The organism is Vibrio thalassae, from assembly GCF_900089835.1.
GTDB lineage: Bacteria > Pseudomonadota > Gammaproteobacteria > Enterobacterales > Vibrionaceae > Vibrio > Vibrio thalassae.
Map to the genome: position 1 here is coordinate 1 of NZ_OANU01000030.1, position 52,757 is coordinate 52,757.

A 52,757-nucleotide genomic window follows, 5' to 3' on the forward strand; every position below is an offset into this window, starting at 1 on the left:
AAGAAGGCATCTGTAACTTTGCAAAGTATGACCGACTAACCAGCTCTATAATCGAGGCTGGCAATGTATCAATAGGATTGTTGCGTAGAAGAGCTCGCGGGATAAGAGATACCGAATACTTCAAACTGAAGATTAAACAGCTTTCAGTACCTGAGGTAAGTTCAATATTATACCCTTCTGTCAAGCTCATCTAAGCGGAGAAGAGCCATTTTTACTTATCCATTTTCTAAATATTTATCTTGATTAACCTCACAATTTTTTATTGCTTGAATCTGTGTCTTTCTCTAATATCTGCGCCCTATCACCGACTCTGTCGAATGCTAAGAAAAATACACTAACTCCTGTAGATACGAGACAAAAACAAAATGGCATCCAAATACCCATTAGCAAAGCTGACCTTTTTGATCGCAATTTTGACCGCTGTTGGTCAACTGACTCAGACTATGTACGTACCGTCAATTGGTCAAATGGCTCAGGAATTTCGCGTTAACCCAGCAATGCTACAGGCGGTCATGGCGTGTTACTTAATTCCTTACGGCCTGTCTCAGTTTGTCTACGGTCCGTTATCAGATAGATTAGGACGTAAGCCAATTATTATTGTGGGTCTTGGGATCTATCTTATTGGTGCCCTGATCAGTTTGTTCGCTCACTCTTTTGAATTATTTCTACTAGGTAGCTTCGTTCAAGGTGCTGGCATTGGTAGTGGTGGTGCCATGTCTCGTACTCTGTCTAGAGACTGTTTCTCAGGCGAAGAACTTCACCGAGCAAATAGCATTATTAGCATGTGCGTGATCTTTTCACCACTGCTTGCTCCCGTACTTGGTGGCTTGTTGACTGAAACAATGGGCTGGCGATCTAGCTACCTATTTTTAACACTGTTTGCGGTTGCAGTGGTCATCGTTATGGCCTCTAAACTTGTTGAAACCCTGCCTGTAGAGCGACGCAGTCACCGTTCAGCAATGGATAACTACCGATTTGTGCTCTCTGACAAACGTTTCCAGGGCTATGTTATTTGCTTGGTCGCAACCTTTGCCGGAGTGGCGGTATTTGAAGCAGCAGCTGGCGTATTGTTTGGTGGGGTGTTAAAACTCTCAGCGTTAACGGTTAGTATTTTGTTTGTCCTGCCCATTCCTGGCTATTTGTTGGGCGCTGGGCTGTCATCAATCATTGCAAAGCGCTACGGAAACAAAGCGGCATTTAAGTTTGGTCTCGTCTCCATAATGTTGGGCGCTGCGATCGTTCTTATTCCCGGTTTACAAGGCTCTACCGATGCTTGGACACTGACTATTGGCTCAACAGTATACTTCCTTGGCGCCGGTGTTTTATTTCCAGCTGCGACAACTGGAGCGTTAACGCCGTTTCCAAACCATGCTGGGACTGGCGGAGCCGTGTTAGGTGGCATGCAAAACCTCGGTGCAGGCTTAGCAACGTTAGGTGCCTCGGTAATTCCAGCAACTAGTCAACTACCATTAGGCGTGATTATGATGGTGATGGCATTACTGGCTATGTGGGGACTTCATATCGCCAAGCGTGACAATGGACCTAATAATGCCGACGGCGCAGTTATGGTTTAATGACACTTTAGTCACAAAGGCTACCTTGTTGACGGTAGCCTTTGACGCTCTTTATCGCGCGCAGCATGTGCCCCTCTCCCAAAACTCGCCTTAAACATGCTCTTCCCCCTTACTGTGATATTCATTCCGTGAATAATACTCCTATCTCAGTTTTCGAAAATAAAACCTATTTTAATGTTAATTCAGCTACTTAGCCTTGTAATCTGCATCTTTATAATTAAACTGGCGTAATATCTCTGATTCATCCCAAGCAAGGAGTTATTAGAGTTGAACCCGAATCGCGTGCTCACTATAACAACCATGCTCTTTCGCATGGTTGTGCTGATCGTACTGATCGGAGTATCGCCCGCATCTTTCGCGCAAACGGCTCTTCAAAAGACATTTGTTGTCGCGGCACACGAACGAGATTTTATCGCTCGATTTATTTTTTCAACCATAGAGAAGCAATCCAACATTGCATTTCAATACGTAAATTATCCTGATTTTAGTGATCGACTCGAAGCTGTTGAAAGTGGTTATGTTGATTTTGCCGCTAATGTGACTTTTACAAAAAACCGCTCATCACGCTTCATCTTTTCTCAGCCTATTAATATTGAGCCAACTTACTTATTCAATATCGAAGGCAAACCCTTTGATGACATGCATGTGATTGGAACAACCATCGGAACGGCATTCAATGACATTATCCAGCGTTATTATCCCAACAAACGCGTTTTGAGTTTCAATGACTATGATGTTGCACACGAAAGCTTACTGGCAGGTGACATTGATGGTTACATAGGCACCTTTTTGCAACTAGAGAACTTTCTATCAGCTGGATTCAAAGCCGCTTCTATCAATGATCGGCTTTCTATCCCTCCGGTTTCCATTGTCACGAACAAACCACAAAACCAACCCCTACTCACCTTATTTAGTGACATTATTGCTCAAGATGAGGTCGAAAAAGAGATTCGTCAATTTATCGATGATTACATTACTGAAATAGCGATCAAACAATTACGGAAAAAGGTTAAATCGAGCGGTTTAGATTTGGATGCTACCGTTGAGATCTATCTCAATCCTCGCCCACCCTATGTTTTTTCTAGTTCCAGCGATCAACCTACTGGTATATCAGTCGAGTTTGCCAAGAAAATATGTACGCTGAACCAACTCAAATGCAACATGGTTTACGATCCGACTGAAACATGGTCGGCGTCTTTACAAAAGCTCACACTCGGTGAACGGGATGTCACCCCCCCCATCACCGACTTTGCACACCGCCAACATTTACTCTGGTTTAGTCGGCCATACGCCACCATCAACGGCGTCATCGCTAAACGTATTGGTTACAAAGAAGAAGTCTATCGGCATATATCAGAGCTGTTTGCAGAAAAAGTTGGCGTTGTGGAAAACGATGTCTTTTCTTCTGTCACTCGACGTTCATTACCAAATAAAACCTTAACCTACTATTGCAATACCGAGCGACTCATCAAAGGCCTTATTACAGGCGAAGTCGATTACGCCGTTACCAGTAAGGTAACCTTGGATACCTTACTGTATGAAAACACTATTACCAATGTCACTGAAGACCGTCATTTTCGTCCTTTCTATCAATCCGATTTAAGCTTCGGCTTCCCTAAAACTGAACGCGGACAAACGCTCGCTCAACTGTTTAATCGAACCTTAGATTTTATAGACGCCGATGCCATTAATCGTCACCACCAACCACCAGCAAAATGGCGTGAGCTAAACGAAAAAGAAAGTGATAAACGTCGCTTGAATATCATCAATGCCCTATTAGCATTGTTGGTATTAGTGACGTTCCTGTTTGGTTACATTACTAACCATCGTGCCAATCATGATGCGTTAACCAAACTTAAAAATCGCCACGCGTTAAACCGAATTAGTAAACAATTCCTTGATAAGGATAACGGGCTAATATATATCGATCTCAATCGCTTTAAACATATCAACGACACCTACGGCCGTACGGTTGGCGACCAAGTATTGCGCTGCTATGCGAAACGCTTGAGAGAAACTATTGATGGAGAAATTTATCGAATTGGTGGTGACGAGTTTGTCGCTATTACCGAGTGTTCGACCGATGAATTAGACAGCATACTTAAACAATTAGAAAGCTATCCATTTATCGTAAGAGGCAGCGGCGTAACGTTAACACTGCACGCGTCTCTCGGTGTTTTCCCACCTAACACTAGCGCGCTCCGTATAAAACAACTGCTGATCTATACCGATTTCGCCATGTATGAGGCCAAACGTAATGATAGCGTTCGAAGTATCATTATTGATGACAATAAACTTACCGACCTGATTGCTATTCATGAGCCATCTAAACGTTCGTATCAACCTACTCCAGAACTTTGATTCCCGTGATTTGAATATCACAATTGCTAACAGAAAACCTCGTCTTTAACACTATGATTTTGCGTTGATTGGAACACTTTTCACGCTAGGTCGAATATAATGGCTAGAGCAAAATCAACAGTAATAGGAGACTTTATGACAGCAAAACATAATGCTAGCCAGTTCGTGTCCATTCTCTCAACCATACTTGTCATTGGACTGGCCATCTACCTAGGTAGCTTGGTGAAATCTGTAGATACCATTGAAGAAAAACTCAGCCATCAAGCGCAGCAAATAGAAAGAACCTCTCTTAAATCGACAAATGGAAGCACAGACGATACCTATCACTCTTATGTCCCTGTTTATTCACATATCTACACCGATGGCGGTAAGGCGGTATTATTAGAAAGTACGCTGGTGGTGCGAAACACCGACCCTAGCGCCAATATCAATATTCACAGCATCAATTACTACGACACCAATGGACAATTGGTACGAGAATTTGTCTCTCAAGGTTACAAACTTGACGCCATGTCGAGTTCTGAATACTTAGTTGAAAAGCGCGAAGTCAGTGGCGGTGCGGGAGCCAACTTTCTAATTCAATGGTCAAATCCAAATCAGGCTTCCGCCCCTATCTTTGAGGCGGTAATGATTGGCTCTGGACACGGAAAAGACATCTCGTTTACCAGTCGAGCACCCCAATAACCAATCGCCCCGCACAAGGCGGGGCGCTTGGTTGCAACCGAGCATGTCACGTTAGTCAGCCTGGTCATTCAGATAAGCTTGAAGGGAGATATTTGTCCATTCACGCATTTTTACTAAATAGCTCGCTTGTGAATCGAGTATCTCTTTCGCCAACGCGTCGTTGGCCGCTTGCTGTTGAAGTGACTCTGCATTGGCTGTTTTCAGTGCATTGATCACTTCCGGTGGGAAAGAACGAATCTTAATATTTGGATACTCTGAACTCATCTTAGACCAACTATTTGCGTTTTCATGTAGGGCTTGTGTGTACATATCAAACGCCGCTACACGGAAGGAAGTCTCTAAGATGATTTGCAGATCAGCTGGCAAAGATTCCCACACTTTTTTATTCACTAGGAACTGAGTCTCCGAACCTGGCTCATGCCACGCCGTGTAATAGTAAGGCGCGATTTTTTGAAAGCCCATACGCAGATCAAAGGCCGGTCCGACCCACTCTAACGCGTCAATGGTGCCTCGCTCCAACGAAGTATAAAGCTCACCCGGTGCAATATTGGTCGGTTTAGCGCCCACTTTTGCCAACACCTCACCCGCGAACCCAGGGATACGCATCTTTAAGCCTTTTAGGTCATCAACGGTCTTAATCTCTTTTTTAAACCAGCCGCCCATTTGAATATCGGAATTACCACCAGGGAAGGACAACAAGTTATGTGGTGCATAGACTTGCTGCATGAGTTCCAAGCCACCGCCATGATAGAACCAAGAGTACTGTTCCATGGTCGTCATTCCAAACGGCATGGATGAAAAGTACAACGTATTCGGAACCTTACCTTTCCAGTAATACGAACTTGAATGTCCTAGGTCATATTGACCGGACTTCACCATATCGAACACCCCAAGAGGCGCTTTGTGCTTGTTGGCAGAGTCAACTCGGATAATCAAGCGACCATTTGACATTTCCTTGGCCAATTTGGCCATGTTCTTACTCGCATCACCTAAAATCGGCGTGTTTGTCCCCACGTTTCGGCCAATTTTAGACGGTATACTTTATAGTCAGCATGCACTTGAAAGGTCGCCACAGCAGAGAGAGACGCAATCACAATAGTACTCATTCGACGAATGGTTTTTTGAATTCCATTTCTTAGTTTCCTATATACGTTGTTAGATAGCTCAACAACAATGAATGTAAACATTATGTATGTCAAAGTGTTACCATTGAGGCTTACTCTATTTAACAGAACGATGCGTCTAATATTTGACCAATTAGCCCTATTTTATCATTTTAAGGACTTAACCACTCTATTTAACGCTAGCCTTTAACGAACGAAAAATATTCCATTCTGTTTAATAAATTGATAGTTCTGTCACGAAATCTCTGTTATTAATAGCCAAATTGTTAAATATTCTAAAACGTATCATTATGGATTGGGCAACACTGTCAATATTTATCCCTACTTTCTTCTTCGTTTCCATTACCCCCGGTATGTGCATGACGCTCGCATTGACCATGGGTATGAGTATTGGGTATCGACGCACCTTATGGATGATGATCGGCGAACTGCTTGGTGTTGCTGCGGTTTCTCTTGCCGCTATTCTTGGTATCGCCGCCGTTATGTTGAAATACCCAGAGATCTTCACCATGTTTAAAGCGGTCGGGGCAACCTACTTGTTTTATCTCGGTATTCAAATGTGGCGTTCAAGAGGCAAATTGGCTATTACATCAGATGTCGAACAACAAACCATACATAACGACTGGGATCTGGTCGTTCAAGGTTTTGTTACTGCCATCGCCAACCCAAAAGGTTGGGCTTTTATGATATCGCTGCTGCCACCATTTATCGATCAATCAAAACCGATGCTTGGGCAAGTATCTATCATGCTCGGTATTATTCTGTTCAGTGAGTTTGTTTGTATGACGATCTACGCGACCGGAGGAAAAGGGTTGAAACGAACATTAGGCAATGCAAACAACGTACGAACCATGAACCGTATTGCGGGTGCACTCATGTGTGGCGTTGGAGTTTGGTTATTTCTGGGATAAAAATTGGGCTCCGATATGGAGCCCATTGATTTTATTGTGTCACACCTGCAATCACCGCTGGCTCTCCTGTCACCTCGGGCATACTGCCGATATCGGCACTGCCTGTGACGGAAGTTGGGACCGCAACAGCAGGGTCTTGCAAGCTTAATTCGTTGCACTCAGACGTTGCCAAAGGTTTCATCAACTCTTCAATTTCACGAGCCTTTATAACGTATTGATTGCTCCCTCCCATAACGACACCATCGTCGATTGAAAAGGCAGCACGGTAGTGATCATCTTCGTCATTTTTTATATTTGGAATACCCCATAGATTACCATTTCCTCCATAGTTGAGCATAAAGGTTTGGTTTTCATAGTCACCAGCATCACCATTTCGGTCATTGGTGTTGGTATGAACATAACTGAACTGAATTGGGCGGTCGAAACTAACGATATCCCCAGATTCATTGCGCACTGTAGTCAATCGATTCCAATTATTGACCCCTGTTTCCCACACATAAAACTCTTGCACAACGTTAGGATCGTAGATCTCCCAAGAATTTGAAATAGATTGTGACGATAGAACCATTGGCCCTGTTCTCACCCCCCAATGGTGTGGCGTAGATTCAAGGTCTGATGAGGTGATAGACGAATCAAAATGAACCGCTTCGCCGCTGGTTACGCTAACGAGCGTAAGTGCATTAACACCATCAATCGAGAACGTAAACTGATAAGCAGTCCCCTGCTCAGTTTCAAATGGACTATTCTCTCCCCAATATTGGGCGATCTGTTGGTCATCAATAGTGCCTTTAGGGCAATTATCGTAACAAGTTAGTGTGATGGTACCGTTGTTAGGAAGTGCAGCACCACCTTGTTGTGACCCATCAATAAAGGTTTGGACATAATAAGTTATGCTATCCTCTCCATTGAGATACTTCACTTCTCCGCCGAGCTGCTCAGAATACATGTATAAAGTGTCGTAATCACCAAGCGATATTACGATGGGTGTTTCTAGCTGCGTCACACTCGGACCATTATCCGTCCAAGACAGCTTACCCACTTTAACGAACTGTTGATTGCTGTAGTTCACGACCCATTGATCGAAAGAACTGTCTTGATAGACATCATCATCCCAATAGTTAAAGTCGATCCCTGCTAATTCAGTGAGCGCTAACAAGTTCACTGTGTTCTTTATTAGACGACCCGGTGCTGTCACGACTGTCAGAGTTTCCTGCTGTCCGTCGCTATCTTTCACTACGGTATCACCATTACTGAACTGATGACCGCTTTCGGTCCAAAGTCCCCAGTAATCGACAAAACCGTAGCTATCGTTATTGCCATTACCCGCAGTATCATAGCGAATAGGAAAACCACTATTGAGTCCGACCGCAGCCCCTGTCGATGCATCAAATAAATCATATCGATGCACGTGTGATGAAAATTCTGTCCGACTCAAACATTGAGAGCCAGTTGCAAAGTCTCCTGACTTGTAGGGCAAATCATCAAAACCGCCATTGGTACTCTGAACTAATACACGATTCTCATTGAATGCTAGTGCAAATGTCTGTCCTCCACTACCGTATTGACCAGAGTATTCCATTCCCGTTAACGCAACGCCTGTGGTTCTATCTTCAGACATGACAACACTGGCAAATTGTTTGTAGGTTTCGTTAGCACTGTGACTACCTTGCTCATAAAGCGTGAAGCCAATTTGTCCGTCAAGACCGGAGATCGTTTTGACTTCTCCTCCTCCTGTTTGAGTGTTTTGGTCAAAATTATCAAAAAAGTCGAAATTAAAGGTGAAATCACCAAAGGGATTAGCGTCAGTAGCGCCATTGTGGATTTCCGCTTTGAACTTAATCGCTTGTTCTCGCTCGTCACTTTGTCCCATATCTGGAAGCCATACACTAACGAGTAGCGGATCTGAATCGGACTCACGAACCACCGAACTAACCGCTTTCATCAACTGGGTTTGATTACTCGCTCCTGACGATTGTCCGCTATCAGCAGATTCATCTTCATCAAAGCACACCGACTCATCAGCTAGCACCAAATAAGGTCCCTGGTTAGCAAACTCAACGCTGTTAAACTGAGCCGTAAAACACAGGATGCTGTTGACAAGTTCAATAGGTTCTAATGCTTTATTCCAGACATGTGATTGTTGCTCGGCGAGCGTATAATCTGTACCAGCGTCGTTGTATTCAGCCTGTATGGACAAAGAGGCCATAACCAATGTTAAGGGCATTAACTTAGTCGTTTTCATTGGTCACTACCTCCAATTGTTCAGGCAGCGAAAGCTGAGATGTCGGAATGGTCTGAGTTTGTGTCTGATTGCCTAAACTGGAGTCTCCCTCACTTCCATTGCAACCGAAGAGTAGTCCTAGGACAAAGGTAGCGATTACCGCTTGGATATTAACTTCTTTCATATCTCCTCCTTGTAATTTAACTTACGAACGTAATTCTCACCAGCTAACCTCGTAATTCGCGCCAGCGAACCTCATTATTAACAACGGTTATAAACACCCTAGTATAGGGTGAACATAAGCTAATAGAACAAGATCCTATATAGATATTTCATTTGCTTATATGCTACGCAATTTGCATGGTCTATGTACGTAAATTACAACATATGTAAAAACAGCATTATTGTATGACAAAAATACTTATACTGTTCTGCATTCGCTCGCGTGGTAAACCGATTGCTATGCTTAGATCCTATAAATCCCCCCTTCTACTATCAACTTGTTGATTAGTTAATCGCCCAGCCTACCCCTTTAGGGTAGTTCAAAAGTGTAATTGATTTACATCATGTTTTAATTTTCTTTCACATTTAACAATGCGCGGAGATTCGAAGAACTAACACTTAGGTATTAATATGAGCAAGATGAAGCTTGTCGTGATAGGAAACGGCATGGTCGGTCATCGTTATCTCGAGGATTTAGTCGAGAAAACCGATATGGCTAACTATGACGTCACCGTTTTCTGTGAAGAACCACGCGTCGCTTATGACCGTGTCCACCTATCCTCTTACTTTTCACACCACACAGCAGACGAACTTTCCCTAGTAAAAGAAGGTTTCTATGAGAAGCATGGCATCAATGTTCTGATTGGCGAGCGCGCGATCAACATTAACCGTGAAAACAAAATCGTTTATTCCAGCACGGGTCGTGAAATTAAATACGACAAGCTTATACTCGCTACAGGTTCCTACCCATTTGTTCCACCTATTAAAGGTAACGAGAGTAAAGACTGTTTTGTCTACCGCACTATTGAAGACCTTAAAGCTATTGAAGCAACGGCGAAGAAAAGTAAACGCGGCGTTGTGGTTGGTGGCGGCCTACTTGGCTTAGAAGCAGCAGGCGCTCTAAAAGCACTGGGGATCGAGACACACGTTGTCGAGTTCGCTCCAGTATTAATGGCGGAACAATTAGACCTTCATGGCGGTCTGCAACTTCGCAACAAAATTGAACGTATGGGCGTTCAAGTTCATACAAGCAAAAATACACTTGAAATCAAACCTGAAGGTAAAGAAGCGCGAAACACTATGGTGTTTGCCGACGGTACTGACCTTGAAGTGGATTTTATCGTATTTTCCGCGGGTATTCGTCCACAGGACAAACTTGCTCGTCAAATGGGCTTGGGTGTTGCACCTCGTGGCGGTATCGAAATCAACAACTTCGCTCAAACTACTGACCAAGATATTTATGCCATTGGTGAGTGCGCCTCATGGAACCGTACGTTCTATGGTCTCGTTGCTCCTGGTTATAAGATGGCGACAGTGGCGGTTGATCACTTAGTTGGTAACGACAGTCAGTTTGAAGGCGCGGATATGAGCGCTAAGTTAAAGCTACTTGGCGTCAAGGTGGGCTCAATTGGCGATGCCAATGGTCGTACTCCTGGATGTAAGAGCTACGTTTACCAAAACGACGAGCAAGAAGTGTATAAGCGTCTTATTGTGTCTGAAGACGGTAAGAAGTTACTTGGCGCGGTCATGGTTGGTGATACTTCTGATTACGGTGATCTGCTTCAGCTTAAACTCAACGAAATCGAACTTCCAGAACACCCTGATACTTTGATTCTGCCTGCGCATGCTGGTTCTGAAAAACCAACATTAGGTGCAGATTCTCTCCCTGAGTCAGCCGTTATTTGTTCTTGCTTTGATGTCACTAAGGGCAAGATTGCACAAGCTGTTGCTGATGGTCATCACACGATTGGCGATATCAAAGCGGTAACTGGCGCAGGTACTGGCTGTGGCGGTTGTATCCCTCTTGTTACCTCTGTCCTTAATGCTGAATTAGCAAAATCAGGCATCGAAGTTAAAAACGACGTGTGTGAACACTTTGCTTATTCTCGCCAAGAACTGTTCCACTTAGTACGTATCGAAGAGATCAAGACGTTCGAAAAGCTGCTTGAGAAACACGGTAAAGGATACGGCTGTGAAGTGTGTAAACCACTTGCAGGCTCTATTTTAGCGTCTTGCTGGGGTGACCACATCCTTAAGCCTGAGCTAGTGAAGTTGCACGATACCAACGATAACTTCCTAGGTAACATCCAGAAAGACGGTACTTACTCAGTTATCCCGCGCATGGCTGGTGGCGAAGTGACTCCTGAAGCACTGAAAGTGCTAGCTGAAGTGGCAGCAGAGTACAACCTTTACACTAAGGTGACTGGTGCACAACGTATCGGTCTGTTCGGCGCGCAAAAAGACGACCTTCCAGCTATCTGGAAGAAACTGATTGAAGCGGGTTACGAGACTGGTCAAGCGTATGCGAAAGCACTGCGTATGGCGAAAACGTGTGTGGGTTCAACTTGGTGTCGTTACGGCGTTCAAGACTCTGTTGGTCTGGGCTCTCGCATCGAGAACCGTTACAAAGGCATCCGTACTCCTCATAAGATGAAGTTTGGTGTATCTGGCTGTACTCGTGAGTGTGCTGAAGCTCAAGGTAAAGACCTAGGTATTATCGCAACCGACGCAGGCTGGAACATGTATGTGTGTGGTAACGGCGGTATGAAACCGCGTCACGCTGATCTATTGGCCTCTGACCTAGATGAAGCAACGCTTATTCAATACATCGACCGTTTCATGATGTTCTACATCCGTACAGCAGCACCACTCCAACGTACTTCAGTTTGGATGGAAAATATGGAAGGCGGGGTCGACTACCTGCGTGAAGTGATCGTTGAGAACAAACTTGGCATCAACGAACAGTTAGAAGCCGACCTTCAACGTCTAGTGGGTGATTATAGCTGTGAATGGAAGAACACGATTGAAGATGAGTCTCAACTTAAACGCTTCTCTCATTTCATCAATAGCCACCTTCGTGATGACAATGTAGTTTTCGTTCAAGAGCGCGAGCAACATCGTCCAGCAACATTTACAGAGAAACACCCAGAAGCTAAGGGTGACATCCTACACGTTGAGTTGGAGAAGTAATCATGGCATTTCAAAAAGTATGTGATATCCAAGACATCATCCCTGGAACTGGCGTGTGTGCATTGGTGGATGGCCAACAAGTTGCGATCTTCCGTCCAACGACTGCGGAAGAAGTCCTAGCAATCAGCAACATGGATCCGTTCTATCGCTCTAACGTGTTATCACGTGGATTAATCGTTGAGCATCAAGGTGAGCTTTGGGTAGCAAGTCCACTCAAGAAACAGCGCTTCAACTTGGCTACAGGTGCTTGCATGGAAGATGAGCACTTTAGCGTAAAAGCATACAAAACTCGCATCACCCAAGGTGCAGTAGAAGTATCAGCATAAGCCTAAAGACTGAATAGCCTATAGGGGTTAGTACCCTAGCCCCTATCACTATTCAATTTCAACTTTTATGTTTCACTTTTATTTAATAGGTACAATTCTATGTCTGCTGATTTTAAACCTGCGCAATTTGTGCAAACCATGATCGATGTTGGCGAAGCGAAAACAAAAACAAGCACTCGCGATCTGCTTCTTCGTGGCACAATGGCGGGTATCATTCTTTCTCTAGCCGTTGTGGTTGCCATTACTACTATGGTTCAGACAGGTATCGGCATCGTAGGTGCTCTCGTATTCCCTGTTGGTTTCGTTATTCTAAGTGTGATGGGCTATGACCTGGTAACGGGTGTCTTCGGTCTTGCGCCATTGGCTAAATTTGCTAACCGTCCAGGTATTACTTGGAACCGTATTTTCCGTTGTTGGGGACTCGTCGGTTTAGGCAACCTAATTGGTTCTCTAATCGTTGCTTATCTTGTAGCAGTGTCGCTAACGGGTAACTTCTCTCTTGAACTTAATGCGGTTGCTAAGAAGTTTATCGCGGTATCAACAGCTCGCAGCCTTGGCTTTGAAAACATGGGCATGGACGGATGGATCACCTGCTTCGTGCGCGCTATCTTCTGTAACCTTATGGTATGCCTTGGCGTTATCGGCAACATGACAGCACGTTCTGTGTCGGGCCGTGTCGCGATGATGTGGTTCCCTATTTTCATCTTCTTCGCACTAGTATTCGAGCATACTGTGGTCAACATGTTCCTATTCCCACTAGGTATGATTCTTGGTGCTGATTTTGGTATCGCGACTTGGTTAAACTTCAACCTAATCCCTACCATTCTTGGTAACATTGTTGGCGGTCTTATCATGACGTGTATCCCGCTTTACCTAACGCACGCTAAAACTGCACCATCTCTAGATGCACAAGCAGACGCGGAAGTGTCACTAAACGCTGAACCAGCGCTAAGCAAATAAGTTTTATTGGCCTCGCAGCATCTGCGAGGCCTTATTAATCGCTGATTTGGCTATAAACAGTATTAACTTTGCCATTATCTGAGTTTTACTTTTTATATCCAAAATTTGACATCGATAGGCATAACTATGACCACTCATCAAACATCTTTAAACGCTAGCTTCGTTTCTCTAGTCGGTGCAGGGCCGGGAGACCCTGATCTGTTGACAGTGAAGGGATATCGCGTGATTCAATCGGCTGATGTTGTCGTTTTCGACCGTTTAGTCTCTAAAGAAATCCTTGCACTTGCCAAACCAGATGCTGAGATGATTTACGTGGGTAAAAAAGTGGATTATCACTGTGTCCCTCAAGATCAAATCAACCAAATCCTTGTTGAGCAAGCACAATTAGGACGTAAAGTGGTTCGACTCAAAGGCGGTGACTCATTCATCTTTGGTCGCGGTGGTGAAGAGCTTGAAACACTTGCAGAACATGGCATCCGCTTTGAAGTGGTTCCAGGGATCACTGCAGCAGCGGGGGCGACAGCCTACGCCGGCATTCCCCTAACCCACCGTGACCACGCTCAAAGCGTACAGTTCATTACTGGACATGTTCAAAAGGGCGGCGGCGAAATTGAGTGGGCATCCTTGGCACAATCGAACAACACGTTGGTGTTCTACATGGGCCTGAAGCAGAGTGGTCGAATTACCGATAAACTGATTACGCATGGATTGGACGAAAATACACCGTGTGCCATTATCGAAAATGGTACCCGCAAAGAACAGCGCGTCTTCCAGGGCCCACTGAACACACTACCGGCAATGGCAGCTGACGCTGAAAGTCCTGCTTTGATTGTCGTTGGCAGCGTAACCCAGCTACACAACAAGTTGAAGTGGTTCTAACGCGACAAAGCCCTACACCCCTTCATTTTTGCAACACCCTATTTTAATCGTCATTCTCACTTTAGTGAGAATCTCCCACAGCGTGTAGATGACTGAAAACATTGGACTAAGTCACGTAAATCAGCTTTGCGACGCGCTGAATGAGATCCCCTTTTTCAAGGGGATGACAGCGATTCTTAAGGCAGTTTATAACCCGAGAAGAGCCACTTCTTAGTTCCGAAGTACTAGTTGTGAAGACTTCGATGCATCCCCATCTACCAGACCATGTCCACCTTACCACCTCAATTAGGCCGTCATCTTCGTGAAAACGAAGATCTTCTAAAACGTGTAGATTACTGAAAATGTGAGGGAAATTAGCTCTTCGACGCACTGAAGGAGCTCCGCTTTTAGTACATACTTTTATCTAAGGGAGAGAATATCAAGATAACTTTGTTGTTAGACTAGTTACTCTCTAGCTTTTCAGACTTATTGGGAGAAAGCCATATTTCAGAGCGTCTGTTTTGAGCTCGTCCTTCTGCCGTTGAGTTACTCGCAATCGGTTTGGTTTCTCCATAAGATCGCACCACAATATGGTTCTGGTTCACCCCTTTTGAAATCAAACCGTTGGACGTGGTTAGTGCTCTTTGCAATCCAAGTGCTTGGTTGTACCCAGCGGGCCCTGTGCTATCGGTATGCCCTTCGACCACAATGATGTTCTGTTTATCTCTCAGCTTTGTCGCAAGGTCATTGAGTGCTCGATTACCCATCGGGCTCAGTGTTGATTGGTCGAAACCAAAATGAAGCCGCGCAAGCAAGTTCTCTGTGTTAATATTATTATTTTTGCTGCCAATCCATGTCACACATTCCGAGGCGTTTAGACCAAGGTTTGAATCCCTGGCTAGCGCATTTTTCAAATCTTCAGTGTCTGATTTTTGTTCGACTTGCAAATATCCTTGTCGGTGCTGAGCAATGCCAATAACCTTGTCGACAGTGACACTATGCTGGTACTCATTAACGCTATTGTCGAAATATACGTTAATCCCCTCTTCTGCTTGGCTCGACAGGCTAGTTGGCAATGTCGACATGACTAGTGCACTAATCACTGCACTAACTCGTGCTGCTTTTGACAGGTGTAAAAAAGCCATCACCTTTAGGTGATGGCTTTACATTGAGAGGCATAAAAGGCTTAACCGATCACTGGGTACGTTTTATATTTCACACCCATCATTTGCTCCATGCAATGCACGACCTGACAACTATAGCCAAACTCGTTGTCGTACCAAATATACAACACACAACGATTGTCTTGAGCAATCGTCGCTTGACCATCGACAATTCCAGGATGACGGGCCCCGACTAAATCGGTAGAAACGATCTCCGTTGAATCGGTGTAATCAATTTGTGCCGACAGTGCTGACGTAAGAGATACTTGGCGCAGATACGCGTTAAGCTCATCTTTTGTCGTTTCCTTTTCAAGGTTTAGGTTCGCCACCGCCATCGAAACATTAGGTGTTGGAACACGAATAGCGTTGCCACTTAGTTTTCCTGCCAACTCCGGTAATGCCTTAGCAACTGCTTTAGCGGCACCCGTTGATGTTAAAACCATATTCAAAGATGCAGAGCGTCCACGACGATCGCCTTTGTGGTAGTTATCAATGAGGTTTTGATCATTCGTATACGAATGAACCGTCTCAATATGACCCGATATAATGCCGTATTTATCATTCACCGCTTTTAAAGTCGGGGTAATGGCATTAGTCGTACAACTTGCCGCAGATACAATAGTATCGTCATCAAGAATCGATTCATGATTCACCCCAAACACGATGTTTTTAATATCGCCTTTACCTGGGGCAGTCAGTAGCACTTTATTTGCGCCTTTACATGCGACGTGCTGGCCTAAACCTTCCGCATCACGCCAAACACCCGTATTATCCACAACCAATGCATTGTTGATACCGTAGTTGGTATAATCCACATCTGCCGGACTATTAGCATAGATGATTTGAATATAATTGCCGTTAACAATAAGTGCTTTATTTTCTTCGTCAACCACTATGCTGCCATTAAACTGACCATGCACGGAATCACGACGCAACAAGCTAGCACGTTTTTGCAAATCACCGTCCCGACCACCGCGAACAACGATCGCTCTCAAGGCTAATGGATAACCGGGGCCACTTTTCTCAACAAGAATACGAGTTAAAAGACGGCCAATACGACCAAATCCGTACAAAACGACATCACGAGATTCAAGGGCAGCATCACTTTCAATGCTCTCTACGAGTGCTGTCATCAAGAAATCATCGATATTGTGTTCATTCTCGTTATTCGTCCAATATTGCTGAGCAAGTTGGCCAATATCAATACAGCATGGTGACAGGTTCAGTTGAGACAGTTTTTCAATGAGAGGAGCAGTTTGAACAATGTCGATGGCTTTTGGAGAATAGTGGCGTGAAACGCGGTGGGTTTTAATGATATCGATGGTCGTTGCGTTAATCAGGGTTTTGCCGAACAAAAGTATTTCAACGCCCTTCTCTCTATACAAGCGACCTAAAATAGGCAGCATAGACTCAGCGAGTGTTTGGTTTAGTTGCCACTGATTCTGATGAATTTCAGTTTGCGAGATGTTGCTATTACTCATAGTAACTGGGGGACCTCTATAAGTTAAAGGCTCGTTACTCCTGGATGTAGGGTACAAGAGATAAAGAGCTGTTTTGGGGATGTAATTGTGTTGTTATATTTTGTGCGCGGAAGTGTAACAAACAGAGACTTAATCTGCTAGGAAAAATAATTGGCAGAACATATAAGGAAAAGTGTGACTTCGGTAGAATTTATGCGGTTTGATATCGACCTTAGCCGCATATTAACGCGACTAAGGGCAAGCTTATTTTTTGCATTCAATCAAGATATGACATAACCAACTCATCACCATTGATGGATAACAAGAGCGGGCGTCTTGTACTAGTTAGCTTCGAACTCTTCGTGGTCTTGCTTTTTGATCACTTTATGACCATCTTCAGCAACACCTCGTTTCCAATAGCTACTAATATAGATATCTTGCCTCGGGATCTCTTTATCATTACGGAAATAACGACGCAGCGCTCTCATTTCATCAAATTCACAAGCACACCAAACAAAAGGGACACCAGCAAGCCACTCTAAGTCCTCGGAGGTTTTAGATAGTGACTCAGTGGTCCAAATCACCCTAATTCCCTTTGGAGCTTCCAACGTTTGTTCATCAGCATTATCTTCGATCTGTATTACTGCATACCCTTTTGCATCGCGTGGTAGCAGTTTCAGCTTAACCGCTAACGCAGGTAATGAGGTCATATCTGCATTGAAGAAAAACCAATCTTTCGTGGGATCAACTTCTTGAACAGTTCCAGGTCCCATGATGGAGATCATGTCTCCCACTGTGGCCGAACTGGCCCAGCGCGCACCAAACCCACACAACTTGTCTTCGGTAATATGAGTGACAAAGTCGACGTCCATTTGCCCTAACTGAATGTCAAGATTGCGGATAGTATAAGTCCGCATCTTAGGGCGATTCTCTGCTGAGAGACCGGTTATATCAGTGCCACCATGCTCATTGAACAACAACTTTATGTATCCACCAACACTATCTGCTGGGAAGGTTTTAAGATCTTTAGAATTGAAAGAGATACGAAGCATATTCGGCGAAAGTTGATTCACATGAGTGACTTTGAGCGTCTTCGGACTTGGCTTGTTCATGATCTTGCTCTTAATGATTATTGTTTTCATTTAAGTCTATCACAACCAATGCAATTGTTATCTCTTATTTTCACTGCTTTACGTTTCGTTGCTCGCTTTATCGCCAAAATTCTGCTTAACAATAATCTACTGATCTCGCATTAACATCATTTCATATTTAATTCCATAATTACTGCTCGTTATTTGACCAGCTTCAAATTTGCACCTATGTTTGATAAGCCGCTCACGGCATAGGAGGTAAAACATGAAGAAAATGAGCAAAGCATATCGTATGCAAATCATCAGACAAGTCGCTGAAAAAAAGCGTCGAGATCAATTCGATGATCCCATGGCGGTGTACATCAATCATCTATTAGATGAAGGGCCTAAATCGGATAATGTCGTTGAATATAAACAAGAATTCAGTGGAAACTATTTTGATGAGAATATAGGGGGTTGGATCAGTAAAACTTGGCAAGCTAAATAACATTACGTTTTTAACATTGCATGATTAATACAATCAAAACTTGGGACTGAGCTGACATGCTCATATTGAGGCGCCAATGTATATCGGTGCCCCCAGACTAGCGTGATTTATTTAGCGTTTTACCGCTATAACTTCAATTTCTACTTTTGCGTCCATAGGAAGGCGCGCCACTTCTACACACGATCTGGCAGGAAACGGCGCATTGTGTGCGTTAAAAAACGCTTCGTATGCGGCATTAACCAAAGCAAAATCGTTCAAATCTTTAACAAACACTGTCGTTTTGACAATATTGTTCGCTTCTAAACCCGCTTCTCTGACGATCGCCAGCGCATTTGTGAGTGATTGTGTCGCTTGTTGTGCGACATCTTCAACCATGGCTTTGGTTTTAGGATCAATGGGTAACTGACCCGATGTAATCACTATATCGCCAAAACTCACACCTTGAACATAAGGGCCAATGGCCGCTGGGGCATTCGTCGTTGCTATCGCTGTCATCGTGTTCTCCTGTTGACTTTGTGGGTTAAGGTTAGCTTGCGATAGACGCCACAAGCTAACAAATAAATGCTGGTTTTTTATGTTAGCCAACAAATGTCGGTAGCATGCCCATCATAGAAAGAATGTGGAATACCGCGGTTAGGACACCAAAGGTGATCACTAAACTGATCATCATTTTACCACCTGGCACTTTAAACCCTTCGCAGCCAGCATGTACTTCACGAGTTCTCTTGGCTAATAAGGCTGGAATAATACACGCCCATACCGTTGCTGCCGCACCTGCATAACCAATGGCAATAACGAAGCCAAATGGGAACAGTAAAGACATCACTAATGGTGGTAAAAACGTCACCAACCATGTTTTTGTGCGTCCTTGTTTGGTGTCTTCAAACTTGAAGAAGTCTGCTAGGAAGTCAAATACACCAAGCCCTACGCCGATAAAGGAAGACAAGATAGCCGCCATCGAAAAGGTGTTGATCGCACTCGCTACTTTGTCAGACTCAATGACTGAGCCTAGAGCTTTAAGTAATGCATCAACATTACCGCCCTGTGCTATAACTGGACCAAAGTCTGATCTTGGAAGGTTGCCAAAAATACTGAACAACCAAAGGAAGTACAGGCTAAGTGCAATCACTGTGCCGCCTAAGATTGCGTATTTTGCTTTCGTTTCTTCGCCGTAATAGGCTCGCATTGAAGAAACGGAGTGATGGTAGCCAAACGACGTAAGAGCAACAGGTAGCATCGCCATCGCATAAGGCGCATACGCATTTTCTTTACTGATGGTGTCGAACAGCACCGCCATATTAACTTTAACGGCTAAACCTGACACACCAAATACAAAGCTCAGAATCATAAATGCAATGAGTACAACGGAAATACGGTCTACTGCACGTGTTGAATGCCAAACAAACGCAGAAAATATTAGTACAAAAAGGACGGATGCGATTTTGGCATTAAGACCAAGTACATCCTGTAATATAAGTCCTGAAGAGGTAATGTAAGCGTATAGTAAAATACCACCTACGAAATAAACGGTGATGTTATTGATAAAATTTATCTTATCGCCAAGTAGATCCTTAGTTACGGTATCAAAAGACACTTTTAAGTCGTAGTGCTTAAATGCTTCTAATAGCATCCAGCCAGAAATTGTCATGACGACCATCGTAATTGCGATTGCTAACATCGACCAGACTGTCCATGCTCCTGCACCCGCGCTTGGTAGGCCTAACATACCTGCACCTACGCAAACACTGGCAATAATACAGGCACCACCTATTAGGGACTGATTCTTTTTCATCATTCTGTTCTCGTAAAATTCACGTTATTGGATTAGGGAGACTCCCCTATTTCTCTGCTTTTATTTTTTGTATTGCTAGAGAAAAAGAGCGCAGCCAAATGACTGCGCTCTGAAGTGATTATGCTTCTTCGAGCACTTTCGCTTCTGGTTGATTTATTGCTGGCTCAACTTCTTTTAGTCGAGCTGTGAAGTGACGTAGAACCTCAGGCTCATAAGTAAAGTCTAATCCTTTAACTTTGTGAGCGTTCTCTTTCACTTTCTCAAATGCTTCAATGACATAATCCATATGCGTTTGAGTATACGTTGCACGTGGAATCGTTAAACGTAGCAGCTCAGCAGGACATGGATGCTGTTTACCGGTAGCAGGATCGCGACCCAATAGTAGAGAACCGATTTCTACCGCACGAATACCTGCAACTTTATATAGCTCACAAGCTAGTGCGTGTGCTGGGAACTGGTCTGCTGGAATATGTGGAAGCAGTTTACCTGCATCAACAAACGCTGCGTGACCACCAGCTTGCTGACAAACCACACCAATAGCTTCTAGACCATCAACTAAGTATTGAATTTGGTTAATACGGTACTCTAACCAGTCTTGACGCATACCGTCATATAGACCTACTGCTAGACGTTCCATTGCGCCGCCTTCTAGACCACCATAAGTTGGGAAGCCTTCTTGAACAACGCAAAGAGTACGACAGTCAGTGTACACATCCATGAAAGATTCATCTTTGAAGCACAATAAACCACCCATTTGAACCATCGCGTCTTTCTTCGCTGACATCGCTAGGCCGTCAGCATACTTGTACGATTCGCGAGTAATCTCTTCAATCGTCCAATCTTGGTATCCAGGTTCACGTTGTTGAATAAAGTAGGCGTTTTCCGCATAACGTGCTGAGTCCATGATAACTGGAATGTCATACTTCTGAGCAATCTCATACACCGCTTTCAAGTTAGCGATAGAAACTGGCTGACCACCTGCAGAGTTACACGTAATCGTACTCACGATGTAAGGAACGTTTACTGGGCCTGCTTCAATGATGGCTTCTTCTAATTTTTCTAGATCAAAGTTACCTTTAAAGTCTGCATTAACCGCAGTGTCAAACGCATCTTTTGTATAAACGTTTTTAGCAACACAGCAGTTAACTTGAGTGTGACCTTGAGTTGTATCGAAGAAATAGTTAGACAGCGCGACCATCTTAGTACGATCTAAGCCTTTTTCTTTTTCACGCTTTTTAATTAGTACTGGGATGTAAATCTGCTCTGCACCACGACCTTGGTGAGTTGGGATCGTTAACTCATAACCGAAGATATCTTTAACCGCATTCGCTAATGCGTAGTAGCTGCGGCTACCGCTGTATGCTTCGTCACCACGTAGCATTGCTGCTTGCATGTCTTGAGTGATAGAGCCAGTGCCACTGTCAGTAAGCAAATCAATAAATACATCTTCACTGTCAAGTAGGAATGGGTTCATACCCGCTTTAATAATTGCTTCTTCACGGTATTCACGAGTGGTACGTTTTACTGGCTCAACAACGCGAATACGGAACGGTTCTGGTAGATGTTTGAAGTTTTCCATTTTATTTTACCTAATATATTTAATTCTTATCTAAATATTTAATTAATGAAAATCAAGATAAGAAATATAATTAAAGAGAACCCTATCCAGAATATATATCCAGATACGATTTAATTTTGTTTCTATATTTAAACCATGTACTTATACAAACCTAGTTCGCATCGACCTCGTCTTAGGTTCTGCGACTGGTTCTTATAGTACGTAGCCATGCGCACTGGACAGTGCGAGAGACAGGGTTATCTCGAAGGAAAGAAGAAAGCGATTTTGTAATCTAGAGTAATCCAGATACTGGTGATGTTGAACTTTTCCATTTGTTTACCTACTTTAGATGTTCAATACCTTGCTGCGTAAGGTATATTCCAAATTAACTAAGTTAATTATCTATTATTAACTGTATCTGTCATCAATATAGAATATAATTTGAGAAGTCGCTAACAAAAAAGTTGATTATTCAGGGATGACGTCTGTTTAATAAAGATTATTTTTGACGGCGATCAACACAGCGTACTAGTAAATAAAGACACTACGATTAAGAAAAACATAATAGCGCTATAAAAGCAGTTATGGTTTTTCCATAAATTCGATAACTCTCACCATCATTGGTTCAAAGTAAGGGTTCCAACTTAATCTTGCGCTGATGGTATCTTCAGGGAACACCCCCCATGCGGTATAAGACAACGTTGGCATCTTTGCACAATCAACCATGTAGACCTCTCCTTCCTGAGAACCTCCACACTGTCTCATCCACCCTTTTCGACCACCCTTTTCGACCATACAATAGATTGTCGTCTCGAAATAAAACTGAAATATGTGAACCACTTTGAATGTTAGCGTCTGGCAGTTTCATAGTGAAGCGTACAAAACGTGGGTCGGAGTAATTTTGCTCGCCAAACCATACAAGGGCGCTATCCTCGTTAAGAAATCTTGTGTTGAACAAGTTGTAAATGACATTAGCGTCTATCAACTCATCAGTCTCCGTTACTAACAACAATACCGGAAGCTGTAAAGGTTTATCCTTGAGGGCATTTTGAACATCAACTGCGGTTTGGTGGTACAATGCCGCGCCATGCATGGCAAGAGAATCATAGCGAGTGAAATTCTGTTCCTTTTCTACGTTCACCCAGTCGACAAAATGACTCGCAATGCTGGCCATTGACACCAAGGGATCTTTTGGCGCAAATGCAGGTGAAAACAAAACGAGTCCCTGAATCGCTTTCGGATGCGCCAAAGCATATTCCGTCACTAAATTGGTCCCAGTCGAAAATCCGCCAAGCCAAATTTTATCAACATCATCTCGTAGTAAGTTTACTTGGTGTTCCACTGCCAAGCGCCAATCTTCATTAGTGGGATTCATCAAATCTGCTGGCCTTGAGCCGTGACCAGGCAACAACATGACGTGCACTAAATAGCCGTGTTTGGCTAAATACGGCGCGATGTCCACGAAGGAATAAGGGGAGTCTCCCAAACCGTGAACAAAAAGAATGCCCTCGCCATTTGGCTGGTCAGGTACGATTCTATAAGGACTAACCACATCCATTTCAACTTGATAACCTGCACCATGAAACACTCGCGTGTCATCTAACCACGCACGAGTTTCAGCAATATATTGATCAAAACTGGATTGAGTATAAGGCGCTATAGAACCCGAACTGGTATACATTTCGGGCTCTTCTTGGATAATTTGATTACTGCAACCACCCATTACGAGTGCAACAATGAACACAATAACGCTTATTACTTTGTGATATCGCACTGCACCGTCCTTGTGATTGGCAAATATATGAGCTTAGATTAGTTGCTCGATGATTGGTGGTCTCTAAAATAACTTTCTGCGTCCATCACCTTGCCATCTGGAAGCGCACATTCGTTCGCATCTTTCATATAAACGCCGCCTGACGTTTCACAAAATCTTGCCGCTTCATTTGGCATCGCTTTGTGATTCTCTCTGTAGTAGTCCCACGCATTTACCGACTCGCCCGATTTCAGTAAGCACATACCGGTCTGAAGATCATACGCACCGTGCTGTTCACAATAAACAGCGGCAGGATTCGCCATACCAATAGGTTGCTGCTCTTCTGTCTTTTGAGTGTTTGAACACCCAGCTAGCGCCATAGTCGAAACGGCAACAAGCCCAGCAAAGTATTTTAAACTATTCTTTTTCATGTTCTTTCCTCATTACTTACTTTAGATAAAGTTAGATTAATCTAGTCAAACTTCAACCTTTCCCGCACATCGTATTGGTAAACTTAGTTCCAGTATTTTCAACGAATATTTGAAACTGTATTAATTGCCTAAGGTTTTTTAACTATTTTGAGTTTGCGTATCCTTGATAAGTATTCGTCAAATAGAAGCATCAGTATGAGTATTGCTGACGGAGCAAAACAGCGCGTTGCTCTGGCGACTAAAGCAAGTTCCCATGTTAATGAAACTAAGATCACCAATGCATCCCATGTCATTGTGCTATACACAAAAACCGTGATGGTGACGACCGCCACATAGCATTGCCGATGATAATCATCTGCGACCACTACCATCATGATAATCAAAACTACCGGTGAAACCGGTAGTATGATGAAAGCCCCTAGAAGGGGCTATGTTTTATAAGCCCGAGAGTCGCAACTGCTCTTGGCGTTTTTCTTCCGACTCCTGATTACGTATGTATTCACGAATCATCTGTTCATCGAGTCCTACTGTGCTAACACAGTAACCTCTTGCCCAGAATTTTCTCCCAGTAAAGTTACGTTTTACCTGCATATAGTCGCGGAAAATTCTTATTGCTGATTTTCCTTTCAAAAAGCCAACAGTATTGGCCACGCTATACTTTGGTGGAATCATCAAGAGCATATGGATGTGATCTTTCATCGCATAACCCTCAACCAATACTACCCCTTGCTGTCTACATAACTCTCTTAAGATTTTTCCGATATCTCTACGCAATGAACCATAAATCGCTTTCTTTCGATATTTTGGAACAATCACAACGTGATATTTGCAATAATGTTTAACGTGAGCTTGGCTCTGCCAGTCTCTCATATGACCTCCTTTGAACTTGCCGGTTCTATAAAGGAGGTCATTTTCCCATCGATGCACGCTGTTACGGCAGAGCCTTTTCGAGTCACACCGCCAGAGGCGGTGGTTTACCAAGTTTCAATTAAACTTATCTTTACTTAATTTTACATATGCACATCTGGCGTAAAACAAAGACTTGAGGAATAATTGAGCAACAAAACCACAACAAAAATATGGAATAACATGCTCAGCAACAATCTTAGTAAACCCACGGTTCTATTTCATTGGTTAACTGCCATCTTCTTTATTGTCACTCTCATTATTGGGCTCTATCTCAGTGATATGGCAAACAGTCCTGACAAGAATGAGTTGAGGAATCTGCATAAATCCCTCGGCGTTTTAGTGATGATTGCCGCATCAATCCGATTAGTATGGCGGCTAAAAGAAGGGATGATCAACGCCGTTAACTCACTGCCGGCTTGGCAAGCGAACTCGGCGCATTTTGTGCACTGGTTCTTATTAGTAGCGACAATCATGATGCCTCTTTCTGGCATCACTATGAGTATTGGTGGAGGGCGTTCCGTCGAACTCTTTGGCCTTGTTGTTATTTCAGCACGCGACAAAATCGAATGGCTACAACAAGTGAGCTCCACGGTTCACTTCTCTTCAGTAAACATCGTTATTGCTATTCTCGTTTTGCATGTTGTCGCCGCTATTAAGCATCAATTCGTCGATAAGGATGGCACTTTATCTCGTATGTTAGGTAAAAGCTAAAAACATATTTTTCAATGATGAAAGAGCACTCTGATGCTCTTTCATCATTATTACGCCGTCAAAGCCTAGCTCGATAATATTCGATAGTGAGAAGGTAAAGGGGAGTATGTTACTTGTTTATCACCCCAATTCCTTGAAAATTCATGAGTAAATTATTAATAGAGGTTCCTACTCATGAATAGCATTCGACTGTGGCATTTCGCACAAGCTTCCCTTGGTATTGTCCAATGGGTTGGCATTGCAGTTCTTCTCAACCCTATCATCATTGAAAGAACATCGAGTGGCGCACTATTAGGACAGGTGATGGCGCTTATTGGAGGCGCTGGCTTACTGGCCCCTTTGATTGGAGGCATCGCTGACCGTTATTGTTACCATCGCCTGTTACAGCGAATGGCTCTGTTTATTCATTTTATTGCTCTTTTGATTCTTTATTTCGCAGACACGACCGCGGCAATATATTGGACCGTTGGCACGCTACCCTTATTGATCTTTCGATGGCAATTAGGATTGGCTCTTCACTGAAGTCATTGCCTTTTCGTCACTACTCGCCGTCCTACTCTCCTCCACAGCAAATCAATGCGCTTGGTAACGCAGAGCCGTTGTTGGATTGGTATGCGCTTGCCATCTGCTACTGTGCGACTCACCGTGCACATCCTTACCACAGTTTAGATATTACCCAGTACCAAGCAGGCAATATGTTAACGTTTTTTTCACACTGTCGAGCCAGTTATCAGAGATATTATTACTCACACTTTGACGGCGTTTCAGAAAGAAAAGCAAAATTCGTCTCATATCACATACTGGATGGACCATTAAAGCCAATTACTCATATATAATTCGTGACAATTGAGTTTAATCTAAGAGTATTATGTTTCTAACTCCTTACGTTTCTTCTAACAACGAGCAATTCGAGTTCACACGTCAACAGGCAAGCCACTTTGCAAAAAAGGTAGCCGGTGACTTTAACCCTATACATGACGAAGACAACAAACGATTTTGTGTTCCTGGGGATCTGCTTTTTGCGGCATTACTGCAAAAACAAGGTATCAGTCAGAAAATGCGCTTTGACTTCTCTGGAATGGTCAGCGATGGCGTCGTTCTCAGTGTTGTAGAAAAGGGCGAAACCGAAAGCACGGTTGTCGACCAATCAGGCAAAGAATACCTTCAGATGACTCACGATGGTGAGACCAGTCATAACCAAGAGTTTATCGAACACGTCGTAACTAACTATGTACAGTTCTCTGGGATGAACTTTCCTCACATCATGGTGCCCCTCATGCAAAAGCAACAAATGATGATAAATTGCCAGCGTCCTTTGGTTATCTACGAAAGCATGGAAGTGGAATTTGAACACCTCAATCTAACCCATCCTGAGGTTGAGTTTACTGGAGCGACCTTTGACGTAGACGGCAAACGTGGTGTGGTAACGTTGAACTTCGCATTTAAAGAAGACGGTGTGGTCGTCGGCAAGGGAATCAAGCGTATGGTCGCAAGCGGCTTGAAGCCATACGACAACGCTGCCGTTGACGATCTTGTATCACGCTTCAATGAGAGAAAAACCTATTTTCTTGACCAGTTCAATAGTGCTGCTTAATCATTGCCAAAAACAAAAAGCCTCGATGTTATATCGAGGCTTTCTGTTTGCTGGGCGATCAGTTTAGCAGCGTTGCGGTAGACTGATTGTCATGATATCGCTTTAAATTATCGAAATAAAAATGCGCTTTTTGCACATGCTCTAATTCGAGCATCCAATTGGCCTTCCTTTGGCATGAACAAAACTTACCTATTTTATCTAGTAAAGCATTACTTTGTTTGTCCAAAACGTCTCTCACGCTATGTATTAAGTTTGTTTGCTCAATCGACAGAAATTGAAACGTCGCATAAGCGTTGTAATACTTCAAAGGCTTGGTGCTGTTTTCCCAACTGGTTAAAAAGTGCCGACTGTGACACCGCGGCGTCATAGTAACCAGTCAACATGCACGCAAACTGACAAGGTTTTACTTGGTTATCGTCGATAGCAGCAGAAAATGATGAGGAAGGTGTTGTAGAACTTCATCAAAAAGATGGTAGGCCTCGGGCCAATGACCCTGTTCTACCAATTGTTCTGCTTTTAAAAACCGATTCCAACACGCTTCAATATTCATAACTATTTTGTTCCAGTAGACGACCACTGAAACCATTTAAATGCAAATAGAAATCAATTGCAAATAAATGTTATTTGTAACTCTAAATCCAACGTCTCACTTTTGCTTTATACGTGAGGTAGTCGTCCCCAAAGATTCTCTCCAATGCCCGCTCCTCGGGCTTAATTTGAAAGCGAGTCATATAGGGGATAAAAAAGATCGATAGCATCAAACTCAGACCATTTTCCAGCCAAAAACCCCAACACAACAGTAGTGTAAATAGCGCCACATACATTGGATTTCTTGTTTTGGAAAAAATACCCGAGTTCACCACAGTCGATGCTTTATTTGGCTTAGTGGGATCCACCGTCGTTTTGGCTTTCTTAAACTCAATAACACCAGAGACTCCAACATACCCACTAAAGACAAATAGTATCGCTACCCATATAATCTTGAGTGGAATATGCATATAGACCCAGCCATTATCCACTGACGCTAACGCATACATAGCAACAGCAAAGAGAATAAACAGCACGACTGGTGGGATTTTTAGCTCAAGGGCCTTCATTAATTGTTCCTTTATCAATAATAAAAGCGCTCCAGTGAGGAGCGCATTATCGTGTTAGTTGAGCAGCTGCAATAGAGCTTGTACTGGATGTTTCACTTTCACATTTTCAAAGCGCTTCACCTGACTTCGGCAAGAATACCCCGTCACTAAGCAGCGCTCTTTAGGCAATTGGTCCAAATTAGGCTGCCAGCTTAATCCATAGATGTCTTTCGACATTTGCAACTTGTCTGATTCGTGCCCAAACGTCCCAGCCATTCCACAGCAACCAACAGGCACTGTCGTCAACCGCCCGCCAAAATGTTGAAAAATAGTACCCCACTCTTTTTCAGCATTAGGCATTTTGGTTTTCTCTGTACAATGCGCGAACAAATACCACTGTGCTTCATCCACGGTCTCAAGATCGCCTTTATCCTGCACCAAGGGCATGATCCATTCGTGGGCCGTCAATACATCAAAGACGCCACGCTCCTGTCCTAGAATCTCGACATATTCATCGCGATAGCACAATACTAGAGCGGGGTCGACGCCGACTAATGGCATATTAAGTTGTGCTACTTGAGCTAAGAAATCTGCTGTTGATTTCGCACCTTTCGCAAACTGACGCAAAAATCCTTTTATGTGAGCAGCTTTGCCGTTGGGCTTAAACGGCAGTAATACCGGTTTCTTACCCAATTTGAGGATAAGCTTAGCAAAGTCTTCGACCACTTCGGCATCATAGAAGCTGGTAAAGGGGTCTTGAACAATGCACACATAGTCGCTGCGCTGCTCCGCTGGAATCGCTTGTAACTGCTCTAGGTTAAATTGAGAAACAGGTTGAGACTTCAACCGCTGTTTGAGCGTTGGCACTGAAAGAAGCGGAGCATCAATATAACCAACGGTTTTTTCAGTTAGCGTTTGCACCAGTCGTTGATTTAACCCGAAATTGACCACTTTTGGGAAAGTCGCCATATACGGCAATAATGTCTCGATATTCGCCACTAAATAATCTTTTGCTGGCCTTTGATATCTTGAGTAATAAAGGTTCAGGAATCGAGCTCTGAAGCTTGGCACATCCACCTTAATTGGACATTGGCTAGCACAAGCTTTACAAGCAAGGCAGCCATTCATGGCATCGTAGACTTCATGAGAAAAATCATATTCATGACGTTTGTTAAACGTATTGCGCCATTTTTCAATCAGTCCTTTTGCGCTATTTGAGTGATTGATGTTGCTTTCTAATTCTAGAACATCAAAGCCCTGCTCTGATAACTGTCTTAACCATTCACGTACTAGGCCAGCTCTACCTTTTGGTGAATGGCGTCTGTCTGCAGTCACTTTCATTGACGGACACATTGGAGAAGCGGTGTCGTAATTGAAGCAAAGACCGTTACCATTACATTCCATTGCTTGAGCAAAACTATCGCGAACTTCAATCGGTATCTGTCGGTCGAACGTTCCTCGCTTGGCATCCGAGACTTTGACCAGTTCGTCCGTACTCTCTAGCGGAGTACAGATTTTACCTGGGTTCATTTTATTCAATGGATCGCACGCAGCTTTAATACGTCTGAGTTCATTAAACAGCTGTTCACCAAAGAAGTCTGGCCCATATTCAGAGCGAAAGCCCTTGCCGTGTTCGCCCCACATCAGGCCACCATATTTAGCCACCAGTTTCACGACTTCATCGGAGATCTGATGCATCAATGACTCTTGCTCAGGGTCACACATATCCAGAGCGGGCCTCACATGTAATACACCTGCGTCCACATGCCCAAACATGCCATAATTCAATCCGTGGCCATCGAGCAAATCACGAAACTCGGCGATAAAGTCCGCCAAGTTCTCTGGTGGTACACAAGTGTCCTCTGCAAAGGCGATAGGTTTTGCACTCCCTTTGACAGCGCCTAATAAGCCCACCGCTTTCTTACGCATATTGTAAATGCGCCCAAGACTCGCAACATCGCTGGTTACCTGATAACCAATAATACCGTCTTGCTCTGTGTTCAGTTTTTCATCCAAACTCTTAATGAGTGCGGCTACCGCTTGAGTAACATCGTCTTCATCTTGTCCAGCGTACTCCACCATATTGATGCCCTGCATTTCTTTGCCGGGAACATCACTAATCAGATCGCTTACGGTATGCCAAACAATATCTTGCTTCGCTAAATTCAAGACACGTGAATCTACCGTCTCCACAGACAATGCGTTCGCTCCTACCATAAAAGGAGCGTTTCTCAATGCCGCATCAAAACTATTGTATTTAACATTGATGAGAGTCCGAGCTTTGGGGATTGGCGTCAGGTTCAGCGTAACTTCTGTGATAAATGCCAAGGAACCCTCTGCGCCACAAAGAATTCGCGTGACATCGAACTGGTCTGTTGCAGGATCATAAGCATTGTTCAAATCGTATCCCGTCAGGAACCGATTCAGAGGTGGAAATTTTTCATCAATCAACGCTCTATTTTGCTTACATACTTGCTCTGTAACTTGCAAAGCATGACTGGCGAAACTGTCTGCTTCTGGTTCACCCAATGAACCATCACTTTCTAATAAAGAACCGTCAGCAAACACAGCTTGAAGCGACAACACATGATCCGATGTCTTACCGTATTTTAACGACCCTTGTCCAGACGCGTCAGTGTTGACCATGCCCCCTAGAGTCGCACGGTTACTGGTAGAAAGATCTGGAGAAAAGAAAAAGCCAAACGGACGCACTGCGTCATTCAACGCGTCCTTGACGATACCGGTTTGAACTCTTACCCACCCTTCTTGCTCATTAATCTCAACAACCTGATTCATATGTCGAGATAAATCAACAACGATACCCGACGTCAAAGACTGACCGTTCGTCCCAGTACCACCTCCTCGTGGAGAAAAGGCAATCGACGCAAATTTTTCTTGATTGGCCAGCTTTCCGATAAGCTGAACATCTGCCGTTGTTTTGGGATGAACTACCGCTTGCGGCAATTTTTGATAAACACTGTTGTCGGTTGCCACGGCAAGGCGACTTGAATATTGTGTTTCTATATCCCCAGTAAAACCTTCAACCTCAAGCTGTTTTAAATAAAGCAATACGGCGGGATTAATATCGGTTTGAGAGTGTAATCTTGGTAACATTTAGCTTCCTGCCTCCTAATTACGCCGATCCGCTCGGCAAAGGAGTGTATGTAAAAGAGAAAGTTCATCTACTTAGTAGTATCGTCATAAAATAAACGTGTTTTATTATTGTACGTAGCTGAATCCGAATAGATTTTATATGCACTGGACACTCTACAACAACTAAAAATGTGATCAAATCGTAAAGTCATAGCGATTGAGCATGGTTTATGCCTTTTCAAGAGGTTTGCTTCGTGACACACTCGTTAAACCATGGAAGAAATGATCGAACAAAGTAACATTCAATGAAAAAAACCAAAGTAATCACGACTGAAGATATCTTACTTAAGCTTTGCCAATCGGTTTCCACCGTCCTGACCTCAGCCACTCAATCGAACGTGACCTATTCTGCGATGGTGCAAAAAATCACCAAAACAACGCTAAAGCCTGACTTTGGTTGCTTTGTGCTCTTTGATGGTGGGTTTTCGGGGCTAGTCGTTATCAATTTTACGTCCCAAGCCGCGTTAGAAGTGTATGGTAATTACATGCGCAGTATGGGGATGCCAGAAGAAGATCTTGCTATCCATCACAACGCGGACGAAGTTGGTGATGTCCTTGGTGAGCTCATGAATCAACTTGTGGGTGACTTCACTAACAAAGTACGCAAAGAGCTGCAAACCAACATTACTCAAAATCAACCTAAAATGTTGGCGATCAACAAACAAGTTGTCCTTTCAGTGGACACCAACTTAGAGCGTCCTCAAGCGCGTCGAGTAACCTTCTCAACGGCCAAAAACAACATTTTCTACCTTGAGTTTGCAATGGATAAAACCGAGTTCATTCAAATGGAAGAATTTGAAGTGCAACCTGATGAGTCCCCTGACGCAATCATCGAACAAGCCACCGCCTCGACAAAACAACGCAGCGACAACAAAACAGAGAACAACAATCAAGACTTGCTTGATGAGCTAGGCATTTAAGCGCTATTCGGCAAATTGTTTATGGAATCTTATTACTGCTAAGGGTCCTGCCCTTCTTCTTATACACTTTCACTTTTAGTGGAAAATCGTTAAAATAGTGCCCTTTTTCTTTCGCGGTACAGAGAACTCAGATTGTCGATGGATAAACAGAAAGCCCTCAAAAAGATTGCCAAGTGCTTAGAATTAGGTAACTCGGCGAACGTCAATGAAGCAGCCAATGCCATCAAAATGGCGCATCGCCTCATGCTCAAATACGGTCTAGATAAGGACGACATTGAGTTTATTAAGATGGGCAAAACACAATCCACGCATTTACTGCCTACCACGATTAGTTCTACATTGCTGCGCGTTATTCGAGGTATTAATACCAAGTTTGGTGTTGAAGCAGTTTTGCTAAACCATAAAGGTCTAAAACGTGTAGAGTTTATTGGGGAAGCTGACCGCGCCATTTTTGCAGCCTTTGCGTTTGATATTATTTATCGTGAAATGAATGAGCAAACAGGTCAGTTTAGAAATAGCTTCGCGGGTTCTGGTACGTCAAATACAGAAGTGACTAGGCGCGTTAACTCGTTCGTCTCTGGATGGATTGAAGGCGCACTTGAAAAACTGCCTGTCATCACCCCAGATGATGAGTCTGCCAACAAAATTAACAACTATATCGATAAAGAGTTCAAAAACATCGATAGAGAGACGTTTAAGCAGCAGCTAAAAGAAGCGATGAAGAATATCACCGCGGATTACGAAGTTGGGTTGAAAAAAGGTCGAAAGGTCTCGGTAAATCGACCAATAGACGGCGCTCAAGCACCTAAAATGCTGAAATAATAAAACCACACTACTAGGAGAGCGATATTTATGAAGATCAACTTGGCAACGGCATGCTCCAAGTTACTGTTTGTTTTTATCGCTCTATTACTCTCATTTTCTTCCCTCGCCTCAATTGCACAACTTGAACAGCAAGCACAGCTAAATAACGCAGAAGCTCAGTATCGTCTAGGATTGGCCTTTGAGACTGGCGAAGGCGTGCGCAGAGACCTCAGCCTTGCCGCCTATTGGTATCAACAAGCAAGTGAGAACGGACATCGCGCAGCGACCTATAATTATGCACAAGCTCTAGAGTATGGCCGCGGCATAAAATCCAATCACGCAAAAGCCGTCTTACTTTATACCAAGCTCGCAGTGGAAGGTGATCCCTCAACCTATGGAAAAATCGCACGTCTTTATCGTGATTTTAAAATCGACATTGCCAACGAAGATCAAGCAGTGCTTTGGTATGACCTCGCAAGAACGCAATCTGCCGAGTTTGACGCCGAATACGCGCTGGCTTTGAAAAAACAGTTTGATGCTCACCAACTAAAGCAGATCGAAGCACTAAAACAGCAAGAGCAGTCAGTAACAAGCGCACCAACACCGGCAAAAACACCTAGCTCACTACCCGTTAGAACAGCGACTAATTGGTCATTACACGGCATCTATCTTGCTTTGCTGTTGTGCAGTATCTTGACTGCCTTGTTCTTGTTCAAGAGGTTTAGCAGCGCGAATCGACTAGCGGATTCCTCGATGAAAGAGATGAAAATCAGGCTGGCTCAACAACAAGACCAGATCACTAAGTTCAAAATACAACTTAAGAGCGCAGCGAGTTTTCAGAAGAAAGCGGCCTCAACAACATCAAAACCAACACCTACGGTGCTTAACGACGCCTACCTCCGATTTGGCTTTACTGCAGGGCAAATTAACAACTTAACACCGAAACAAGTGAAGGCACGTTATAAGCAATTGTGTCGCGTTTATCACCCGGATGCCCAAGGTAGTGATGAAGAGATGAGGCAATTAAATCTCGCTTTCAAATCCATCATAGAACACCTCAAAGCCACACAAAAAATCCATTGATATCCTAATTTCTCAGAAAATGGTGATACTGAAAAATATTTGAAACAATTTAAGAAACATTTATTTAACATTGCATGCAATTTTATGTAATAATACGTCCCGATAATAACACCCGAACAAATAAGGGTGGGGAGTAAAAATGCATACATTCACTATCGAAGGTTTTTGTGATTGGTGCCAAACGCCAAGTTTTGTGACCAAACATGAGTATATAGACGGAGTATGTCATCACTCATGTGAAAAGTGTCTGAGTTTCGCCATTATGGACGTTAAGCAGTTCAATCAAGCAGAAATCGAATATAGAAACCGATCGTCAGCTCAATCCTAAAGGAACCGCGCCTCTCATTGAGAGGCGTTTTTGTATCCCCCCCTTCTCATCACCTTCAGACGATCAACACCAATCAAGAAGCATGACCCTATACAGTATTCTTATACAGTAGTTTTCCTCTACCGTTAAAAAAGACGAAAAGTATGAGACAAACTCATTTCCCATATCAATAATTTAACTTATACAAATCATATGCTTATATTTTTTCGTCGTTTTTTTTATGCAAAAAGTGCTTGATCTTTTTACCCTCAAAAACTACTGTATAGACATACAGCATGTATAAAGGAACAGGGTTATGTTGCTCAATAATACAATTCACTCACAATACAATCTTCCAAACCAATACCGAGCTATTGATGAACAAGGAACGTCACAACAGCTTCGTCGAATTCAGGATGATGTACTTGAAAAAGTCTCTCAGTTGGCTTCTAAACCACAGTGGATTTTGTTGACGGCAGAATGCCCTCGCCCATCAGTAGGACAGGTCATGCACTTTCATAAACTGGGTAACCACATGGTTCAGATGAAAGCGTCGTTACACTTGTCTCAATATCAAGTCGTCAAGAAAGCGATTCGTTCAGGCAATGCCTGTGCAGTTATTGCCAATGGCGAATTCTCAACATCAGAGCAAAATCAACTTCAGCAATTAGCCGCGGCTTATCAATGCGAAGTCATCTTTCTTGGCAAAGACAGTTATTTACATTAACCCCAATACGACCACTCGCTAAGTAAATCATGTAATCCCCTTTTTAGTGACGGTAAGTACTTGTTCCATAGTGCTTACCGTTTTTTTACCCTGTCTGTAAGCAACGCCGGTAAAAATTGCGCAAACGTTTGCTATTTTTCTGGCAGCATAAAATAGTTCTGGTATGATGCGTGCAGTAATGAGTATTACCACTCTCCCATAATCGTCGCACTTTGTACGACACAACATTAGATAGGAATGTCTCCATGAGTCTCGCTGATCAAGTTCTAGCTGTAAACGATGATCTACCAATCCGCACTGATAAGCCTGTTCATAGCGGCAAGGTTCGTTCGGTTTATTGGTTGACCGAAGAAGATAGCCGCCGCCTAATCAAGGAAAAAGGCTATGATGTTGCGGAAGATGCACCGTTAGCCATTATGGTCATCAGTGATCGAATTTCTGCTTTCGATTGTATTTGGCGAGGTGAAGGTAACTTAAGAGGGGTTCCGGGCAAAGGCGCAGCGCTTAATGCGATTTCTAACCACTGGTTCCAACTGTTTAAAGATAATTGTTTAGCGGATAGTCATATTCTGGACATCCCTCACCCATTTGTTTGGATCGTTCAAAAAGCAAAACCAGTAATGATTGAAGCTATTTGTCGCCAATATATTACTGGTTCTATGTGGCGAGCTTATGAGAAAGGCGAGCGTGAGTTTTGCGGTATCACTTTACCTGAAGGCTTAAAGAAAGATTCCAAACTGGATGAGATGCTGATTACCCCTTCAACAAAAGGTATCCTACGTGGTATCCCTGGCGTCCCCGAGGCGGACGATGTCAACATCACTCGTGACAATATTAGTGACAACTTCGCAGCATTTAATTTCTCAAACGCAGCAGACATCGACGGCTATGAAAAACTTCTTAAAGATGGATTCTCTGTTATCAGTGACGCTCTAGAAGCCATCGACCAAACGTTTGTGGATACCAAGTTTGAATTCGGCTACGTCACCGATTCAAAAGGCCAAGAAAAGCTCATCTATATGGACGAGGTCGGTACGCCAGATTCTTCACGTATTTGGGATACTAAAGCGTATCAAGAAGGCAAGATTGTTGAGAACTCAAAAGAAGGCTTCCGCCAGTTCTTGCTAAACCACTTCCCTGACCCTGATATCCTTTTGAATAAAGAGCGTATGCCAGAACGTGAGGCACTCGCTGCTGACAACGAACTTCCTCTTTCTGCACTTATGGACGTATCCAACACCTATATTGGAATTGCCGAGAAGATCACCGGACGTACTATTGAATTAAGTAGTAATCCAAAACAAGAAATTATTGATATTCTTCGCGCCCATTACGACCTAATCGTAGACTAGCGCTCCTGTTACGTCACCCATTAAAAAAAAGGGAGCGTTATGCTCTAATGCCGATCAGTTAAGCATTAATCGGCAGATCAATTGCATGATCCCACCAGTGTGTGAAAATCCGATAGACCCTGTTTATCGGATTTTTTATGCACGTTTCTCAAGCCCTCGATATCATAAATAACTACAAACCAAATCAAGTCGAAACTCTCGCAGACCTCCTGCCAATGGAGCTAATCAAAGATGCCTATGAGCTGACAGATACTGTCACTCTTAGAAAGCGAAAACTGACATTGGAATCGATGGCATGGCTGCTGGCCGGAATGGCTATTTATAACGACAAATCTATGGCTGATATCGTCAATATGCTCGATATTGTCGACCGTTCAGGTAAACCGTTCGTTGCACCGAGTGCATTAACACAGCGTAGAAAAAATCTCGGTGAATCAGCGGCTAAAGCTCTTTTTAAATGTACACAAAGGCATTGGTTTGAGCATGCAAAGTTACCCAATTGGAACAGACTCACACTGCTTAGTGTTGATGGGGTTTTGTGGCGAACAGAGGATACTAATGATAACGCCGAGGCTTTTGCAAAGCCTACCAATCGTGATGGTAAAGAAACACAGTACCCTCAGCTACGTATGGTGTGTCAGATGGAACTAAGCAGCCATCTAATCACAGGCAGCGCTTTCGACTGTTATACCGTGAATGAAATGACGCTGGCCGAGCAACTCATAGAAACGACTCCCGACAACAGTCTAACCCTTTTCGATAAAGGTTTTTACTCTCTTGGGTTACTTCAAGAATGGAGTGCTAAAGGCGTAAATCGACATTGGCTCATCCCAATGAAAAAGGGATTAAATTATGAAGTCGTCCAGACCCTTGGTCGACAAGATAAACTCATAAAACTGAAGAGTAATCCGCAAGCTCGCAAGAAATGGCCAACGCTAGAGCGGGAAGTTGTTGTCCGTCTAATCACGAGGGTCAAGAATGGCAAGTCATATGATGTTCTTACCTCAATGACCGACCCAATGCTTTACCCAAAATCAGACATAGTTGGTCTTTATGGGTACCGCTGGGAAATTGAGCTCGGATACCGAGAACAAAAACAATATATGCTTGGCAACCGACTTACACTAAGAAGTCGACTTCCAGAATTAGTGAAGCAAGAGCTTTGGGGGATCTTGTTAACGGTGTTGCATTGAATCACACATGACGGATTCAACGAAGATCCAGCACACGACTCGCCTTCTTATACTTTACTTTCCATCCAGACCAAGCCGGCAGCTCTTTGCGTTTAGGGTCATCTTTTCGAGATCCAGAATGAAAATGGACGTGTATGAGCTTACCTCGACCAAAATACTCAACGTTTAGACGCATACTACTTAAATGGACGACCAAAGGGTACTTAGCTGCAAAATCTGAATATTCCCACTCCGGAACACCGTTGAATACAAAATCTTGCTCATCAATAAGCTCAAGATCATCAAAGCAAGCGACACCAAGTAATGACAGCTGTTCGATGAGCCAAGACTCTAGCGACGTGTCCTCAAGTGGCTCCGTTTGGTTAGCTAAACCAAGTTCGACATACAACTTCCAATGCAACATACGCTCGGTAAGCTGATCTGCTAAAGCAGGGAAGAGCGATCCATCGATGATCGACTTAGCAATGGCTTGCAAAGCAACATCGCCCTCAGGGGCTACTATTCGCTCAGCAAGTTTGCGACCGGCATACATCAGATATTCGCAGTGCTGCAGACCTTCGTCGGTGTCAACCGTTTCTCCACTCACCCATTCCCCGATATTGAGTTCTTTAAGCTGCGTGATGTCCACTGGCAACATTAATGTTGCCAATGTCATTGTCTGTTTAATGCCTCGTCCCGGTAAGCTATGGGTCGCTAATACCAGCCCCGCTTCTGTTTTTGGTTTGATTCTATGTTGTCTCCCAAGCAGCACTTCAACAAAGCCGTTGCTAAAAGCCTCACGTCGACGTTCCCGTCTCACATACAACAAGGCGTTGTTCGCTTGGATAATTTGCTTTATCAGTTCATCGCGTTGATAGCGAGAAGCCACCTCCAAACTCGGCAATTCAAATACACTGCGCATCTGTTCGGACAACCCTTTCGCTTCGCGCAAACAGTCATGGTCAACAGTAATACCAGAATATTGTTTACCTCTTACGAGGCCAATCAGCATGGTCGCATCGCAGCCCAACGGCTCCTCAAGATCCAATTTATCGAGTAACTCTTCATTGCTGGTCATTTGAAACAGCTTGCCAGTGGCGCATAACGCAGCGGTAAGATCAATCATGGCTTCTTTTAGCGCACGTGAGGGCATCTTAGTGACTAAATCCGCATAAACCGTATCAATGGGTAGCGGATAGAGCTTTTTACCATGTTCAGTAATCCCTTTATCATCGATGGCACCAAGCTGCTGTAGCTGTTCCCTAGCTGCATCCATTGATTTCTCAGGTATTACATCAATAAATTCAAGCGTCTTAAGTTCTAACCCACAGGTGGCGGCCGCTAACATAGGTTCAACGATGGATTCACGTTGCAGTTCGGGTGGAGTGACTGGGTCAAGTGCAGCATGTTCACCATAAAGACGGATGCATGTTCCTGCCATTACCCGCCCTGCGCGCTGAGCTGCGCTCGCCTTAGAAATATGAGACAACATCAAGGTGGTTTGACCGTTGCGCTGCACATTTCTTCTCTCCAGACCCGAATCGACAACAACAGCAACATTCGGAATCGTCAGCGAGGTTTCTGCAACGTTTGTCGCTATCACTATTTTGCGTTTATCTTGCACCGACATGGCAACCGCCCGTTGCTGTTCGGTCACAGAAGCATGTAGCGGCGCTAAAATGAGATCATACTCCTCCGCCAACGGCTTTAACGTCGACATGAGCTGCTGGATTTCCTTACGCCCCGGTAGAAATATCAAGACATCTGCGGCAAGGTCATCGAGTAATGGTTCCAGTGCGCTTTTTATCCGGGTGTCTAAGTGCCTTGCATCTGGCAATTGTCGACTGTCGTTTCGATGGTGTTGAATCGCCACATCAAACATTCTTCCTTTAGCAACCAAACGCTCTGCCCGGAAATAACTAGCCAGTTTTTGACCTTCAATAGTCGCTGAGGTAATCACCGTTTTATGGGTTTGATTTCGCTTTAACATTGCAACGAGTAAATCGGTATCCCATCTTCGTTCATGAAATTCATCCACTACCACGACATCGAAACGTTGCAAACGATCCTCTGCATACCATCTCAACGCCACGCCGGGCGTGACAAACACAAGGTTTGATTCTTCGGTATAACAGTTCTCAAGTTTTATGGCGTAGCCAATGCTTTTTCCAACCTGCTCATCAAGCTGGTGCGCAACAAAATTGGCTAATGATGTACAAGCAATTCTCCTCGGCTCTACCACCAATACCCGACCTTGCTCCATCGCCCAGAGAGGTAAGCGCGTCGACTTTCCTGAGCCGGTTTCAGCTTCAACGATAAGATGGGTATGTTCAAGGGCTTGTTTGAAATCTTGTTCAATAGAATCAATAGGTAAGGCGATCATGTTAGTCAGTTAATCGAAGGAGATAGTAACGAGTATACCGATAGGCAGACTAACATTCGACTCACTTTGCTTTTCGGTAAGGATAGAATACAAATAGTTAACATTTGGTCATCGCCTAGAGTGTGTAATTGTGTTAAATTATTCCGAAAATTGTTCCCAATCCCAAATGACTGTTTCTAGACAGGTAAACTAATGAACAACAATAAAAGACCGCTCTATATCCCGTACGCGGGCCCTGCACTTCTTAGTACCCCACTTTTGAACAAAGGCAGTGCATTTACTGCTGAAGAAAGAATGTCCTTTAACCTTGAAGGCCTGCTACCTGAAACGACAGAAACTATCCAAGAGCAGGTAGACCGCGCCTACAAGCAGTACACGAGTTTTGAAAATGATATGGATAAACATATTTATCTGCGCAATATCCAAGATACTAATGAAACTCTATTTTACCGCTTAGTTCAAAATCATATTTCTGAGATGATGCCGATCATCTATACCCCTACGGTTGGTGCGGCGTGTGAGAACTTCTCTAACATCTATCGCCGTGGTCGTGGTCTGTTCATTTCTTATCCAAACCGAGATCGTATCGACGACCTTTTAAATAACGCGCGTAACCACAACGTCAAAGTCATCGTAGTTACCGATGGTGAACGTATTCTAGGACTTGGCGACCAAGGGATTGGTGGTATGGGTATTCCTATCGGTAAACTGGCATTGTATACAGCATGTGGCGGTATCAGCCCAGCTTATACGCTGCCTATTGTCCTTGATGTTGGTACCAATAACCCACAACGTCTTGCTGACCCAATGTACATGGGCTGGCGTCACCCGCGTATCACTGGTGATGAGTACCGTGCTTTTGTCGAGGACTTTATGCAAGCCGTTCAACGTCGCTGGCCAGACGCACTCGTACAATTTGAAGACTTTGCACAGAAAAACGCAATGCCTCTTCTAGAGCGTTATAAAGATCGTATCTGTTGTTTCAACGATGACATTCAAGGTACGGCAGCCGTCACTGTAGGTTCGCTACTTGCGGCGTGTAAAGCAGCCGGTAACAAACTTTCAGAACAGCGCGTCACGTTCTTAGGTGCGGGTTCCGCAGGTTGCGGTATTGCGGAAGCGATCATTGCACAAATGGTATCGGAAGGCATTAGCGACGCACAAGCGCGCTCGCAAGTATTCATGGTGGATCGATGGGGTCTTCTACAAGAAGGCATGCCTAATCTGCTCGACTTTCAACAACGTCTGGTTCAAAAGCACGAGCAAACCAAAGAGTGGACTTCTGAGAATTCTGGTTTCTCACTGCATGACGTTATTCGCAATGGTAAACCTACTGTTCTTATCGGCGTGTCAGGTGCACCTGGTTTATTTAGCAAAGAGATCATCCAAGAGATGCATCAACACTGCGAACGTCCAATCGTTTTCCCACTATCGAACCCAACTAGCCGTGTTGAAGCAACACCAAACGACATCTTGCGTTGGACAAGTGGTCAAGCCCTGGTTGCAACAGGCAGCCCATTTGATCCGGTTGTGGTTGAGGGCACAACCTACCCTATTGCGCAATGTAACAACAGCTACATCTTCCCTGGTATCGGTTTAGGTGTCCTTGCTGCGCAAGCATCACGCGTAACAGATGAAATGCTGATGGAATCGAGTCGTGCGCTGGCGGAGTGTTCTCCACTGGCCCAGAAAGGTTCAGGTCAACTGTTACCGCCACTTGAAGAAATTCATTTAGTGTCAAAACGCATTGCCTACGCCGTTGCGAAAAAAGCGATTGAACAAGGTATGGCGAAAGAACGTTCAGACAAAACCCTGCGCCAAGATATCGACGATAACTTCTGGCAACCTGTTTATCGCAAATACAAACGTTCAGCGTTCTAACCTGAAGCGAAATCACACTTAGGCTCTTGTTTACAAGGGCCTTTTTTTTGTTTAATAGTCAGCTCATTTGTCACGCCATACTGCAATAGGGACTATAACATGCTCGATATTTTCGCTCCGGGAGGACGCTTCATTGCGCCGTATCTTTTTGAAGTGTCTACGGCACTAATCGCTTGTTCTCTTGTCGTATTAGGTGCGGATATCAACCGCCTGATGAGAAACGCACTACGCGATACAAATTTCGTAATTCGAACGGTCTGCTTTATACTACTCAATGCATTTGGCTATGGGTTAATCATTATTAAAGCCACCCCATTGTTAAAGAACATCTTAGTTAATACAGAACCGGGCTTGATGTTCGCCATCGTGGTTCTAAGCTTTGTGAGTATAGGTATTTGGGCTCAAAGGAATCGTCAGATTTAGTGACCTTTAGATTTAACAAGGAAACGTTGTCATCCAGCACTGTGCTTTCTTTTCTCAAGAGAGCGCTTCGTATTGCTTGTTATACCGTCGTCTTATTCGTCATTTTCGTGACTGCCATCGACCGTTGGGTGAGTTGGCAAGCCGAGGATCGCATCTTGACCTCGATAGATGACATCGACAACGTCCAGGTCGCGGTTGTTCTAGGAACAAGTAAATATTTGGGGAGAACGCTTAACGAATATTACTCCCATCGTATCGAAGCGGCGATCGACCTTTATAACGAAGGCAAAGTGTCCCACTTCTTACTCAGTGGTGATAATGCTCATCGTTCATACAATGAACCATGGACGATGAAACGAGACTTATTGAGAGCAGAAATCCCAGAGCCAGCCATTCATTTAGACTATGCAGGATTTAGAACTCTAGACTCAATTGTGCGCGCCAAGAAGATCTTTGATACTGATGACTTCTTAATCATCACTCAGAAATTTCATTGTGAGCGTGCTTTGTTTATCGCACATTCGTACGATATTAATGCGACCTGTTTAGCGGTATCAGGGCCAACCTCTAAATCTGGGTTTTCCGTGAGATTAAGAGAGGTCTTCGCGCGAACTAAAGCGTTTTTGGATCTGTATATTATGAACACGCAACCGAAGTTTTTGGGACCTAAAGAGCCCATTGTGTCGGTGAGCACAACTGAAGAACCAGGGTCTGCCGCAACTTCTGAGGACAACGTTCGTTAACGGTCTCCATTCAGTAGTAACCCTTTGACACTATACGTTTAAATGATTTACTAACCGTTTAACTCAATTACTCGCCACTCCTTTGCCAAGTTTTGCTACACTGTGCGCAAATAACGAAAAGAGTAATGTCATGTCACTATTAGCCTCAGGCACGCTTTCAAAAATGCGTGCCTCTTTAGATTCACAAGTAAAGTACCGTTTACCCGTCGGTGAGCAAGAGGTAGAAATCACTTCTTATATTGGAAAAACACTCACGCTCACTCACACTGGCAACATTTTCTGTAGCGCGTGTGGGAAAAAGACGAAGAAGAGCTATTCACAAGGTCACTGTTTTGTTTGCATGAAAAAGCTCGCTAGCTGCGATATGTGCATTATGAAACCTGAGACCTGTCACTACGACCAAGGCACATGCCGTGAGCCGGAGTGGGGCGAAGCCAATTGTATGGTTGACCATTTCGTCTACCTGTCCAATACCTCAAGCCTGAAAGTGGGTATTACCCGTCATACGCAAATTCCAACGCGTTGGATAGACCAAGGGGCAACACAAGGTTTACCGATTTTAAAAGTTAAAACACGCCAAATATCGGGCCTGATTGAAGTTGAACTTGCCAAGCATATTGCCGATAAAACAAATTGGAGAACCTTACTAAAACAAGACGGTGACCCAATGGAATTAGTGGAGAAGGCACAAGAGCTCTTGCCGCTTGTCGCTGACAAGATTGCTGAGATAAAAGCTCAGTATGGAGATGATGCGGTAGAAGTGCTAAGTGAAGTTATCACACCAATCCACTACCCTGTCGAGGTTTACCCAACCAAGATTAAGTCGCATAACTTTGATAAAGAGCCTGTGGTCACTGGAACGTTACAGGGTATCAAAGGCCAATACTTAATCTTTGATACTGGTGTTATCAACATTCGTAAGTTCACGTCTTATGAGGTTGAGGTTTCGGCCTAAAGTAACGCTCAAACAGAAGCCCGCAAAAGCGGGCTTCTCTCTTATAAAATGTGCTCTATCGCATCGAAAAACCGGTCGACTTCTTCCAGTGTGTTGTAATGCATAAAACCAACCCGTAAAACGCCCCCCTTATCTTCGAGTCCGAGTTGCTTTACCAAGCCTAGGGCATAAAAATGGCCATTCCATACACAGATATTTTGTTCGCCAAGGAATTTCGCCATCATCTCTGGTGAATGCTTGCTTGAACGAAGCGCAAAGGTTGGAGTACGCCTTTTATGAGAGGGGTCAGCAATACCATAAAGGCTCAGCGACTCACATCGTGAAAGCCGTTCTAGAAAATAACGACTAATTTGCTCTTCATGATGACTCATGTCCATAAAGGCAGATTCCAACTGTTGTCGCAAGCTTTGTCCTTTTCCCCAATGGGCTAGGTAACGGACTGCCTCAACAAAACCGGCCATTGCTTCGAAGTTTTGTGTGCCTGTTTCAAAACGCCCAGGCCCAACATCTGTTGCAGGCTGGACTTTATAGGGTTTCAATGACTGCAACCACATTGGAGAGATATACGCTAAACCGAGATGAGGACCAAAGAACTTATAGGCCGAGCAGACCAAAAAATCACACTTTAGATCTTGCACATCAATCAGTGCATGGGGCGCGTAATGAACCGCGTCCACATAAACTAGCGCCCCCACTTTTTGGGCTAACTCTACAACGCGCTTAATGTCTGTAATAGACCCAGTGATATTTGATGCATAAGTCACCGCGATCAGTCGGGTTTTGTCACAAATCAGGCTCTCTAAATGATCTATATCCAAAGTGCAGTCACTTTCATCAACCTTAACCTGTTTGACCACCGCCCCTCTGTCTTCAGCAGCTTGCTGCCAGCTCGATACGTTCGAGTAATGGTCAAGCGCCGTGACAATGATTTCATCATTGCGCTGCCAATCTCTTGCTATCGCCCTACTCAACTGGAAGGTTAACGAAGTCATGTTAGCACCAAACACGATGTTGTCTGCTTGTTCTGCATTAAGTAAGGCTTTCCCATGATGACGCGCTCGGGCAACGAGTTCTACGGTTTGTTTACTAGAAAAGTAGTGACCACCTAAATTGGAATTATAACGACCAAGATAATCCGTCATGGCTTTAAGCACAGAACCCGGTACTTGAGACCCTCCAGGGCCATCAAGAAATAACACTGATTGATCGTTATACGATTGATTCAGAGCAGAAAAGTGCTCTCGTGCTGAACTAGGAGTGAAGTGCATTGCGCGTATCCTTAGCGGTCAACACAAACAGATCCATGTAGCCTGCGTTTCGGTTATCGATACAGCGGATTGGCTGAGCATTATGCCAAAGTTTAGAGTCATCAAGGATAGCCACTTCTCCATTCTCCAACACTTTTCTGAAAAATGGGGCTTCCCTATTATCGTTGTAGAGCATAATTTCACCACCGACGATATTTTCTCTACCGATACCGACCAACGCGATATGGTCAAAGCCATCCTGGTGAACACCTTCAGGCGCCACTTCAGTTTCATCGAAGACCGCTGCGATCCTCATTTGATGGATTTCGATTTCCTGTCCATTGGGTAACGCATTGGTATTTACAAATAGAGTCACCAACTCCAACATCGCCGAGCTTTGCATCGTCGATTCTAAGACCGGTTCAAACTGTCTGATTACATCGCCTTGGAAGTGGTTAAAATGCTCAGATTGCACAAAGCAATTATCACCTTTGTCTGTAATCTGACCATCCTCAAAACGCACCACCGAATAACGACGTAAGCGATATTTGCCATCAGCATGTTCAGTATTAGGTAGCATTGAAAACGATGGTGCCAACTGCTCCGTCGCTCGACCGCTCAGACTAGTAAGATGTAATGTACTTTCAGCACTATGCAGCATCATTAACTCCTTTCAATATTATGCCAAAACAATGTGTTTCACATTTTATTTACAAACCATTAAATATCAACAATTCTGCAAGATCAACTTTTTACAGCCTTTTAATCCATCAAATCAAGCATTATGAAACAAAAATCCATAATTAATTTAAAATGCCATATTAAACACTTTATAACAAATTAAACCTCTGCAAATCCTAGCATTGTTGACTACTGTGATTTAATTGTCTCTAAGTAACAATGGCTTATAGATTACATGACCCAAAATACCCTGCCCTTATTAAGTTCACCTTTCAAAGTGCCAGTCACTGTTAATTTTAGAAAATATGGTGTTTATCACTAACGACGATCTATAACGAATTAAGGTGTATTTGAAACGTTCAATTAACAACTAACTGCTCAAAATGACATCAGTTATCACAAATCTAGTATTGATTAATTCACCGCAACCCCAATATATTAGGTAATTAAGATGCGCCGACGGAAGGTGCAATAAGAATGACTGAAGTGAGACGACAAAATGGCTGACACAAAACACTGTAAATTGCTCATCTTAGGCTCTGGCCCTGCGGGTTATACCGCGGCTGTTTATGCCGCACGTGCCAACCTTGAACCGGTTCTTGTTACAGGGATGCAACAAGGTGGACAGCTTACCACGACTACAGAGGTAGAAAACTGGCCGGGCGACGCCGAGGGCTTAACTGGTCCTGCACTAATGGATCGCATGAAAGAGCATGCTGAGAAGTTTGAAACTGAAATGATCTTCGATCACATCAATAAAGTCGATTTCAGCACTCGCCCGTTTAAACTATTTGGTGATTCTCAGTGTTATACGGCAGATGCCGTTATCATTTCGACCGGTGCCTCTGCCAAATACCTAGGTCTAGAATCTGAAGAAGCTTTTAAGGGACGTGGTGTTTCAGCTTGTGCCACCTGTGATGGGTTCTTCTATCGCAATCAAAAAGTCGCCGTTGTTGGTGGCGGCAATACCGCGGTTGAAGAAGCACTTTACCTATCAAACATCGCTTCAGAGGTGCACCTAATCCACCGTCGTGACTCATTCCGCGCCGAAAAAATTCTCGTTAAGCGTTTAATGGACAAAGTAGAGTCTGGCAATATCATCCTTCATACTGATCGCACCTTAGAAGAAGTTGTTGGCGATGATATGGGCGTGACTGGTGTTCGAATTAAAGACACGCAATCAGAGTTAGTTGAGCAAATTGATGTGATGGGTGCGTTTATTGCTATCGGTCACCAACCGAATACCGACCTATTTGCGGGCCAGCTTGAAATGAATAATGGCTATATCGTTGTGAAATCTGGCCTTGATGGCAACGCCACGCAAACCAGTATTCCTGGCATATACGCCGCGGGAGACGTAATGGACCATAACTACCGTCAAGCGATTACCTCAGCAGGTACTGGATGTATGGCCGCTTTAGATGCCGAACGTTTCCTTGACGCGCAATCTTAAATTTAACATTTTGTCTCATTATTTTTGAAAACAAGAAACCCATAGGTATGCCCTGTGGGTTTCTTTTTGTATAATCACTGCTACTTCTAATAATAATACTCATTAAGCCTTCTACATGGATAAGAAAAAACAGCGGAGCTTGAATAATTGGCTCAAAACGCAGAGCAAGCTCGCTAAACGCTGGCTAGCCATTGCGATTGGCCTTGGCGTTCTTTCAAGCCTGTTTTTATTAGCGCAAGCTGCGCTTATCGCCACAATATTACACCAACTCATTATTGAGCATGTCGACAAATATGAACTCGTTCCTCACTTCCTAGGTCTACTGGTCGCGGTGGCAGGTCGTGCTGGGTGTGCTTGGGGACGCGAAATCGCTGGCTTTAAATGTGGCGAACAGATCCGTTGTTACATCAGGCAGCTCATTCTTGATAAATTGCGAGAACTTGGACCTGCTTATATAAAAGGTAAACCTGCTGGTACGTGGGCAACACTTGCGCTTGAACAGGTGGAAGAGATGCAGGATTTCTTCGCTAAATACTTACCTCAAATGTCCCTCGCTGTAGCTGTTCCTATCATCATCCTTATTGTTGTATTCCCTATTAACTGGGCTGCAGGTTTAATTTTCCTTGTGACAGCACCACTCGTTCCCTTGTTTATGGCATTCGTTGGGATGAAGGCAGCCGACGCTAACCGTAAAAACTTTAAAGCTCTTCAGCGCCTTTCTGGTCACTTTTATGACCGATTGCAATCGATGACAACCATTCGTTTGTTTAATCGCACAGAGACAGAGACCGAAGTCTTACGCGGTGCGTCCGAAGTATTTCGTAAACGTACGATGGATGTGTTAAGACTGGCCTTCCTATCATCTGCGGTTTTGGAGTTCTTCACATCGATCTCTATTGCCATCACTGCTGTCTATTTTGGTTTCAGCTATATTGGTGAGCTTAACTTTGGGCATTATGGCGTCGGTGTGACGTTATTCGCGGGTTTATTCATTTTGATTCTAGCACCCGAGTTTTATCAGCCATTGCGCGACTTGGGTACGTTCTATCATGCCAAAGCACAGGCCGTTGGCGCTGCTGAGAGTATCGTCGAGTTTTTAGATACCGAAGTGTCCGAATTGCCACAAGGTAATCAAACCATCTCCCACCCTCACAGTATCTCTATCGAAGCAAAGGATTTAGAAGTATTCAGTCCTGAGGGGACTCGTCTTGTCGGTCCCATCAGCTTCAAAATCAACGCCAACGAAACGGCGGCACTAGTGGGTCCAAGCGGAGCTGGCAAAACCAGTTTTGTCAACACCATTTTAGGATTTATGCCGTATCAAGGCTCTTTAAAAGTTGCGGGTATTGAACTTAAAGAGCTTGATCAAGCTGACTGGCGTAAAAACATCAGTTGGGTTGGTCAAAATCCACTGCTCCTTCACGGAAGCATTCTCGACAATATCACCCTAGGCAATACTGATGTGAACCAAGAGCAAGTAAACAATGCTCTTCTGGCGTCGTACTCCGCCGAGTTTGTCGAAAAACACGGTTTAGATTATCAAGTAACTGACCGTTCTGGTGGTCTTTCCGTCGGTCAAGCTCAGCGTATCGCGCTAGCAAGAGCAATGGTTCAAAACGGAAATTTCTGGTTGCTAGATGAGCCTACTGCAAGTCTCGATGCAAAAAGTGAGCGTCTTGTGAATCAAGGTATCCACACCAGTACCGCGGGTAAAACGACTTTGATAGTCACCCACCAGCTCTCTCAATTAAAGAATGTTGATACCATTTTAGTGATGAATCAAGGCCGTTTAGAACAGCAAGGCAGTTATGATTCACTGTCAAACTCAGATGGCTTATTTAATAGCATGCTATCTGCACATCAGTCGTCCGTTGCTCAAGATAAGGGGAATTTAGATGCGTGATTTACTCCCTTACTTAAAACTGTATAAAAAGCATTGGTTTGGTCTATCTTTGGGCATGCTACTCGCCTTCGCGACGCTGTTTGCCTCCATTGGCCTACTTACCCTGTCAGGCTGGTTTATTTCTGCTGCTGCGGTTGCCGGTTTAACCATTGCTCGCGAAACCTTTAACTATATGTTGCCAGGCGCTGGCGTGCGTGGCGCTGCGATGGCGCGTACCGCCGGACGCTGGGGTGAGCGCGTAGTCAGCCACAATGCGACCTTCAAATTACTCACCGATCTTCGAATCTTCTTCTTTACCAAGTTAGCGCCGCTTATTCCCGGTAAAGCCGTCAACATTCGTGATGCGGATATGCTCAACCGTCTTGTGGCAGACGTTGATGCAATGGACCACGTCTATTTGCGTCTTGTTAGCCCTATTATCGTTGGCGTATTTGGCATCCTATGTCTGACCGCCATTCTTTGTTGGTTCGACATGACCCTTGGCCTCACACTTGGCGCAATTTTAATGTTGCTGCTTATCATCTGGCCCGTCGTTTTCTATCGTTTGGGAAGTAAGAATGGTGAGGCACTGACTCTCAACAAAGCGGAATTGCGCATTCGTACTTTAGATTGGTTACAAGGGTATAGTGAACTGACCCTGTTTGGTGCCGAATCTCGTTACCGTAAGGCTATTGTCACAGCACAAGACAAACTCATTGCCAACCAACTGGTTAACGCAAAAATCTCAGGAATGGCTCAGGGTCTACTGATTCTTGCGAACGGCTGGCTATTAATACTGATGCTTTGGCTTGCGGCAGATGGTGTTGGCGGAAACCAGCCTGATCCATTAATCGCACTAATGGCCTTTGCGACCATGGCAAGTTTTGAGTTGCTTATGCCGATTGCTGGTGCGTTCCAATATCTAGGGCAAACGCTAACCTCGGCAAAAAGACTCAATGAAGTGATTCTAGCGACGCCTGAAGTCACCTTCCCTAGTGAGCCTTTTGCGCATTCGAACGAGTACTCTATCGAGCTTGAGCACGTTTGCTTTAGCTATCCCGATGCCAATGAAAAAGCACTTCGCGATGTAACGCTCTCTGTGGCGGCTGGACATCGTTTAGCGATTGTAGGTCAAACTGGATCGGGCAAATCAACGTTGCTGCAGCTCATTTCACGATATTGGGACGTCGACCAAGGCAAGGTTGCCCTCGCCGGTGCTCAAATTCAAGACTGGAGCGAAGGTCAACTTCGTGAAGCAACCAGTATTGTGAGCCAAAAAGTCGATATCTTGAATGGTACGTTACGCGATAACTTGTCGATGGCAAAACCTTCTGCTTCTGATGCAGAGCTTATTGAAGCGCTCGACAAAGTAGACCTTGCACATTTGACCGACGATATTGGTTTAGACGCTTGGTTAGGGGATGGCGGCCGTCAACTTTCTGGTGGTGAAAAACGCCGTATTGGTATCGCACGAGCGCTATTGCACAATGCACCGATTTTATTACTCGATGAACCTACAGAAGGGTTAGACAAAAAGACGGAACAGCAAATCATGCAATTGTTCGAACAGCACTTTAAGGGAAAAACAGTGATCTTCATTACTCACCGTTTAGTGCACCTAGAACGTTTTGATGCCATTTGTTTGCTTGAGGACGGTGAAGTCCTAGAGTATGGCCACCATCAGGACCTTCTTCGCCAACAAGGTCGTTACTTTGAATTGAATCAAACACTGTAACTCGACAGCAAAAAGCCCGCTTGGCTGGCCTTGATTAAGGTGCCAAGTGGGCTTTTATTCACCATACACCGCTTTTCGGCCTATGTGAAAAATCGGCTAATCGTGAGCGTCCTCCGTTCTTCTCGCTCTAACTTGCATAATTCGATTATTTTTCACCTTAAGTACTTCAAAATCCCATTGTTGATAACGTATATGGGTTCCGGATGTTGGCACACTTCCTACACGCCAAGAGATGAAACCATTTAACGTTTGGAAGCCCTCATCAAGTTCTCCCTCCAACTCCTGAATATCTAATTTGTGTTTCAATTCGTTGGTCGGAATCAAACCATCAATTATCCAACTACCATCGCTCAGTGACTTAGCCCAAACCTGTTGAGGAGCCATACCAAGTTGCCCCGCAATTGATTTAAGTAAATCATGGTGTGTTACTAACCCTTGAACATCACCGTACTCATCCACTAAGAAGGCCATTTCAGAGCTCGTTTGTTGCATGTGATTCAGTAGGGCCAACCCTTTCATTGATTCAGGTACAAACCTTGGTTTACGAAGCATCTTCGCCAACCGACCCGTTGAAAGCACCTCATATTCATCAAGCAAATTTTTAGAAGAGATGGTGCCTATAATATTGTCCAGCCCACCTCGGCATACGGGCCATACCGAGTGCTTGGTTTGCCTTAACTCCCTTAACGCTTGTTCAACGGGCTTATCAATATCAAGATGATGAATATCGCTACGAGGCGTCATCAATGACGTAACGGCTCTATCGTTAAGATGCAACAAGTTACGGATCATCATCAGCTCTTGTTGCTCAATCGCGCCCGATTCCGATCCCTCTCTAACCAAGGCGATAATATCTTCTTCAGTCACACAGTCATGGTGTCCTTCTTTCTGACCGAGTAAGCGCAGCATTGCATCGGTCGACACCGATAGCAGCTTAACAAAGGGGCTAGTAACGAGTGACAGCCAGTGTATTGGGTAAGCGACTACCATGGCGATTTTCTCAGCATTATTTTGAGCTAATCGCTTAGGGACCAATTCTCCGATCACAATAGCAAAATAAGTGATGGTGATGACCACTGAGGCGGTTGCCAATGCGCTCGCTATCTCAACATCCACGCCTTGTTCACTAAGCCATGAAGAGAGAGGAGCCGATAAAATAGCTTCACCAAAAATACCGCTGAGAATACCGATTGCAGTGATGCCAATTTGAATAGTAGAAAGGAATAACGTGGGGTTGTTTTTGAGTTGTAAGGCGAGTTGTGCCGATTTCTGTCGTTCTGCCATTTTTCGCAGTCGACCACTCTTTGCAGCGACCAATGCGATTTCTGACATGGCAAACAAGCCATTAAGTCCAATCAAGCCAACTAATAATATAACGTCCATAAAGCAGTCCAGTGATGCACACACTAAGTCGGGTAGACGACACTTGTTACCAAGTGCCGTCCCCCTAAGAACCCAGCGTGCAACTTTCACTGCACTAGGCTCAAGCCTTCACGAAGGCATCGTTTGATACCCAGCAACTTATAAAGCAGCGAGAATAGGCTCCTTCCAAGAGTTGCGAGCTTGCCTTTTTGACTTTCTCTTAGCCAAGTATTCTTGGTGTTGAGGGTCATATGGTGT

The 52,757-nt window shown here is 44.0% G+C and carries 48 protein-coding genes and 3 pseudogenes; 30 read left to right on the top strand and 21 right to left on the bottom strand.

What is annotated here, in order from left to right:
* From VTH8203_RS11240 to VTH8203_RS11255, 4 genes are all read left to right on the top strand, one after another.
* A partial coding sequence (locus VTH8203_RS11240; protein WP_167385784.1) for a transposase occupies positions 1-194 on the top strand: 194 nt, incomplete at its 5' end.
* 171 nt (positions 195-365) lie between these two features.
* Positions 366-1,574, top strand: coding sequence for a multidrug efflux MFS transporter EmrD (emrD, locus tag VTH8203_RS11245; protein ID WP_096993767.1), 1,209 nt, complete (start codon positions 366-368; stop codon positions 1,572-1,574).
* A gap of 267 nt (positions 1,575-1,841) precedes the next feature.
* Positions 1,842-3,935, top strand: coding sequence for a transporter substrate-binding domain-containing diguanylate cyclase (locus VTH8203_RS11250; protein ID WP_096993768.1), 2,094 nt, complete (start codon positions 1,842-1,844; stop codon positions 3,933-3,935).
* Between the two features lie 135 nt (positions 3,936-4,070).
* A complete protein-coding gene (locus VTH8203_RS11255) occupies positions 4,071-4,619 on the top strand; it encodes a DUF3124 domain-containing protein (protein ID WP_158296122.1) in 549 nt (182 codons plus the stop codon).
* Between the two features lie 51 nt (positions 4,620-4,670).
* On the opposite strand, the pseudogene VTH8203_RS11260 reads toward VTH8203_RS11255, so the two are convergent.
* A pseudogene (locus tag VTH8203_RS11260) lies at positions 4,671-5,725 on the bottom strand (TRAP transporter substrate-binding protein).
* A gap of 308 nt (positions 5,726-6,033) precedes the next feature.
* Here VTH8203_RS11260 and VTH8203_RS11265 point away from each other — a divergent pair.
* Positions 6,034-6,654, top strand: a complete 621-nt coding sequence (locus tag VTH8203_RS11265; protein ID WP_096993770.1) for a LysE family translocator — start codon at positions 6,034-6,036, stop codon at positions 6,652-6,654.
* Between the two features lie 31 nt (positions 6,655-6,685).
* On the opposite strand, the gene VTH8203_RS11270 is transcribed toward VTH8203_RS11265, so the two are convergent.
* On the bottom strand, positions 6,686-8,896 hold the full coding sequence (locus tag VTH8203_RS11270; RefSeq protein ID WP_096993771.1) for a hypothetical protein: 2,211 nt from the start codon (positions 8,894-8,896) through the stop codon (positions 6,686-6,688).
* Positions 8,883-9,059 carry a hypothetical protein gene (locus VTH8203_RS24525; protein ID WP_158296123.1) on the bottom strand — a complete coding sequence of 59 codons (177 nt, stop codon included), beginning with the start codon at positions 9,057-9,059 and terminating at the stop codon, positions 8,883-8,885. The genes VTH8203_RS11270 and VTH8203_RS24525 overlap by 14 nt, the downstream gene beginning before the upstream one ends.
* A gap of 449 nt (positions 9,060-9,508) precedes the next feature.
* On the opposite strand from VTH8203_RS24525, the gene nirB reads away from it, so the two are divergent.
* The 4 genes from nirB (at position 9,509) to cobA (ending at position 14,232) form a co-directional block, all read left to right on the top strand.
* Complete coding sequence (gene nirB / locus VTH8203_RS11275; protein ID WP_096993772.1) at positions 9,509-12,067, top strand: nitrite reductase large subunit NirB; 2,559 nt, start codon at positions 9,509-9,511, stop codon at positions 12,065-12,067.
* Positions 12,068-12,069: 2 nt separating this feature from the next.
* Entirely contained in the window at positions 12,070-12,393 is a 324-nt protein-coding gene (nirD, locus tag VTH8203_RS11280; RefSeq protein WP_096993773.1) for a nitrite reductase small subunit NirD, read from the top strand.
* Between the two features lie 99 nt (positions 12,394-12,492).
* Positions 12,493-13,353: a formate/nitrite transporter family protein gene (locus VTH8203_RS11285; protein ID WP_096993774.1), complete on the top strand. Its 861-nt coding sequence runs from the start codon at positions 12,493-12,495 to the stop codon at positions 13,351-13,353.
* 126 nt (positions 13,354-13,479) lie between these two features.
* Positions 13,480-14,232 carry a uroporphyrinogen-III C-methyltransferase gene (gene cobA, locus VTH8203_RS11290; RefSeq protein ID WP_096993775.1) on the top strand — a complete coding sequence of 251 codons (753 nt, stop codon included), beginning with the start codon at positions 13,480-13,482 and terminating at the stop codon, positions 14,230-14,232.
* A 440-nt stretch (positions 14,233-14,672) separates the two neighbouring features.
* Here cobA and VTH8203_RS11295 read toward each other — a convergent pair whose 3' ends face one another.
* The 3 genes from VTH8203_RS11295 to VTH8203_RS11305 all read right to left on the bottom strand — a co-directional run bounded on the left by VTH8203_RS11295 (position 14,673) and on the right by VTH8203_RS11305 (position 17,946).
* Positions 14,673-15,296: an OmpA family protein gene (locus VTH8203_RS11295; RefSeq protein WP_244181199.1), complete on the bottom strand. Its 624-nt coding sequence runs from the start codon at positions 15,294-15,296 to the stop codon at positions 14,673-14,675.
* Between the two features lie 101 nt (positions 15,297-15,397).
* The gene (locus VTH8203_RS11300) at positions 15,398-16,855 is read right to left on the bottom strand and encodes a glyceraldehyde-3-phosphate dehydrogenase (RefSeq protein WP_096993777.1); all 1,458 of its coding nucleotides are present in this window, start codon (positions 16,853-16,855) and stop codon (positions 15,398-15,400) included.
* 320 nt (positions 16,856-17,175) lie between these two features.
* Positions 17,176-17,946 (bottom strand): siderophore-interacting protein, encoded by a 771-nt coding sequence (locus tag VTH8203_RS11305; protein ID WP_096993778.1) that lies wholly within the window; start codon positions 17,944-17,946, stop codon positions 17,176-17,178.
* Positions 17,947-18,190: 244 nt separating this feature from the next.
* Here VTH8203_RS11305 and VTH8203_RS11310 point away from each other — a divergent pair, with 244 nt between their 5' ends.
* Entirely contained in the window at positions 18,191-18,412 is a 222-nt protein-coding gene (locus tag VTH8203_RS11310) for a hypothetical protein (RefSeq protein ID WP_096993779.1), read from the top strand.
* A 111-nt stretch (positions 18,413-18,523) separates the two neighbouring features.
* On the opposite strand, the gene VTH8203_RS11315 is transcribed toward VTH8203_RS11310, so the two are convergent.
* The 7 genes from VTH8203_RS11315 to VTH8203_RS11340 all read right to left on the bottom strand — a co-directional run bounded on the left by VTH8203_RS11315 (position 18,524) and on the right by VTH8203_RS11340 (position 23,946).
* On the bottom strand, positions 18,524-18,907 hold the full coding sequence (locus tag VTH8203_RS11315) for a Rid family detoxifying hydrolase (RefSeq protein ID WP_096993780.1): 384 nt from the start codon (positions 18,905-18,907) through the stop codon (positions 18,524-18,526).
* A gap of 82 nt (positions 18,908-18,989) precedes the next feature.
* Positions 18,990-20,204 (bottom strand): aromatic amino acid transporter, encoded by a 1,215-nt coding sequence (locus tag VTH8203_RS11320; RefSeq protein WP_096993807.1) that lies wholly within the window; start codon positions 20,202-20,204, stop codon positions 18,990-18,992.
* 118 nt (positions 20,205-20,322) lie between these two features.
* Positions 20,323-21,783: a tryptophanase gene (gene tnaA / locus VTH8203_RS11325; RefSeq protein ID WP_096993781.1), complete on the bottom strand. Its 1,461-nt coding sequence runs from the start codon at positions 21,781-21,783 to the stop codon at positions 20,323-20,325.
* 236 nt (positions 21,784-22,019) lie between these two features.
* Positions 22,020-22,094, bottom strand: a complete 75-nt coding sequence (gene tnaC / locus VTH8203_RS25495; protein WP_081411542.1) for a tryptophanase leader peptide — start codon at positions 22,092-22,094, stop codon at positions 22,020-22,022.
* 250 nt (positions 22,095-22,344) lie between these two features.
* Positions 22,345-22,488: a hypothetical protein gene (locus VTH8203_RS24530; RefSeq protein ID WP_158296124.1), complete on the bottom strand. Its 144-nt coding sequence runs from the start codon at positions 22,486-22,488 to the stop codon at positions 22,345-22,347.
* Positions 22,481-23,536: an alpha/beta fold hydrolase gene (locus VTH8203_RS11335; RefSeq protein ID WP_096993782.1), complete on the bottom strand. Its 1,056-nt coding sequence runs from the start codon at positions 23,534-23,536 to the stop codon at positions 22,481-22,483. Before VTH8203_RS11335 ends, VTH8203_RS24530 begins: the two co-directional genes overlap by 8 nt.
* A gap of 38 nt (positions 23,537-23,574) precedes the next feature.
* Complete coding sequence (locus VTH8203_RS11340) at positions 23,575-23,946, bottom strand: DUF333 domain-containing protein (RefSeq protein WP_096993783.1); 372 nt, start codon at positions 23,944-23,946, stop codon at positions 23,575-23,577.
* A 195-nt stretch (positions 23,947-24,141) separates the two neighbouring features.
* Between VTH8203_RS11340 and VTH8203_RS24535 the strand changes: the two genes are divergently transcribed.
* Positions 24,142-24,282: a hypothetical protein gene (locus VTH8203_RS24535; protein ID WP_158296125.1), complete on the top strand. Its 141-nt coding sequence runs from the start codon at positions 24,142-24,144 to the stop codon at positions 24,280-24,282.
* A 99-nt stretch (positions 24,283-24,381) separates the two neighbouring features.
* Here VTH8203_RS24535 and tnpA read toward each other — a convergent pair whose 3' ends face one another.
* Positions 24,382-24,816 carry an IS200/IS605 family transposase gene (tnpA, locus tag VTH8203_RS11345; protein WP_096991864.1) on the bottom strand — a complete coding sequence of 145 codons (435 nt, stop codon included), beginning with the start codon at positions 24,814-24,816 and terminating at the stop codon, positions 24,382-24,384.
* On the opposite strand from tnpA, the gene VTH8203_RS24540 reads away from it, so the two are divergent.
* The 5 genes from VTH8203_RS24540 to VTH8203_RS11360 all read left to right on the top strand — a co-directional run bounded on the left by VTH8203_RS24540 (position 24,817) and on the right by VTH8203_RS11360 (position 27,160).
* Positions 24,817-24,954 carry a hypothetical protein gene (locus tag VTH8203_RS24540; RefSeq protein ID WP_158296126.1) on the top strand — a complete coding sequence of 46 codons (138 nt, stop codon included), beginning with the start codon at positions 24,817-24,819 and terminating at the stop codon, positions 24,952-24,954. It begins immediately after the preceding gene.
* An 81-nt stretch (positions 24,955-25,035) separates the two neighbouring features.
* Positions 25,036-25,566: a cytochrome b gene (locus VTH8203_RS11350; protein ID WP_096993784.1), complete on the top strand. Its 531-nt coding sequence runs from the start codon at positions 25,036-25,038 to the stop codon at positions 25,564-25,566.
* A 174-nt stretch (positions 25,567-25,740) separates the two neighbouring features.
* Positions 25,741-26,088: a hypothetical protein gene (locus VTH8203_RS11355; RefSeq protein ID WP_096993785.1), complete on the top strand. Its 348-nt coding sequence runs from the start codon at positions 25,741-25,743 to the stop codon at positions 26,086-26,088.
* Positions 26,061-26,402 carry a hypothetical protein gene (locus VTH8203_RS24545; protein WP_158296127.1) on the top strand — a complete coding sequence of 114 codons (342 nt, stop codon included), beginning with the start codon at positions 26,061-26,063 and terminating at the stop codon, positions 26,400-26,402. Before VTH8203_RS11355 ends, VTH8203_RS24545 begins: the two co-directional genes overlap by 28 nt.
* 32 nt (positions 26,403-26,434) lie before the next feature.
* Entirely contained in the window at positions 26,435-27,160 is a 726-nt protein-coding gene (locus VTH8203_RS11360) for a DUF3581 domain-containing protein (protein ID WP_096993786.1), read from the top strand.
* A 58-nt stretch (positions 27,161-27,218) separates the two neighbouring features.
* Here the strand turns inward: VTH8203_RS11360 and VTH8203_RS25030 are convergent.
* From VTH8203_RS25030 to ydiJ, 3 genes and pseudogenes are all read right to left on the bottom strand, one after another.
* Positions 27,219-27,710: pseudogene (locus VTH8203_RS25030) on the bottom strand (hypothetical protein).
* Between the two features lie 82 nt (positions 27,711-27,792).
* A complete protein-coding gene (locus VTH8203_RS11370) occupies positions 27,793-28,257 on the bottom strand; it encodes a methyltransferase family protein (RefSeq protein ID WP_096993787.1) in 465 nt (154 codons plus the stop codon).
* 54 nt (positions 28,258-28,311) lie between these two features.
* Positions 28,312-31,350, bottom strand: a complete 3,039-nt coding sequence (ydiJ, locus tag VTH8203_RS11375; protein ID WP_096993788.1) for a D-2-hydroxyglutarate dehydrogenase YdiJ — start codon at positions 31,348-31,350, stop codon at positions 28,312-28,314.
* Positions 31,351-31,634: 284 nt separating this feature from the next.
* Here ydiJ and VTH8203_RS11380 point away from each other — a divergent pair, with 284 nt between their 5' ends.
* From VTH8203_RS11380 to VTH8203_RS11415, 7 genes and pseudogenes are all read left to right on the top strand, one after another.
* Positions 31,635-32,309, top strand: a complete 675-nt coding sequence (locus tag VTH8203_RS11380) for a DUF3334 family protein (RefSeq protein WP_096993789.1) — start codon at positions 31,635-31,637, stop codon at positions 32,307-32,309.
* Between the two features lie 138 nt (positions 32,310-32,447).
* Positions 32,448-33,131, top strand: coding sequence for a DUF2786 domain-containing protein (locus tag VTH8203_RS11385; RefSeq protein WP_096993790.1), 684 nt, complete (start codon positions 32,448-32,450; stop codon positions 33,129-33,131).
* A 30-nt stretch (positions 33,132-33,161) separates the two neighbouring features.
* Positions 33,162-34,196 (top strand): J domain-containing protein, encoded by a 1,035-nt coding sequence (locus VTH8203_RS11390; RefSeq protein WP_096993791.1) that lies wholly within the window; start codon positions 33,162-33,164, stop codon positions 34,194-34,196.
* Between the two features lie 139 nt (positions 34,197-34,335).
* The gene (locus tag VTH8203_RS25035) at positions 34,336-34,524 is read left to right on the top strand and encodes a hypothetical protein (RefSeq protein ID WP_096993792.1); all 189 of its coding nucleotides are present in this window, start codon (positions 34,336-34,338) and stop codon (positions 34,522-34,524) included.
* 295 nt (positions 34,525-34,819) lie between these two features.
* Positions 34,820-35,230, top strand: a complete 411-nt coding sequence (locus VTH8203_RS11400) for a hypothetical protein (protein WP_096993793.1) — start codon at positions 34,820-34,822, stop codon at positions 35,228-35,230.
* Positions 35,231-35,475: 245 nt separating this feature from the next.
* Positions 35,476-36,582, top strand: coding sequence for a phosphoribosylaminoimidazolesuccinocarboxamide synthase (locus tag VTH8203_RS11410; RefSeq protein ID WP_096993795.1), 1,107 nt, complete (start codon positions 35,476-35,478; stop codon positions 36,580-36,582).
* Positions 36,583-36,719: 137 nt separating this feature from the next.
* Positions 36,720-37,763, top strand: a pseudogene (locus VTH8203_RS11415) (IS4 family transposase); the annotation flags it as partial.
* 28 nt (positions 37,764-37,791) lie between these two features.
* Here the strand turns inward: VTH8203_RS11415 and VTH8203_RS11420 are convergent.
* Complete coding sequence (locus tag VTH8203_RS11420; protein ID WP_096993796.1) at positions 37,792-40,137, bottom strand: DEAD/DEAH box helicase; 2,346 nt, start codon at positions 40,135-40,137, stop codon at positions 37,792-37,794.
* 192 nt (positions 40,138-40,329) lie between these two features.
* On the opposite strand from VTH8203_RS11420, the gene VTH8203_RS11425 reads away from it, so the two are divergent.
* From VTH8203_RS11425 to VTH8203_RS11440, 4 genes are all read left to right on the top strand, one after another.
* Positions 40,330-42,018 (top strand): NAD-dependent malic enzyme, encoded by a 1,689-nt coding sequence (locus VTH8203_RS11425; RefSeq protein ID WP_096993797.1) that lies wholly within the window; start codon positions 40,330-40,332, stop codon positions 42,016-42,018.
* 99 nt (positions 42,019-42,117) lie between these two features.
* Positions 42,118-42,441 carry a DUF3392 domain-containing protein gene (locus tag VTH8203_RS11430; RefSeq protein ID WP_096993798.1) on the top strand — a complete coding sequence of 108 codons (324 nt, stop codon included), beginning with the start codon at positions 42,118-42,120 and terminating at the stop codon, positions 42,439-42,441.
* A gap of 71 nt (positions 42,442-42,512) precedes the next feature.
* Positions 42,513-43,184 (top strand): SanA/YdcF family protein, encoded by a 672-nt coding sequence (locus VTH8203_RS11435; protein WP_244181200.1) that lies wholly within the window; start codon positions 42,513-42,515, stop codon positions 43,182-43,184.
* A 130-nt stretch (positions 43,185-43,314) separates the two neighbouring features.
* On the top strand, positions 43,315-44,139 hold the full coding sequence (locus VTH8203_RS11440; RefSeq protein ID WP_096993800.1) for a DUF2797 domain-containing protein: 825 nt from the start codon (positions 43,315-43,317) through the stop codon (positions 44,137-44,139).
* 41 nt (positions 44,140-44,180) lie between these two features.
* Here VTH8203_RS11440 and VTH8203_RS11445 read toward each other — a convergent pair whose 3' ends face one another.
* A complete protein-coding gene (locus VTH8203_RS11445) occupies positions 44,181-45,407 on the bottom strand; it encodes a cysteine desulfurase-like protein (protein WP_096993801.1) in 1,227 nt (408 codons plus the stop codon).
* Complete coding sequence (locus tag VTH8203_RS11450) at positions 45,391-46,050, bottom strand: 2OG-Fe dioxygenase family protein (protein ID WP_208617741.1); 660 nt, start codon at positions 46,048-46,050, stop codon at positions 45,391-45,393. The genes VTH8203_RS11445 and VTH8203_RS11450 overlap by 17 nt, the downstream gene beginning before the upstream one ends.
* A 516-nt stretch (positions 46,051-46,566) precedes the next feature.
* Between VTH8203_RS11450 and trxB the strand changes: the two genes are divergently transcribed.
* From trxB to cydC, 3 genes are all read left to right on the top strand, one after another.
* Positions 46,567-47,520, top strand: coding sequence for a thioredoxin-disulfide reductase (gene trxB, locus VTH8203_RS11455; RefSeq protein WP_096993803.1), 954 nt, complete (start codon positions 46,567-46,569; stop codon positions 47,518-47,520).
* A gap of 115 nt (positions 47,521-47,635) precedes the next feature.
* Positions 47,636-49,423: a heme ABC transporter permease/ATP-binding protein CydD gene (cydD, locus tag VTH8203_RS11460; protein WP_096993804.1), complete on the top strand. Its 1,788-nt coding sequence runs from the start codon at positions 47,636-47,638 to the stop codon at positions 49,421-49,423.
* The gene (cydC, locus tag VTH8203_RS11465) at positions 49,416-51,137 is read left to right on the top strand and encodes a heme ABC transporter ATP-binding protein/permease CydC (protein ID WP_096993805.1); all 1,722 of its coding nucleotides are present in this window, start codon (positions 49,416-49,418) and stop codon (positions 51,135-51,137) included. The genes cydD and cydC overlap by 8 nt, the downstream gene beginning before the upstream one ends.
* 96 nt (positions 51,138-51,233) lie before the next feature.
* On the opposite strand, the gene VTH8203_RS11470 is transcribed toward cydC, so the two are convergent.
* Positions 51,234-52,520 (bottom strand): hemolysin family protein, encoded by a 1,287-nt coding sequence (locus VTH8203_RS11470; RefSeq protein ID WP_096993806.1) that lies wholly within the window; start codon positions 52,518-52,520, stop codon positions 51,234-51,236.
* Between the last annotated feature and the right edge of the window lie 237 nt (positions 52,521-52,757).

What these genes read in the sequence shown, in the direction of transcription:
- VTH8203_RS24530 (WP_158296124.1), bottom strand. Translation starts at nt 22,488, where the DNA reads ATGGTTGATTGTGCAAAGATGCCAACGTTGTCTTATACCGCATGGGGG.
- VTH8203_RS11450 (WP_208617741.1), bottom strand. Translation starts at nt 46,050, where the DNA reads ATGATGCTGCATAGTGCTGAAAGTACATTACATCTTACTAGTCTGAGC.
- VTH8203_RS11425 (WP_096993797.1), top strand. Translation starts at nt 40,330, where the DNA reads ATGAACAACAATAAAAGACCGCTCTATATCCCGTACGCGGGCCCTGCA.
- VTH8203_RS11385 (WP_096993790.1), top strand. Translation starts at nt 32,448, where the DNA reads ATGGATAAACAGAAAGCCCTCAAAAAGATTGCCAAGTGCTTAGAATTA.
- tnaA (WP_096993781.1), bottom strand. Translation starts at nt 21,783, where the DNA reads ATGGAAAACTTCAAACATCTACCAGAACCGTTCCGTATTCGCGTTGTT.
- VTH8203_RS24540 (WP_158296126.1), top strand. Translation starts at nt 24,817, where the DNA reads ATGACCTCCTTTGAACTTGCCGGTTCTATAAAGGAGGTCATTTTCCCA.
- VTH8203_RS25035 (WP_096993792.1), top strand. Translation starts at nt 34,336, where the DNA reads ATGCATACATTCACTATCGAAGGTTTTTGTGATTGGTGCCAAACGCCA.
- VTH8203_RS24545 (WP_158296127.1), top strand. Translation starts at nt 26,061, where the DNA reads ATGGCAATTAGGATTGGCTCTTCACTGAAGTCATTGCCTTTTCGTCAC.
- cydC (WP_096993805.1), top strand. Translation starts at nt 49,416, where the DNA reads ATGCGTGATTTACTCCCTTACTTAAAACTGTATAAAAAGCATTGGTTT.
- nirB (WP_096993772.1), top strand. Translation starts at nt 9,509, where the DNA reads ATGAGCAAGATGAAGCTTGTCGTGATAGGAAACGGCATGGTCGGTCAT.
- VTH8203_RS11355 (WP_096993785.1), top strand. Translation starts at nt 25,741, where the DNA reads ATGAATAGCATTCGACTGTGGCATTTCGCACAAGCTTCCCTTGGTATT.
- VTH8203_RS11300 (WP_096993777.1), bottom strand. Translation starts at nt 16,855, where the DNA reads ATGAGTAATAGCAACATCTCGCAAACTGAAATTCATCAGAATCAGTGG.
- VTH8203_RS24535 (WP_158296125.1), top strand. Translation starts at nt 24,142, where the DNA reads ATGAGTATTGCTGACGGAGCAAAACAGCGCGTTGCTCTGGCGACTAAA.
- VTH8203_RS11270 (WP_096993771.1), bottom strand. Translation starts at nt 8,896, where the DNA reads ATGAAAACGACTAAGTTAATGCCCTTAACATTGGTTATGGCCTCTTTG.
- ydiJ (WP_096993788.1), bottom strand. Translation starts at nt 31,350, where the DNA reads ATGTTACCAAGATTACACTCTCAAACCGATATTAATCCCGCCGTATTG.
- VTH8203_RS11400 (WP_096993793.1), top strand. Translation starts at nt 34,820, where the DNA reads ATGTTGCTCAATAATACAATTCACTCACAATACAATCTTCCAAACCAA.
- VTH8203_RS11315 (WP_096993780.1), bottom strand. Translation starts at nt 18,907, where the DNA reads ATGACAGCGATAGCAACGACGAATGCCCCAGCGGCCATTGGCCCTTAT.
- VTH8203_RS11420 (WP_096993796.1), bottom strand. Translation starts at nt 40,137, where the DNA reads ATGATCGCCTTACCTATTGATTCTATTGAACAAGATTTCAAACAAGCC.
- VTH8203_RS11350 (WP_096993784.1), top strand. Translation starts at nt 25,036, where the DNA reads ATGCTCAGCAACAATCTTAGTAAACCCACGGTTCTATTTCATTGGTTA.
- VTH8203_RS11310 (WP_096993779.1), top strand. Translation starts at nt 18,191, where the DNA reads ATGAAGAAAATGAGCAAAGCATATCGTATGCAAATCATCAGACAAGTC.
- VTH8203_RS11410 (WP_096993795.1), top strand. Translation starts at nt 35,476, where the DNA reads ATGAGTCTCGCTGATCAAGTTCTAGCTGTAAACGATGATCTACCAATC.
- VTH8203_RS11340 (WP_096993783.1), bottom strand. Translation starts at nt 23,946, where the DNA reads ATGAAAAAGAATAGTTTAAAATACTTTGCTGGGCTTGTTGCCGTTTCG.
- VTH8203_RS11285 (WP_096993774.1), top strand. Translation starts at nt 12,493, where the DNA reads ATGTCTGCTGATTTTAAACCTGCGCAATTTGTGCAAACCATGATCGAT.
- cobA (WP_096993775.1), top strand. Translation starts at nt 13,480, where the DNA reads ATGACCACTCATCAAACATCTTTAAACGCTAGCTTCGTTTCTCTAGTC.
- VTH8203_RS11445 (WP_096993801.1), bottom strand. Translation starts at nt 45,407, where the DNA reads ATGCACTTCACTCCTAGTTCAGCACGAGAGCACTTTTCTGCTCTGAAT.
- VTH8203_RS11360 (WP_096993786.1), top strand. Translation starts at nt 26,435, where the DNA reads ATGTTTCTAACTCCTTACGTTTCTTCTAACAACGAGCAATTCGAGTTC.
- VTH8203_RS11470 (WP_096993806.1), bottom strand. Translation starts at nt 52,520, where the DNA reads ATGGACGTTATATTATTAGTTGGCTTGATTGGACTTAATGGCTTGTTT.
- VTH8203_RS24525 (WP_158296123.1), bottom strand. Translation starts at nt 9,059, where the DNA reads ATGAAAGAAGTTAATATCCAAGCGGTAATCGCTACCTTTGTCCTAGGA.
- VTH8203_RS11370 (WP_096993787.1), bottom strand. Translation starts at nt 28,257, where the DNA reads ATGAAGGCCCTTGAGCTAAAAATCCCACCAGTCGTGCTGTTTATTCTC.
- emrD (WP_096993767.1), top strand. Translation starts at nt 366, where the DNA reads ATGGCATCCAAATACCCATTAGCAAAGCTGACCTTTTTGATCGCAATT.
- VTH8203_RS11390 (WP_096993791.1), top strand. Translation starts at nt 33,162, where the DNA reads ATGAAGATCAACTTGGCAACGGCATGCTCCAAGTTACTGTTTGTTTTT.
- VTH8203_RS11265 (WP_096993770.1), top strand. Translation starts at nt 6,034, where the DNA reads ATGGATTGGGCAACACTGTCAATATTTATCCCTACTTTCTTCTTCGTT.
- VTH8203_RS11380 (WP_096993789.1), top strand. Translation starts at nt 31,635, where the DNA reads ATGAAAAAAACCAAAGTAATCACGACTGAAGATATCTTACTTAAGCTT.
- VTH8203_RS11295 (WP_244181199.1), bottom strand. Translation starts at nt 15,296, where the DNA reads ATGTCGACATTGCCAACTAGCCTGTCGAGCCAAGCAGAAGAGGGGATT.
- nirD (WP_096993773.1), top strand. Translation starts at nt 12,070, where the DNA reads ATGGCATTTCAAAAAGTATGTGATATCCAAGACATCATCCCTGGAACT.
- VTH8203_RS11320 (WP_096993807.1), bottom strand. Translation starts at nt 20,204, where the DNA reads ATGAAAAAGAATCAGTCCCTAATAGGTGGTGCCTGTATTATTGCCAGT.
- tnpA (WP_096991864.1), bottom strand. Translation starts at nt 24,816, where the DNA reads ATGAGAGACTGGCAGAGCCAAGCTCACGTTAAACATTATTGCAAATAT.
- VTH8203_RS11255 (WP_158296122.1), top strand. Translation starts at nt 4,071, where the DNA reads ATGACAGCAAAACATAATGCTAGCCAGTTCGTGTCCATTCTCTCAACC.
- cydD (WP_096993804.1), top strand. Translation starts at nt 47,636, where the DNA reads ATGGATAAGAAAAAACAGCGGAGCTTGAATAATTGGCTCAAAACGCAG.
- VTH8203_RS11305 (WP_096993778.1), bottom strand. Translation starts at nt 17,946, where the DNA reads ATGAACAAGCCAAGTCCGAAGACGCTCAAAGTCACTCATGTGAATCAA.
- trxB (WP_096993803.1), top strand. Translation starts at nt 46,567, where the DNA reads ATGGCTGACACAAAACACTGTAAATTGCTCATCTTAGGCTCTGGCCCT.
- VTH8203_RS11430 (WP_096993798.1), top strand. Translation starts at nt 42,118, where the DNA reads ATGCTCGATATTTTCGCTCCGGGAGGACGCTTCATTGCGCCGTATCTT.
- VTH8203_RS11440 (WP_096993800.1), top strand. Translation starts at nt 43,315, where the DNA reads ATGTCACTATTAGCCTCAGGCACGCTTTCAAAAATGCGTGCCTCTTTA.